At 61.2% G+C, this 55,276-nt stretch carries 52 protein-coding genes; 23 read left to right on the top strand and 29 right to left on the bottom strand.

What is annotated here, in order from left to right; all coding sequences use genetic code 11:
* Positions 1–174 precede the first annotated feature (174 nt).
* The 3 genes from ACILSO_RS21660 (at position 175) to ACILSO_RS21650 (ending at position 4,191) form a co-directional block, all read left to right on the top strand.
* Positions 175–513 (top strand): DUF4282 domain-containing protein, encoded by a 339-nt coding sequence (locus ACILSO_RS21660; RefSeq protein ID WP_395739548.1) that lies wholly within the window; start codon positions 175–177, stop codon positions 511–513.
* A gap of 96 nt (positions 514–609) precedes the next feature.
* Positions 610–1,812: an NADH-quinone oxidoreductase subunit H gene (locus ACILSO_RS21655; protein WP_395739547.1), complete on the top strand. Its 1,203-nt coding sequence runs from the start codon at positions 610–612 to the stop codon at positions 1,810–1,812.
* A 90-nt stretch (positions 1,813–1,902) separates the two neighbouring features.
* Positions 1,903–4,191, top strand: a complete 2,289-nt coding sequence (locus ACILSO_RS21650) for an ATP-binding protein (protein WP_395739546.1) — start codon at positions 1,903–1,905, stop codon at positions 4,189–4,191.
* A 43-nt stretch (positions 4,192–4,234) separates the two neighbouring features.
* Here ACILSO_RS21650 and ACILSO_RS21645 read toward each other — a convergent pair whose 3' ends face one another.
* On the bottom strand, positions 4,235–4,642 hold the full coding sequence (locus tag ACILSO_RS21645; RefSeq protein ID WP_395739545.1) for a VanZ family protein: 408 nt from the start codon (positions 4,640–4,642) through the stop codon (positions 4,235–4,237).
* A 265-nt stretch (positions 4,643–4,907) separates the two neighbouring features.
* Between ACILSO_RS21645 and ACILSO_RS21640 the strand changes: the two genes are divergently transcribed.
* The gene (locus ACILSO_RS21640) at positions 4,908–5,645 is read left to right on the top strand and encodes a DUF1080 domain-containing protein (protein ID WP_395739544.1); all 738 of its coding nucleotides are present in this window, start codon (positions 4,908–4,910) and stop codon (positions 5,643–5,645) included.
* Between the two features lie 160 nt (positions 5,646–5,805).
* Complete coding sequence (locus tag ACILSO_RS21635; protein ID WP_395739543.1) at positions 5,806–6,522, top strand: hypothetical protein; 717 nt, start codon at positions 5,806–5,808, stop codon at positions 6,520–6,522.
* A 417-nt stretch (positions 6,523–6,939) separates the two neighbouring features.
* On the opposite strand, the gene ACILSO_RS21630 is transcribed toward ACILSO_RS21635, so the two are convergent.
* The 5 genes from ACILSO_RS21630 to ACILSO_RS21610 form a co-directional block, all read right to left on the bottom strand.
* Positions 6,940–7,356 carry an OsmC family protein gene (locus ACILSO_RS21630; RefSeq protein ID WP_395739542.1) on the bottom strand — a complete coding sequence of 139 codons (417 nt, stop codon included), beginning with the start codon at positions 7,354–7,356 and terminating at the stop codon, positions 6,940–6,942.
* A gap of 109 nt (positions 7,357–7,465) precedes the next feature.
* Positions 7,466–8,044 carry a plastocyanin/azurin family copper-binding protein gene (locus ACILSO_RS21625; protein ID WP_395739541.1) on the bottom strand — a complete coding sequence of 193 codons (579 nt, stop codon included), beginning with the start codon at positions 8,042–8,044 and terminating at the stop codon, positions 7,466–7,468.
* Between the two features lie 67 nt (positions 8,045–8,111).
* Positions 8,112–8,966 (bottom strand): alpha/beta fold hydrolase, encoded by an 855-nt coding sequence (locus ACILSO_RS21620; protein WP_395739540.1) that lies wholly within the window; start codon positions 8,964–8,966, stop codon positions 8,112–8,114.
* Between the two features lie 6 nt (positions 8,967–8,972).
* Entirely contained in the window at positions 8,973–9,413 is a 441-nt protein-coding gene (locus tag ACILSO_RS21615) for a hypothetical protein (protein WP_395739539.1), read from the bottom strand.
* Between the two features lie 83 nt (positions 9,414–9,496).
* Positions 9,497–11,080, bottom strand: a complete 1,584-nt coding sequence (locus ACILSO_RS21610) for a hypothetical protein (protein ID WP_395739538.1) — start codon at positions 11,078–11,080, stop codon at positions 9,497–9,499.
* A gap of 112 nt (positions 11,081–11,192) precedes the next feature.
* Between ACILSO_RS21610 and ACILSO_RS21605 the strand changes: the two genes are divergently transcribed.
* Both ACILSO_RS21605 and ACILSO_RS21600 read left to right on the top strand, forming a co-directional pair.
* Entirely contained in the window at positions 11,193–11,648 is a 456-nt protein-coding gene (locus ACILSO_RS21605) for a hypothetical protein (RefSeq protein ID WP_395739537.1), read from the top strand.
* Positions 11,649–11,747: 99 nt separating this feature from the next.
* Positions 11,748–12,251 (top strand): universal stress protein, encoded by a 504-nt coding sequence (locus ACILSO_RS21600; protein ID WP_395739536.1) that lies wholly within the window; start codon positions 11,748–11,750, stop codon positions 12,249–12,251.
* A gap of 68 nt (positions 12,252–12,319) precedes the next feature.
* Here the strand turns inward: ACILSO_RS21600 and ACILSO_RS21595 are convergent, their stop codons facing one another.
* The 3 genes from ACILSO_RS21595 to ACILSO_RS21585 form a co-directional block, all read right to left on the bottom strand.
* Positions 12,320–13,744, bottom strand: coding sequence for a class II fumarate hydratase (locus tag ACILSO_RS21595; RefSeq protein WP_395739535.1), 1,425 nt, complete (start codon positions 13,742–13,744; stop codon positions 12,320–12,322).
* A gap of 96 nt (positions 13,745–13,840) precedes the next feature.
* The gene (locus tag ACILSO_RS21590; RefSeq protein ID WP_395739534.1) at positions 13,841–14,371 is read right to left on the bottom strand and encodes a peroxiredoxin; all 531 of its coding nucleotides are present in this window, start codon (positions 14,369–14,371) and stop codon (positions 13,841–13,843) included.
* Positions 14,372–14,407: 36 nt separating this feature from the next.
* Positions 14,408–15,256, bottom strand: a complete 849-nt coding sequence (locus ACILSO_RS21585) for a c-type cytochrome domain-containing protein (protein ID WP_395739533.1) — start codon at positions 15,254–15,256, stop codon at positions 14,408–14,410.
* Between the two features lie 247 nt (positions 15,257–15,503).
* Here ACILSO_RS21585 and ACILSO_RS21580 point away from each other — a divergent pair, with 247 nt between their 5' ends.
* Complete coding sequence (locus ACILSO_RS21580; RefSeq protein WP_395739532.1) at positions 15,504–16,814, top strand: glucose-1-phosphate adenylyltransferase; 1,311 nt, start codon at positions 15,504–15,506, stop codon at positions 16,812–16,814.
* A 56-nt stretch (positions 16,815–16,870) separates the two neighbouring features.
* Positions 16,871–18,310 (top strand): C39 family peptidase, encoded by a 1,440-nt coding sequence (locus ACILSO_RS21575; protein ID WP_395739531.1) that lies wholly within the window; start codon positions 16,871–16,873, stop codon positions 18,308–18,310.
* Here the strand turns inward: ACILSO_RS21575 and ACILSO_RS21570 are convergent.
* The 3 genes from ACILSO_RS21570 to aroC form a co-directional block, all read right to left on the bottom strand.
* A complete protein-coding gene (locus tag ACILSO_RS21570) occupies positions 18,292–18,585 on the bottom strand; it encodes a hypothetical protein (RefSeq protein ID WP_395739530.1) in 294 nt (97 codons plus the stop codon). The two genes, ACILSO_RS21575 and ACILSO_RS21570, sit on opposite strands and share 19 nt — an antisense overlap.
* A 390-nt stretch (positions 18,586–18,975) precedes the next feature.
* Positions 18,976–19,686, bottom strand: coding sequence for a hypothetical protein (locus ACILSO_RS21565; RefSeq protein WP_395739529.1), 711 nt, complete (start codon positions 19,684–19,686; stop codon positions 18,976–18,978).
* Between the two features lie 4 nt (positions 19,687–19,690).
* On the bottom strand, positions 19,691–20,776 hold the full coding sequence (gene aroC, locus ACILSO_RS21560; RefSeq protein ID WP_395739528.1) for a chorismate synthase: 1,086 nt from the start codon (positions 20,774–20,776) through the stop codon (positions 19,691–19,693).
* Positions 20,777–20,853: 77 nt separating this feature from the next.
* Here aroC and ACILSO_RS21555 point away from each other — a divergent pair, with 77 nt between their 5' ends.
* Entirely contained in the window at positions 20,854–21,615 is a 762-nt protein-coding gene (locus ACILSO_RS21555; protein ID WP_395739527.1) for a phosphodiester glycosidase family protein, read from the top strand.
* A 72-nt stretch (positions 21,616–21,687) separates the two neighbouring features.
* On the opposite strand, the gene ACILSO_RS21550 is transcribed toward ACILSO_RS21555, so the two are convergent.
* Complete coding sequence (locus ACILSO_RS21550) at positions 21,688–23,238, bottom strand: NAD(P)/FAD-dependent oxidoreductase (RefSeq protein WP_395739526.1); 1,551 nt, start codon at positions 23,236–23,238, stop codon at positions 21,688–21,690.
* A gap of 88 nt (positions 23,239–23,326) precedes the next feature.
* Here ACILSO_RS21550 and ACILSO_RS21545 point away from each other — a divergent pair, with 88 nt between their 5' ends.
* Together ACILSO_RS21545 and ACILSO_RS21540 are read left to right on the top strand one after the other, a co-directional pair.
* Positions 23,327–24,262 carry a hypothetical protein gene (locus tag ACILSO_RS21545; protein WP_395739525.1) on the top strand — a complete coding sequence of 312 codons (936 nt, stop codon included), beginning with the start codon at positions 23,327–23,329 and terminating at the stop codon, positions 24,260–24,262.
* Positions 24,259–25,074, top strand: coding sequence for a polysaccharide deacetylase family protein (locus ACILSO_RS21540; RefSeq protein ID WP_395739524.1), 816 nt, complete (start codon positions 24,259–24,261; stop codon positions 25,072–25,074). Before ACILSO_RS21545 ends, ACILSO_RS21540 begins: the two co-directional genes overlap by 4 nt.
* A 62-nt stretch (positions 25,075–25,136) precedes the next feature.
* Here ACILSO_RS21540 and ACILSO_RS21535 read toward each other — a convergent pair whose 3' ends face one another.
* The 7 genes from ACILSO_RS21535 to ACILSO_RS21505 form a co-directional block, all read right to left on the bottom strand.
* A complete protein-coding gene (locus ACILSO_RS21535; protein WP_395739523.1) occupies positions 25,137–25,658 on the bottom strand; it encodes a hypothetical protein in 522 nt (173 codons plus the stop codon).
* A 39-nt stretch (positions 25,659–25,697) separates the two neighbouring features.
* Complete coding sequence (locus tag ACILSO_RS21530; protein ID WP_395739522.1) at positions 25,698–26,093, bottom strand: hypothetical protein; 396 nt, start codon at positions 26,091–26,093, stop codon at positions 25,698–25,700.
* Complete coding sequence (locus ACILSO_RS21525) at positions 26,090–26,650, bottom strand: hypothetical protein (RefSeq protein WP_395739521.1); 561 nt, start codon at positions 26,648–26,650, stop codon at positions 26,090–26,092. The genes ACILSO_RS21530 and ACILSO_RS21525 overlap by 4 nt, the downstream gene beginning before the upstream one ends.
* A 619-nt stretch (positions 26,651–27,269) precedes the next feature.
* On the bottom strand, positions 27,270–27,797 hold the full coding sequence (locus tag ACILSO_RS21520) for a hypothetical protein (protein ID WP_395739520.1): 528 nt from the start codon (positions 27,795–27,797) through the stop codon (positions 27,270–27,272).
* 122 nt (positions 27,798–27,919) lie between these two features.
* The gene (locus ACILSO_RS21515; RefSeq protein WP_395739519.1) at positions 27,920–28,342 is read right to left on the bottom strand and encodes a cytidine deaminase; all 423 of its coding nucleotides are present in this window, start codon (positions 28,340–28,342) and stop codon (positions 27,920–27,922) included.
* Positions 28,343–28,479: 137 nt separating this feature from the next.
* Complete coding sequence (locus ACILSO_RS21510) at positions 28,480–29,154, bottom strand: class I SAM-dependent methyltransferase (protein ID WP_395739518.1); 675 nt, start codon at positions 29,152–29,154, stop codon at positions 28,480–28,482.
* Positions 29,151–30,338 (bottom strand): AMP-binding protein, encoded by a 1,188-nt coding sequence (locus ACILSO_RS21505; RefSeq protein WP_395739517.1) that lies wholly within the window; start codon positions 30,336–30,338, stop codon positions 29,151–29,153. The genes ACILSO_RS21510 and ACILSO_RS21505 overlap by 4 nt, the downstream gene beginning before the upstream one ends.
* Before the next feature lie 111 nt (positions 30,339–30,449).
* Between ACILSO_RS21505 and ACILSO_RS21500 the strand changes: the two genes are divergently transcribed.
* Positions 30,450–31,673 carry a beta-ketoacyl-[acyl-carrier-protein] synthase family protein gene (locus ACILSO_RS21500; protein WP_395739516.1) on the top strand — a complete coding sequence of 408 codons (1,224 nt, stop codon included), beginning with the start codon at positions 30,450–30,452 and terminating at the stop codon, positions 31,671–31,673.
* A gap of 65 nt (positions 31,674–31,738) precedes the next feature.
* Positions 31,739–32,695: a beta-ketoacyl synthase N-terminal-like domain-containing protein gene (locus ACILSO_RS21495; RefSeq protein WP_395739515.1), complete on the top strand. Its 957-nt coding sequence runs from the start codon at positions 31,739–31,741 to the stop codon at positions 32,693–32,695.
* 55 nt (positions 32,696–32,750) lie between these two features.
* Here the strand turns inward: ACILSO_RS21495 and ACILSO_RS21490 are convergent, their stop codons facing one another.
* Complete coding sequence (locus tag ACILSO_RS21490) at positions 32,751–33,389, bottom strand: DUF4412 domain-containing protein (RefSeq protein ID WP_395739514.1); 639 nt, start codon at positions 33,387–33,389, stop codon at positions 32,751–32,753.
* A 97-nt stretch (positions 33,390–33,486) separates the two neighbouring features.
* Between ACILSO_RS21490 and ACILSO_RS21485 the strand changes: the two genes are divergently transcribed.
* From ACILSO_RS21485 to ACILSO_RS21470, 4 genes are read left to right on the top strand one after another with little or no spacing between them, the layout of a single operon-like run.
* A complete protein-coding gene (locus ACILSO_RS21485) occupies positions 33,487–34,785 on the top strand; it encodes an ABC transporter permease (protein WP_395739513.1) in 1,299 nt (432 codons plus the stop codon).
* A gap of 11 nt (positions 34,786–34,796) precedes the next feature.
* Positions 34,797–35,612 (top strand): rhomboid family intramembrane serine protease, encoded by an 816-nt coding sequence (locus ACILSO_RS21480; protein ID WP_395739512.1) that lies wholly within the window; start codon positions 34,797–34,799, stop codon positions 35,610–35,612.
* An 11-nt stretch (positions 35,613–35,623) separates the two neighbouring features.
* On the top strand, positions 35,624–36,439 hold the full coding sequence (locus ACILSO_RS21475) for a phosphodiester glycosidase family protein (RefSeq protein WP_395739511.1): 816 nt from the start codon (positions 35,624–35,626) through the stop codon (positions 36,437–36,439).
* Positions 36,440–36,465: 26 nt separating this feature from the next.
* Positions 36,466–37,128, top strand: a complete 663-nt coding sequence (locus ACILSO_RS21470) for a L,D-transpeptidase family protein (protein ID WP_395739510.1) — start codon at positions 36,466–36,468, stop codon at positions 37,126–37,128.
* Here ACILSO_RS21470 and ACILSO_RS21465 read toward each other — a convergent pair.
* On the bottom strand, positions 37,079–37,708 hold the full coding sequence (locus tag ACILSO_RS21465) for a cyclase family protein (RefSeq protein ID WP_395739509.1): 630 nt from the start codon (positions 37,706–37,708) through the stop codon (positions 37,079–37,081). The genes ACILSO_RS21470 and ACILSO_RS21465 overlap by 50 nt on opposite strands.
* Before the next feature lie 67 nt (positions 37,709–37,775).
* Here ACILSO_RS21465 and ACILSO_RS21460 point away from each other — a divergent pair, with 67 nt between their 5' ends.
* Positions 37,776–39,125, top strand: coding sequence for a Gfo/Idh/MocA family protein (locus ACILSO_RS21460; RefSeq protein WP_395739508.1), 1,350 nt, complete (start codon positions 37,776–37,778; stop codon positions 39,123–39,125).
* Positions 39,126–39,183: 58 nt separating this feature from the next.
* Here ACILSO_RS21460 and ACILSO_RS21455 read toward each other — a convergent pair whose 3' ends face one another.
* Positions 39,184–40,614 carry a DUF1501 domain-containing protein gene (locus ACILSO_RS21455; protein WP_395739507.1) on the bottom strand — a complete coding sequence of 477 codons (1,431 nt, stop codon included), beginning with the start codon at positions 40,612–40,614 and terminating at the stop codon, positions 39,184–39,186.
* A 143-nt stretch (positions 40,615–40,757) separates the two neighbouring features.
* On the opposite strand from ACILSO_RS21455, the gene ACILSO_RS21450 reads away from it, so the two are divergent.
* Both ACILSO_RS21450 and ACILSO_RS21445 read left to right on the top strand, forming a co-directional pair.
* Positions 40,758–42,668 (top strand): sulfatase-like hydrolase/transferase, encoded by a 1,911-nt coding sequence (locus ACILSO_RS21450; RefSeq protein WP_395739506.1) that lies wholly within the window; start codon positions 40,758–40,760, stop codon positions 42,666–42,668.
* Positions 42,669–42,702: 34 nt separating this feature from the next.
* A complete protein-coding gene (locus ACILSO_RS21445) occupies positions 42,703–44,187 on the top strand; it encodes a sulfatase (protein ID WP_395739505.1) in 1,485 nt (494 codons plus the stop codon).
* Between the two features lie 3 nt (positions 44,188–44,190).
* Here ACILSO_RS21445 and ACILSO_RS21440 read toward each other — a convergent pair whose 3' ends face one another.
* From ACILSO_RS21440 to ACILSO_RS21430, 3 genes are all read right to left on the bottom strand, one after another.
* Positions 44,191–46,377, bottom strand: coding sequence for a M56 family metallopeptidase (locus tag ACILSO_RS21440; RefSeq protein ID WP_395739504.1), 2,187 nt, complete (start codon positions 46,375–46,377; stop codon positions 44,191–44,193).
* Positions 46,374–46,760: a BlaI/MecI/CopY family transcriptional regulator gene (locus ACILSO_RS21435; RefSeq protein WP_395739503.1), complete on the bottom strand. Its 387-nt coding sequence runs from the start codon at positions 46,758–46,760 to the stop codon at positions 46,374–46,376. The genes ACILSO_RS21440 and ACILSO_RS21435 overlap by 4 nt, the downstream gene beginning before the upstream one ends.
* A gap of 130 nt (positions 46,761–46,890) precedes the next feature.
* On the bottom strand, positions 46,891–48,246 hold the full coding sequence (locus tag ACILSO_RS21430) for a FecR domain-containing protein (RefSeq protein ID WP_395739502.1): 1,356 nt from the start codon (positions 48,244–48,246) through the stop codon (positions 46,891–46,893).
* Positions 48,247–48,551: 305 nt separating this feature from the next.
* On the opposite strand from ACILSO_RS21430, the gene ACILSO_RS21425 reads away from it, so the two are divergent.
* Positions 48,552–49,559: a serine/threonine-protein kinase gene (locus tag ACILSO_RS21425; RefSeq protein ID WP_395739501.1), complete on the top strand. Its 1,008-nt coding sequence runs from the start codon at positions 48,552–48,554 to the stop codon at positions 49,557–49,559.
* On the opposite strand, the gene ACILSO_RS21420 is transcribed toward ACILSO_RS21425, so the two are convergent.
* The 3 genes from ACILSO_RS21420 to ACILSO_RS21410 all read right to left on the bottom strand — a co-directional run bounded on the left by ACILSO_RS21420 (position 49,560) and on the right by ACILSO_RS21410 (position 53,354).
* Positions 49,560–51,470 carry a CHASE2 domain-containing protein gene (locus tag ACILSO_RS21420; RefSeq protein WP_395739500.1) on the bottom strand — a complete coding sequence of 637 codons (1,911 nt, stop codon included), beginning with the start codon at positions 51,468–51,470 and terminating at the stop codon, positions 49,560–49,562.
* Between the two features lie 131 nt (positions 51,471–51,601).
* Positions 51,602–52,000 carry a thioredoxin family protein gene (locus tag ACILSO_RS21415; protein WP_395739499.1) on the bottom strand — a complete coding sequence of 133 codons (399 nt, stop codon included), beginning with the start codon at positions 51,998–52,000 and terminating at the stop codon, positions 51,602–51,604.
* A 64-nt stretch (positions 52,001–52,064) separates the two neighbouring features.
* Positions 52,065–53,354: a DUF2314 domain-containing protein gene (locus ACILSO_RS21410; RefSeq protein ID WP_395739498.1), complete on the bottom strand. Its 1,290-nt coding sequence runs from the start codon at positions 53,352–53,354 to the stop codon at positions 52,065–52,067.
* Between the two features lie 199 nt (positions 53,355–53,553).
* Here ACILSO_RS21410 and ACILSO_RS21405 point away from each other — a divergent pair.
* On the top strand, positions 53,554–55,276 hold a 1,723-nt coding region (locus tag ACILSO_RS21405; RefSeq protein ID WP_395739497.1), incomplete at its 3' end, for a transketolase family protein.

Here is a 55,276-nt window from a genome sequence, read left to right as displayed (position 1 = left end):
AGTCGAGGGACATCTCTCTTAGGGCACCTGGCCACAGGGCGGAAAAAGAGGCGCGGATTCTGGCTGCGGATGTGAAAACGCGCAACCAGTATTCCAACGCCGCCACAAGGTTCCCATTTGCAGGCATTTATTTGCCAAGTTGCGCCCACCGAGGGGGAGCCTAGGTTGCAGAACATGAATGCCGAGCCCCCCTCAAGTTCCGCGCTTTCCAGCCTGTGGCAGCAGATCCGCGCCGTGCTGGACCTGGTGCTGGACCTGTCCTTCAAGCGCTACGTGACGCCGCACCTGGTGCGGATGCTGTATGTGCTGAGCCTGCTGGCGGCGCTTTTTTATGCGGGTGTGTGGATGTTCAGCGGCTTCTGGGGCTTCGTCACGGCACCGCTGGCCTTTTTGCTCTACCTCATCGTCGCACGCGTGGCGGTGGAGCTGATTTTGGCGATCTTTCGGATCGCGGAGCATATCGCGCCGTTGGATGGGGAGGCATCGAAGGAGATTGGGAAGACCAGGCGATAGGAAATGGTGGTCGGAAAGGAGGTGGGAAGGACTTTGTGAAATTTTTCACAAATTGCGGTTGCCGCCCCTCGCTGCGTCCTGATAATCGAGGTGCCGATGTCCACTCCCCTGCTCGCCACTTACGATCTCCTTGCGCTCTCCATCTCGGTGGGAAAGATCGTGTTTTTGACCTTCCTTGTCATCCTGCCGCTGGTCTCGATCGCCGTTTATTTTGAGCGACGCATCTCGGCCGTGATCCAGGACCGCGTGGGTCCGAACCGTGTGGGAGTGCCGCTGACGCTGTTTGGGTTCAAGAAAGACTGGCAGCCCTTTGGCATCGGTGGTCTGGCGCAGGCGGCGGCGGACGGCCTGAAGTTCATCCTGAAGGAGGACTTTGTGCCGGCGCATGTGCGCAAGTTTTACTACTGGCTGGCCCCGTGCATGACGGTGGTGCCGGCGCTGCTGACGTGCGTGGTGCTGCCGTTTGGCAGCGAGCTGAACCTGACTTCTTTTGGAATCGTGGAACCGATCAAGCTGGTGATCGCAGACCTGAGCGTGGGGCCGCTTTTCACCTTCGCCATCGCTTCGATCGGTGTGTATGGCATTGTGCTGGCGGGCTGGGCTTCGAACTCGAAGTATCCCTTCCTGGGCGGTGTGCGCGCGAGTGCGCAGATGATCTCGTATGAAATGTCGCTGGGGCTTTCGATCATCCCGGTACTGATGATTTTCGGCGAGCTGAACCTGACGAAGATGTCCGCGTTTCAAGATGCGAACGGCTGGCTGCTGCTGCCGCTGTGGGGCGAGGGCCTGAGCCTGTCCCGCTGGGTGCTGCTGATTCCGATCGTGATCTCGTTTGTGATCTTCACGGTCTCGATGTTTGCGGAGACGAACCGTCTGCCGTTTGACCTGGCGGAGTGCGAAACGGAACTCGTCGCAGGCTACCACACGGAATACAGCTCGATGAAGTTTGCGCTGTTCTTCATGGGTGAGTATGCGGCGATGATCATCGGCTCGGGCATGGCGGTGACGCTGTTCCTCGGCGGGTGGAGCATCCCGTTTGGGCCGGAGCTTTCGAAGCTGACGGGCCTGCAGTTCCACTACACACCGGGCACGACGCCGCTGTACACCGGACTGCTGCACATTGCGACGTTCTTTGCCAAGGTGTTCGCCTTCATCGTCTTCTTCATCGTGATCCGCTGGACGCTGCCGCGCTTCCGCTTTGACCAGCTGATGGCGCTGGGCTGGAAGGTGTTCTTCGAGCTGGCGCTGGCGAATGTGTTTCTGACGGCGCTGCTGATGTGGGCGTTTCCGCTGAAGTGATCCTGCAGAAGCCTGGAGGGCGGGCGAAGGGCGGGTGATTATTCGATTGCATCTCAGTCGGATAACGAGTTTTATGACGCACCTTTTCTCGTGACCGAGCCTTCGCATTCTTCTGCCGCGTCTCCTGATGAGGCATCTTCCCTGTTCCAACCTGCCTGCCCGCTGGCGGAGGTGCTGGTGACGGAGGAATTGAAGAGCCGGCCCTCGCGCGAGCCAGATCTTGCTGTGGAGAACGCCACGCTGCGGGAACTGGCCAGCCACCTGACGGAGGATCCGCGGACGGTGCTGCAAAAGCTGGTGGAACGAACGATGCGCCTGTGCCGGGCAGGATCGGCGGGGATCAGCCTGGAGGAGGTGGAGGATGGCAAGGAGATCTTTCGCTGGCGTGCGGTGGCAGGTGAAATGAGCTGTTTTCTGGGAGGAACGATGCCGCGTGTCTTCAGCCCCTGCGGCGTGACGGTGGAGAGAAAGCAGGCGCAGCTGATGAAGCACCTGGTGCGCCACTACCCCTATGCGGAAGGGCTGGGAGTGCCGCTGACAGAGGTGCTGCTGGTGCCGTTTTTCCGCCAAGGCAGGGCGATCGGCACGATGTGGGTGGTGTCCCACCACGTGACGCCCGCGTTTGATGCGGAGGATGCGCGGCTGATCGAGGGGCTGTGCCAGTTTACCTCTGTGGCGGTGGAAGCTCTCTACACCTTGGAGTCTGTCAAACGCACGCAGTTTCAGCTTTCGGAAGTGCAGACGAAGCTGGAGGCGGCGCTGGATGCGGGCGCCATCGCCACGTGGTCGTGGGACATTGCCCGAGACCGGGTGTTTGCCGATGCTGCGTGTGCGGAGATTTTCGGCGTCTCCGCCGAGGATGCCGCAGGCGGGCCGCTGGCCGTTTACGCCAGTGCGATGCATCCGGATGACCGTGAGCGAGTGCGCCGCGACATCGTGGCAGCGGTGGAGCAGGACCGCCGCTATGAATCTGAATACCGCCTGACGGCCGCCGGCGGGACGGAGCGCTGGGTGATGGCGCGTGGCACGCTGATGCGCGATGAGCAACGGCAGCCCGTGCAGCTGGCGGGCGTGCTGGTGGACATCACGGCACGCAAGACGGAGCAGCTCCTCCGGGAGCAGCAGCAGCATGAACGGTGGAGCGCAGAGCGCGAAATGAACGAGGCGCTGCGGGAGGCGCGCGACCAGGCGCTGGCAGCCTCAAATGCGAAGGATGATTTTCTGGCGGCGCTCTCCCACGAGCTGCGCACTCCGCTCAATCCTGTGCTGCTGCTGGCGAGCGACGGCGCGGGCAACCCCGCCTACCCGCCGGAGGTGCGGGAGGATTTTGAGAGCGTGCGCAAAAACATTGAGCTGGAGGCGCGCCTCATCGACGACCTGCTGGACGTGACGCGGATCACCCGCGGCAAGCTGAAGCTGGACCTGGCCGCCGCAGACCTGCACGCGATCCTGCATGATGCGGAGAACAAGGTGCATGCCGACGCGATGGGAAAGGAGATCCGCATTCACTGGGCGCTGGAGGCCGGGCATGCACGCGTGTGGGCAGACCCGGTGCGGCTGCAGCAGTTGTTTTGGAACGTCCTGAAAAACGCGGTCAAGTTCACGCCCCGCGGCGGAAGCATCCGCATCGAAAGCAGCAACACTGACGATGGCGGCCGCATCTGCGTGCGCGTGCAGGACAGCGGCATTGGCATTCCGCCTTCTGATCTGCCCGGGATCTTTGAAGCTTTTGCGCAAGGCGCGAATCTGGAGCGCGAAGGCACCCATCTTTTTGGCGGATTGGGGCTGGGGCTGGCGATCTCCCAGCGCATCATGCAGATGCACGAAGGCGAGATCCAGGCCAGCAGCGCGGGAGCAAACCAGGGAGCCTGCTTTACCATCGAGATACCTGTGCTGCTGCAGGAGGCCCCGGGAACGCCAGGAGACGCAGGCCCGCCAGCCCCTGCAGCGGGCGAGGCACGCGACGCGCAGGCATGCGGCGTGGACGAAGACAAAACGCCTGCCGGACGCCTGCGCATTCTCATCGTGGAGGACCATGAGCCGAGCCGGGACGTGCTGGAGCGGCTGCTCACCCGGAGGCAGTACGACGTCACCACAGCGACGACAGGGCAGCAGGCCTGCGCGTGCGCCGCCAGCCAGGAGTTTGACCTCATGATCTGCGATTTGGGCCTGCCGGATACGGACGGCCACGAACTGCTGCGGCAGATTCACCGCCTGCGCCCCGGCCTGCCTGCCATCGCGCTGACGGGATACGGTGCCGAAAGCGACGTCCGCAGATCGAACGTGGCCGGATATTTCAGGCACCTGACCAAGCCGCTGAATCTCGCCCAACTAGAGGAGGTGCTGGCTGAAATCCGTGCCGGCCACCCGCGAGGGTGAAGCCTGAGGGGCGATGGTCCGTCCGTCGAAGGCCTCGGTAACGTCACGCCTCGATCTGGCGTCTGGGAAGGCATTTCTGGACGGCCATGGCGAGGAAGGCGCCGAGGAAGCCGCCGCAGAGGTCGGCGATCCAGTCCCAGACATCGCCGCCACTGCGGCCGGGGGTGTGGAGCTGGTGCCATTCGTCAAAGCCGCCGACGGCGGCGCAGAACAGGACGGAAGCGAGGATGGCGATGCGGGTGGACCGGGCAAAACCGGCGAGACGCAGGCCGAGGAGGAAGCACATGCCGCCGGCGGAAAAAAAGATCGCGTGTTCGAACTTGTCCACGCCTTCGAAAGTCGCGGGAGAAGGCAGATGGCTCTGGGAGGAGAGCCAGTAAAGGGTGCCGAACCAGAGCAGGACTAGAAAGCGCCAGAGCGTGGGGGAGGAGAAGAGGCGCGGCAGTTTCATGCTTCCGCGGTGGTATCATGACGGAAGGAAACAGCAAGCGGGATTCGTGGGATGCAGCGGAGTGATGGAGCTCGCGCATGAAGCGCTCTACGAAGGCGGTGGGGCATTCGTGAGGACTTGAAGGACAGAAACGAGCCAAAGAACGCAGCATTCCAATTCCACGCTCTATTTTGCGCGCGCCCGTTCCGCAGCGCCAAAGCGATAGACAAGTGCGGGGGTGGGCGTAAAGCTTCGCCCGATTGATTCAATCCATTCCAACCCAATCATGAAACTGCACCTCGCTCTCGCCGCTTTTTTCACCGCACTTTCCTTTGCCACCGCAGGGGAGAAGGAAATCTTCAATGGCAAGGACCTGACCGGATGGGAAGGCAACAAGGAGCTGTGGAGCGTGGTGGATGGCACGATCACCGGCAAGACGCCGGCAGCTCCCGCTGACCCGGCCAAGCCGGACGCTCCGGTGAAAAGCATTCTGAAGCACAACACCTTCCTGGTGTGGAAGGGCGGCACGGTGAGCGACTTTGAGCTGACGTTTCAATACCGCATCGAAAAAGGAAACTCCGGTCTGCAGTATCGGAGCAAGGAACTGCCAGCGGGAGAGAACGGCCCGATCATCAGCGGCTACCAGGCGGACTTTGAAGCGGGCAAGACCTACAGCGGCATCCTTTACGAAGAGCGCGGGCGCGGCATCCTGGCGAAGCGTGGTGAGAAGACGGTGATCAAGCCTGCGGCGGATGGCGGCAAAAAAGCGGTGGTGGAAGTGACGGGCAGCGTGGGAGACAGCGCCGCGATCCAGGCCAGCATCAAGAACGAAGACTGGAACGAGTACCGCATCGTGGCCAAGGGCAACCATGTGCAGCATTTCATCAACGGCATGCAGACCATTGATGTGACGGACGAGGACGCCGCCAACGCGCCGAAGGAAGGCCTGCTGGCGCTGCAGATCCACGCCGGCCCGCCGATGGTGGTGCAGTTCAAGAATTTCAAACTGGTGGAGACGAAGTAAGCCAGTTCTGCGGGAACTTCTTATCCATGCCTGGCGGCGGAGCGGCGTAACTGCCTGCGTCCGCCGCTTTTTTGTTGTCGTTTATCGTTCCGAAGGCCGGGATCAAAAGGGACAATCTTTTTGAGAAACGGGCCAGCCGTGCTTTGTTATTTACTTCATCATGCCCCGCCTGTTTCTCTCCACGCTTCTCCTGCTGACCTTTGGCTTTGCCGTCAATGCTGCCGCAGACACTGAATACCTCGTCGTCAGCGGCGGACCCGCAGTGCGGCAGTTTGAGGATCTGCGCCGGCCGGGGGAGCAGCATGACCGCTGGTGGGGCAACTTCATCCGCACGGCACGCGTGCGCATGCAGGAGATTCACAACACGGCACCGGCAGGCACCCGCATCACCTGGCTGGTGTATCGGGATGGGTATGTGCGGCGCGGCGCGGCGGATCACCAGGCCCTGACGGCGAATGTGGAGTCGGTGCCCAAGGCCTACCCGTACATTCATCTGGTGTGGTTCCGCACCACGGACGAACTGATTCACTACATCAACAACGGGGCGTCAGGCCGCAGCGGGCTGAAGATTTCGGGGTTTGAGTACTTCGGGCACTCCAACAAGTTCAGCTTCATGTTTGACTACAGTTCGGACACGTACGCCACCTCCACGGCATGGCTGCATGAGCATGATCTGCGGAAGATCAGCCGCTGGGCCTTCAGCGGCAAGGCCTACTGCCAGAGCTGGGGCTGCCACACGGCGGAGAGCTTCAGCCAGGCATGGAAGCGTGCCACGGGCACCAAAATGGTGGGTGCGCAGGGCAAGACGGACTACTCGGACATGCATTTGCGCGACTGGCACGTGGGGCTTTCCAGCGGGGCGCGGTGGGTGCGGTAGGCGGGACCTGGGAATCAGCGCCGGGCGGAGCTGAGCTCTTCTACCAAGAAGAATGAGGGGCTTCGGCGGCTTCGTTTTCACAATCCCAGGGCAGATGCAGCTTCGCTGCCATCTCATTCGTCCTCGCCGGCTGCAGCACTCCCAGCGCAACCAAGATTCGGAGTATCTGGGTGAAGAGGGAGAGCTGATCATCCAGCTCTGCTGGCACTCCATTTCGGACGGCCTCAGCCTGCATGGCCACTGGTCAGAGTATGCTCCATCCAGAGGAGTCAAGCCGTTGAGGCGGGGGGCGACGTTGGGGCTGGTGTGAGCGCTGACCAACAGGCAGGAGGGCCTGTCGTACTTCCTGCCAGCGCAGGCGAGCGGCAGCAAGATGTCTTGAGGACCTGAACTTAGCAGTTGCCTTGGAAGTTCGTTTTACTTCCCGCTCCACACAAACGTCACCGGTTTGTCGATGTCGGGGTGGACGCTGTGGTGGACGGGGCAGCCGAGGGCGGTGGCTTCGAGGAGCTTGCGGTCGGGGTGGTCTTCCGGAAGGGGGATCTCGATGGTGATGGGCAGTCCCACGATGCGGCGGGGGCTGTCTGCGCTCATGTGCTTTTCCACGCTGACCTTCATGCCGGCGATGTCATAACCCTTTTGCTGGGCCTTGATGCCGATGACGGTGGCCATGCAGGTGGCCAGGGCGGTGGCGACGAGGTCGGTGGGGCTGAAAGACTCGCCTTTGCCGTGATTGTCCACGGGGGCATCTGTGAGCAACTGACCCTGGGAGGGGCCATGGGTGGCACGGCAGCGCAAGCCGCCTTCGTAGTCAACGCTGATGGAGACGGCCATGGGAAAGAGGGGAGTCTTGGAGAGATGGAGTGTTGGGGAGGGAGAGGCAGTGCTCGGTTCCCTGCTTCAAAACTCCATCACTGCTAAGAGTGGGACTTGAGGGGGGAAATTACTGCACGGTGATGAGGCCATTCATGAGCATGAAGTGGCCAGGGAAGGTGCAGAAGAAGGGATACTCGCCAGCGGCGGCGACGGTGAACTCGATGGTCTCGCTCTTGGTGGCCTGGACGAGGCCGGTGTGGGCGAGAATGTCCGGAGAGTCAGGGATGAAGCCTTTGTCCACAAGGGTCATGCCGGCGGTGGCGATGGCGGTCATCTTGTCCTTGGTACCCACTTTGCCAACGACAATGTTGTGCGGCAGAGGCAGGGGGTGGGAGTTGTTGAGGGTGAGCTTGATCTTCTGGCCCACCTTGGCGCTGATGGCCTTGGTGTCGAACGCCATGCCGCTGGGGCCGTCGGGCTTGATGGTGACTTCCAGCGTGGGCAGGTCTGCCGCAGGGGCGGCGGGAGCGGCAGCGGCCGTGGAGAGGTTTTCAGCCTTCGGCTTCGGGCGCAGGGAGCCCAGGCCTTCCGCCACAAAGGCAAGCACCCAGAGCAGCACGACACCACCGAGAATGGTACCGATGACCTTGTTGAGGAGAGACCAGATGGAGGAGGAGTTTTCCGAAGAGGAGGAGTGGGCGGACATGGGCTGGAAATGAGGGATTGAACAGGCATCAGAGCACAGCGGCGCGTGAAAGCAACCGCCGTGTGGCTTACGGCTGAGCGCCGGCCACCACGCCCTCCATGGCGCGCCCGATCAGAGGGGCGTCGGTTTCCAGAAGGTCATTGTGATGGCCGCCGGGGATCTCGTGAAAGGTGACGACCTGCGGGTGGGCCTGGGAGAGCTCACGGCCCATGCGCACGGGGATCACCTCATCGTCCCCGCCGTGAAAGATGACGAAGCGGGCGCCCGGACGGGCGGCGACATGGCCAAGTGCCTTTTGATTGTCAAAACGGTGGCGGTTCAGGTGGCAGAGGGGCCAGCCGAGGACGATGCGGCCCATGTCCGTCATGGTGGTGAAGGGAGACAGCAGCACGCCGCGGCGGACATCGAGATCATCCGCGGCCATGAGTGCGGCGGCAGAGCCGAGGGAATGACCAAGCACGGCCAGGCGCGGGTGCATGTCTGCCGGGGTGGTCTGGAGGTGCGCGGCCAGTGCGGCCACGGCGGCCTTGCCACTTTCGCGGATGCGGTCGGGGGTCGGCTCGCCTTCGCACTCGCCGTAGCTGGGGTAGTCGATCAGCAAGTAGGCATGGTGAACGTCCCACCCGGGTGTATGGCGCAGCCAGTCGAGCGCCAGGGAGCCGTTTCCGGCAAAACAGAGCCAGATGGTCTGCGGCAGGCCGGAGGAAGGCGGCGAATGCGGCGGGATGTAGAAGGCCGTCTGCGCCCCCTGCGAGGTCGTGTAGCGAATGCGCTCCCCTTTGGCCTTGCGGAGCGCCGTTTCATACTCGGCGCGGTATGGATTCGGGAAGTAAATGAGCCGGGACTGGCAGCTGAGCAGGAAGATCACAGGCGTGAGAACGATGATGGCGACGATGCGCAGGACGCGATTCCAGAGGGACATGGAGAATCAGTCAGGTGAATAGGTTTTGGATTTCAGCCTGCCGTTTTCAAAAGCCAGGAAAATGCCTTCACAGTTGGGCTCGGTGGTGTGCTCCGGGTGCATGAAAAAGGTGATGCTGCGCTCGTCCTCCACCAGGATGCTGGGCTTTTTACGCGGGCCGCCCTCCGGGTAAAGCCGGGCCTGGACGGCCATGACCTCGTCCCGCGTCATGCCGAGCTGGATGTCAGCAAAGAAAGTCTTGTAGCTGCGGTAGCGGGCGTCGATCCACTCGGGGTAGGCGGAGGCCAGAACCAGGCCTGCCGGGGCAAGCGTGAGCACAGAGATGAGCACGAGGAGCAGCTTCAATCCAAGGCGGCGCACGCGAAAGGCGATGAAGAGCATGAGCACCGTGGACGCAATACCAAGCGCGGCGAGCACGAAGATAGGATGCGGGGAGGAGAGGCTCATGCGGCGGGATTTTGAGCCGTGGCGGATGGAAAGGCGATCAAAAAGAGGCGGGATGAAACGGGGATGCGGGCGATGCTTTCTTTTTAGCGCACCGGCGTCCAGCGGAGGCGGTAGAAGCAGCTGCCCTGGGGGGCGGTGGGTTTCTGCCAAGTGTAGGTGAAGGAGGCCGTGGTGTCTGCGGTGCGAATGGTCTGCTCGGTCGTCCAAGTGGGAGTCGCGAGATTGGGCGTGCTTTCGAGGGTGTAGCTAATCTGGGGATCGAGGCCGGAGAGATCCAGAAACAGCTGGCCGCCGCTGAGGCGCGGTGACACAGCGGGGCCGAGGCCGAGCTGGGTGTCCCAGGCGAGACCGTAGGAAACGCTGCTGGCGCTGGTCGTGGAGACGGCGAGCATGTACTGCCCAGGCGGCAGATTGTAGCAAAACAGGTGCTCCACATTGTCCACGCTGCTGGTGGAGGAGTAGAGCGGCGTGGTCCCTGGGGTGAGGCCGGTGGAGGCGTAGAGTTTCAGGTTCAGGTCTGCAAGGGTGCTGCTGTAGGCGCGAGGAAAGCCTGAGACCTTGCGGTGCCAGGTCAGCGCGGCGGAGAAGGTGGTGCCGTAGCGCCCGGCAGGGATGCTGAAGAAGTAACTGCGCCCGGCAGCGGCATTGGTGGTGGCGTAGTCCCAGCCACGGGAGGGAGACTCGGTGATGGTGGAATAGGTGTGCTGGCCGGCCTGCTGAATATAGTAGGCATTGCGGATGTTCAGTTCTCCAGCACCGAAAACGGAATCGTAGGGGGTAGCATCGGTCTGGCGCAGCCATTGGGGGAGGTTCCGCTTAGAGGCTCCGGCGAGCATCTGGGCCTTGATGACCTGGGGCATTTGCGCATTCGCGCTGCCGGAGGCGAGGGCGGAGGCGGATTGCAGCAGGGCGGCCGCGGTACCGGCGATGGCGGGAGAGGCGTAGCTGGTTTCGGAGACATTGACGACGAGGTCGGGTTTCATGCGGCCGGAGCCGTCGGTGTTGGTGCCGCCCAGGCTATGGATTCCTGTGCGAACTCCGGCGGTGAGGGCGTGGTAATTGTTTCCCAGAAGGGGCGGGATGGCGCCGGTGCTATTGTCCAGCGCGACGGAGACGATGCGATTGTCCCGATTGATCATGAGATCCAAGCTCCGCAGCAGCTGGGGATCGGTGGTGGTATCCGCACTGCCTTTCCAGCTGTGATTCTGCACGCGCGCCCCGAAATCCGTCGGTCCCGTGGCTGAATAGAGGCCGGTGAGGAAATCGTTTGCCGTGTACATGCGGATGTCCGTGGCGCCTTGTGCGACGCCGGTGCCATTGGCATAAAAGTAGTAGGCCACGGACTGCGCGTGGCTGAGCACCACGCCCGCCCCGGAGCCGGCGGTAAACGTTTTGCCAGCGTAAGTGTCTGCGCCCACGAAAGTACCCGGGCCGCCGGCCTGGGGCAGGTAATTGGGCGGCGAGGTCTGGTCATTGGCCTCGGAATCCAGCAGGATGATGCCCGCGCCGGTGGGCATGGCCGCTCCGAGTTCGGCGGCCAGCTGGGTGTAGCCGATGTCATCGCGCCAGTCTGCGCGCAACACCACGCCGCAGCTGAGCAGGAACAGAGACGCCAGCCACCAAGGTGGAAGAAAGGCGGCAGCTTGAAGGTGGCGGTAAGGAATCATGCAGCTGTGGTAAAGACAGCGCCTGGCGGCGAGGCGTTTGCGAAAAGTGACAGATTATGCGGTTTTCTCATGCGGCCAGAACAGAAGACGGAGACGATCTGTTTGCTGAACCATGCACCCTGCGGATTCAGCCTCGAAGTTTCAAGCCGCCGTCACCGCCTCCGGAAAGACGGTGGAGAGCCTCGGTGCCGAGGGGGCGCTGGAGCAGATGACGGCCTTCTACCGAAATGTGCGTGCGGAGGACTGCGTGCTGGATGAGGAGGAGGGAGACACGCTGCTGTGCGAGTGGGGCATGCATGAGGAGGGACCGGTGCCGGGCTTTCAACTGGAGTTCACCCGGCATTTTATGGAACCCGGAAATGAAGATGAGGATGGCATGAGCCAGCTGTCTCTGACGCTGTACTACTCCCCTTCCCCGGACCTTCAGGCGCTGGAGCATGGGACGCGCCTGTGCACCACGCCGGACGGAGCGAATGAATTTGAAAGGGCGGTGCGCTCGAGCGAGGCATTTCAAGCCGTGGCGAAGCTGAAACCGGTGAAGACGGATGTGGCATGGTACGAGGTGTGATCTTGGGCGAGAATGCCGTTTTCAGCCCAACTGGCCAGGACGTGAAACACGTATTCTTTCTGGGGAGCCGAACTGGCGAAACAACCACCCCTTGATGTTATGAACACCGTTCTTGCGCTCATCGATTTTTCCGACGTCAGCTCGAGGGTTCTCGACCATGCCAAGTCTCTGGCCAAGGCTTTCGACAGTGAAGTGGTGCTGATGCATGTGGTGCCGCCGGAACCGCTGGTGGTGGACTTCGAACCTCCGGCCGTGCCGCCCGATGTGTTTGATGCGAGACAGAAGGAGCTCTCAATCATGCGCAACGATTTGATCGAGCAAGGAGTTCATGCATCTGCGGAGGTGCATGGAGGACCGCTGCAGGAGACGCTGCTGGAACAAATCGGGAGCATCGATCCAGATGTCATTGTGATGGGATCGCATGGCCATGGCTCGCTGTATCATCTGATTGTGGGCAGCGTGACAGAAGGGATCATCCGGAACGCTCAGAGGCCGGTGGTGATCATTCCGAGTGTGCCAGCGCCGCAAATGCGTGCCGTGAAGGTGACTCAAGCGGAGGCGCCTGCTGAGGATGTGGGTCTGGGAGTGCCTTTGCCGGCGTGAAACGATCCCGGAAAAAAGGTAGAAAGATCAGGGGTAGAAATATTTCCCAGAGTTCAGATTTCTGATTTTTATCCGCCTCCGCCGCCGACCATGGCTGGATTGGGAGTGGTCATGTTGGCGGGGTCGAGGGCTTCGTTCAGCTCAGCTTCGGTGATGCCGAGGTCTTGGAGGCGATCGAGGCAAAGCTGGCGGACGGGGGTGCCTGTTTTGGCGCTTTGTTTGGCGATTTCGGCGGCTTTGTCGTAACCGATTTTGGAGTTGAGGCCGGTGACCATGGCGAGGCTGTGCTCGATGAAATTGGTGCAGCGCTCGTGATTGGCGATGATGCCGCTGACGCAACGCGTGGCGAAGAGGGTGGTGGCGTTGGTGAGGAGTTCGATGCTTTCAAGCAGCGCGGCGGCGAGAGCGGGCATCATGACGTTGAGCTCGAGGTTCCCATTGGCGGCGCACCAGGTGACGGTGGTGTCATTTCCCATGACGCGGGCGCAGACCTGCATGAGGCTCTCGCACATGACGGGGTTCACTTTGCCGGGCATGATGGAGCTGCCGGGCTGGGTGGCGGGAAGGATGATCTCGCCGATGGCGCACTGCGGGCCGGAACTGAGCCAGCGGATGTCGTTGGCGATCTTGTACAAGCTGGTGGCGATGGTCTTGAGCTGGCCGCTGGCCTCCACGAGCGCGTCTTTGGCTGACTGGGCTTCGAAGTGATTTTGCGCACGGCGAAATGGCAGGCCGGTTTTTTCCGCGAGCAGGGCGATGGCCTGCGCCGGCATGTCCGGATGGCTGTTCAAACCGGTGCCGACGGCGGTGCCGCCGAGAGGAAGCTCCATGAGGCCGTTGAGAGCTTTGTGCACACGGTCCACGCCGAGCTCGGCCTGACGTGCGTAGCCTTTGAACTCCTGCCCGAGGCGAACGGGCGTGGCATCCATGAGGTGGGTGCGGCCGATTTTGAGAATGTCCCAAAATTCAACGCCTTTGGCCGCGAGAGCCGTGCGCAAATTCTCCAAGGCAGGGAGGAGGCGATGCTGCAACTCCCGCGCCACGGCGATGTGGATGGCGGTGGGAAAGGTGTCGTTGCTGGACTGCCCCATGTTCACGTGGTCATTCGGATGCACGGGGTCTTTGGCACCAATGGGCTTTCCGGCGAGCTGGCAGGCGCGATTCGAGATGACCTCGTTCACGTTCATGTTGGTACTGGTGCCGGAGCCGGTCTGGTAGATGTCGATGACGAAATGCGCATCGTGCCTGCCAGCGGCGACCTCCAAGGCGGCCTGCTCGATGAAGGCGGTCTTGTCCTGCGGCATCAAGCCGAGCGCGTGATGCACGTGTGCGGCGGCCCACTTGATGAGGCCGTAGGCATGAATGATGGGGAGCGGCACCGTGCGACCGCTGACGGGGAAATTCAGCACGGCGCGCTGAGTGCTGGCACCGTAGAGGGCATCCTCGGGCACGGGCATCTCCCCCATGCTGTCTGACTCGGTGCGTGTGTTCATGGAAAGGATACGTGTGCGGAATGACGAATGCGGGCAAAACAAAGCCGGGAGTCACTGCTGACTCCCGGCTGCAAAGATCATGAGGTATGCTGCGGCTTACTTGGCTTCAGCCAGGACGCGCTTGATGTCGGCGGCCTGCTGGTCGGTGGCGGCGGCGTAGTCTTCCCAGACGACCTTGCCGTCCTTGACGAGGAAGCAGCTGCGCTTGGCAAGAGAGAGGAGACCTTTGGCCATTTTCTCCACCTTGAAGGCGGCGACGATTTTGCCTTCCGGGTCGGCAATGAGGTCGTAGGGGAGAGTGAACTTGTCCTTGAAGGCTTTCTGCGCTTCCGCCTTGTCGAAGCTGACGCCGAGGACCTGAACGCCCTGCTTGGAGAGGTCGGCAAAGGCATCGCGAAGGGAGCAGGCCTGCTTGGTGCAGCCAGGAGTGTCTGCCTTGGGGTAGAAGAAGACGACCGTGGGGCCTTTCTTGTACACATCGGCAAAGTTCACGGTCTTGCCGTCCTGATTGATGCCGGAAACCTCAGGCGCAGGGTAGCTGACCATTTTGCCTTCGCCGGCATTGGCGGTTCCAAAGAGGGAGGTGAGCAGGGACATGGCGGTGAGAATGAAGAGGCGCTTTTTCATGGCAGGATACGGGATTGAAGAACTGAACGGACGGGATTATTCGATGCTTACTTTGATGCCGGGGATGGCGGCGGTGAGTTGCGTTACGCCCGCCTTGGTGGCCTTGGACTGCCAAAGATGAACATTTTTCAGGCTCTTGATCTTGGCGAGGTGCTTCAAGCCAGCATCGGTGATCTCGGTGCCGTAGAGATTGAGGGTCTCGAGCTTCTTCAAGCCGATGAGCGATTCGAGACCGGCGTCTGTGATCTTGGTCTGGCGCAGGTCCAGAGAGATCAGGCGCGGAAGCTGTCCGATGGTTTTCAAAGCGGCGTCTGTGATGACGGTGCGGCCGAGGTCAAGCTGGACGATGTTTTCCTTGAGTGGCAGGATGGCGGCGACTTTTTCGTCGTTGCACTTCGAGACGCCCGTGAGGAAATCCACACGCACGAGCGGGCTGTCCACCTTGATGACGGAAACCTGTGCGCCCGCAGCTTTGGCCTTGGCCAGCACGTCGTCAGAGAGAGGCTTCACTTCCTTCTCGAGAGCTGCGTAAAACAGATCATGAGGACGGGGCTTGAAGGGCTTGGCGGATTCCGTCTGCGCACCGGCGGGCATGCCTTCCACGCTGCCGATCCAGCCGCCGAAATTGGCACCTTCCTCGATCCATTTTTTGAGGAGGGCGATTTCTTCCTTGGTCAGATCTTCACCTTTGGAGGGCATGTGACCGTCATCGTCCTTGGGAAGCATGACAGACTCATAAATGCCGCTTTTGTCAGGCGCACCGGGGGTGAGGACGGGGCCGTTTTCACTCCCTTTTAAAATGGCCCATGAGGCATCCAGGCGCAGGCCGGCCTTCGGATCTTTTTTCTGGCCGTTCACCACCTGCGGAGCCTTGTGGCAATCCATACACTTCTTAGTAATGGTGGGAAGGATTTCCTTTTCAAAATTGACTGCGGCGTGAATTGAGGAGGCAAGCAGGCAGGCGCTGGCAAAAATCGGCAGACGAAACACAAAAGAGTGCATGTGGGGTTGGTGTGGAGATAAAACTAAAAAGATTGCGAGGCGCGTCAGCTCGACAAAATGATTGAGGCATGGATAACGCTTGCTTGTTCGGCTTGTTTCAGAGAAATATCGACTGACTCAACCTCCCGCCATGAACACGCTTATTTCGTCCCAGTTCGAAGCTGACACCCTCCTTCGACGCAGCACTCTGGCCATCGTCATGGGGGGCGGAGCCGGGACGCGACTCTTTCCACTGACCAAGGACCGCGCCAAGCCAGCGGTGCCGCTCGCGGGCAAATACCGCCTGGTGGACATCCCCATCAGCAACTGCATCAATTCAGGACTGCGCCAGGTGTACGTGCTGACCCAGTACAACAGCGCCTCGCTGAACCGGCACCTTTCACGCACGTATCGCTTCGACCAGTTTACGCGCGGCTTTGTGGAGGTGCTGGCCGCGCAGCAGACGCCGGATGGCGAACGCTGGTACCAGGGCACCGCGGATGCCGTTCGGCAGAACCTGCGCTACTTTCTGGAAGGCGGTCATGACTACTTCCTCATCCTGAGCGGGGACCAGCTCTACCGCATGGATTTCCGCAAGGTGATGCGCCAGCACCTGACCAGCGAGGCGGACCTGACGATCGCGACACTGCCGGTGAATGAACAGGATGCCACCGGCTTCGGCATCATGCATGCAGACGCAGACAACCGCATTCATGAGTTTGTGGAGAAGCCGAAAGATCCGGCGGTGCTCAAAAAACTGCGCATGCCCGAGGAAACGCTGAAGGGGCTGGGCATTGAAACCACCGAGCCGCGCTTCCAGGCCTCGATGGGGATCTACCTCTTCAACCGCAAGGTGCTGGAGGAATGCCTGGACAATACGCACAACGACTTCGGCAAGCACATCATCCCGACTGCGATCAAAGACCGCCGGGTGAACGCCTACAACTTCCACGGGTACTGGGAGGACATCGGAACGATCCGCAGCTTCTTCCAGGCCAACCTGGACCTGTGCAAAGTGGTGCCGCAGTTTGATTTCTTTGACTCCACCGCGCCCATTTTCTCCCACTCGCGCGCTCTGCCCGCCACCAAGATCAACGGCGCCACCATTCACCACGCGCTCATCGCCGATGGATGCATTGTGACCGATGCGCACATCGAGACCGCCGTGATCGGTGTCCGCTCAAAGATCGAGCCCGGTGCAACCATTCGCGACACGATCATCATGGGAGCGGACTTCTATGCGGGAGCTGCTGGCACGGACCCGGACCGTCCGCCGCCCGGAATCGGCCGCAACTGCCGCATCGAACGCGCGATCATCGACAAGAACGTGCACATCGGCGACAACGTGGTGATCACACCCGAGGGCAAGCCGAGCGAAATGGACGGTGATAACTTCTACATCCGCGACGGCATTGTCTGCGTTCCGAAGGACGCGGTCATTCCGGCCGGGACGTGGATTTGATCCTGTCGAAAATAGTCCTAACATGCGCATGCATGCATGCGTTTAGAGGCTTCACCATGAAACATACCATCTGTGTTTTTCTTGCCCTAGGCCTGAGCCTGGCCACGGCGTCTGCCCAGTCCCCTGAACTGCGCACCTTTACGAATGCCCAGGGCAAGACGGTGCAGGCCAAACTCCTCGGCGTGAGCGGAGCGAACGTCACGCTCGAGCTGGCCAACGGTCAGAAGTACTCGCTTGCCATTGCCTCGCTCTCGGCGGCAGACCAGCAGTTCATCAAGTTGAATGCGTCTAAGAGCCCGTACGACAAGCTGACACCGGCGGAGATCAATGAAATCGTGGGGCAGCCGCTTTTTGGGGATGTGATTTTGTGGGATTCCTCCGCCGAAGAACTGGCGGACAGGCTGAAGATCCCGCAAGAGTCGAAGACCAAGAACGCCAGCAGCTACCGCTCCTACACGAGGGAGGACTACATGCTGTTTGGCGCGCATCCCTACTCCGTGGCCATGTATGCGGAGAATGACAAGGTCACCGGCTTCTCTCTCGTGTTTGCCAACAAGGGCGATCTCTTCAGCGCCAAGGGCAGCGGCGAAATGCACTTCGACAAGAACACCCCGGGCGACGAGGCAGCCAAGATCGTCAAGAAGGCGATGGACAAGGATCTCGTCGCCATTGCCGAGACGCTCACCAAGAAGCTCGGCGCACCGAAGAAGGAGCGTTTTGGTGAAAAAGCCGGCCGCATGAACATGCAGCGCTGGGACTGGCGCGGGCACGCCATTCTGCTGGCCGAGGCTGAAGGAGTGTATGTGGGGGTGCAGATCGTCACCACCGCCTTTGCGGATGCCGGTGGCAAGGTGGAGGGAACGGGTGACAAGGAGATCCGCGCGCGAGTGCTGGCCAACCTGGAAAAGCGTGAGAATGGCGACGTGGTGGTGGGCGACCTGCCCATGGTGGATCAAGGCCCCAAAGGCTACTGCGTACCGGCCACAGCGGAGCGCGCCATGCGCTATCTCGGCATTCCCGCGGACATGTACATTCTGGCGAATGCCGGGCAAAGCGGTTTTGGAGGCGGCACCAGCGTGGAAATGCTGCTGGAAGGCATCGCTCCGCAGATCCGCAGCAAGCGCCGCTCGTTTGACGCCTGGACAGGCGAGATGAAAATGAAGGAGATCGCCAAGTACGTCGACAAAGGCGTGCCGATCATGTGGACGCTGTTCAGCACGGACAAGTTTAACGACACCGCCAACGACCGGACGAAGGACCGCAAAGGCGTGACCAACTGGGCAACGTGGAAGACCAAGGTCACGGAGGAGTCCGCCAGCAACCGGCTGCCCAAGGACAAGACTACGGGGCATGTGGTGCTCATCATCGGCTACAACAAGGACACCAACGAAATCGCCTTCAGCGACAGCTGGGGAGAACGGTACAAAGAGCGATGGATCACCATCCCCGAAGCGGAGCAGGTGTCCCAGCAGCGCTTTTATGTGGTGGGTTTCTGAGGCCCGGGCTGCGGGACGTCCTCATGCAAGATGACCAGCCGGCCGTCCGCATCGACATGAGCTTTGGAAAAGGACAGGGGGGCCGCCAGCCGGGTCATCCACCAGCTTTTTCCATCCACACCGACGAAATGCACCGAGCCGTCTTCCTCGGACTCCAGCGCAAAATCACTGCTGGGGCCTATAGGATAGAACAGCGTCAGCGTGCCTCGTGAGAAAGCATATCGGAGCGCCGTGAGATGCCTCTCCCTGCCGCAGTCCATTTCCCAGTGATTCATCCCGTCTGCGGTGAAGTGGTACAGGAGTCTCTCGCTGGGAAGAGGTTCCGACCTGCGGATAAACAGCCATGAGCCCACCAGACTCTCCGTGAACGGGGTTCTTGCTTCAGCGGCCATGCGTTCATGATACGAGTGAGGAGAAGAACGCCAAGGGGTTATGAGTGCTGGCATCGCTACTCGATGCGAGTGAATTTGTGCGTGTGATGTGCCGTTACAACGGGTGTCGCTTCGCTCAACCCCTTGCTACAGGCTGGGATGGCTCCGCCATCAGGGGATGCCGCAGAGCCATGTCTGCGCCTAGTATGGCAGCCAAGGCCACGCCCCCCCCCGGCGGCAAACGAGGGGTATCGCTTCGCTCAACCTTCGCTACAGGCTGAGATGGCGCCGCCATCAGGAATATCGATGGCGGATGTAGTCGGCACATAGAATGACGAAGAAGAAGAGGGCCACGCTAATGCTTACCAGCCGGTTGAGAGCTGTGGCGGCGGCATCCGACTTCATTTCATTGAGAGATTCCACAAAGCCTCTGACTTCTTCATGGAAAAAGGGGCTTGCCCCCTTCAACACGACAAGGTCTGCCGCTGTGAACCGGCTTGCGCTAAAACCTGTGCGCCGCAGGATTTCGGGCAAGCCTTTCGCCTTCTCGTTTAAAACGATCAAGGCTTCATCGCCGATGGCGAGTCCGCCTTCGTAGCGATGCAGCAGCGCGATCACTTTCTGCCCCACCTTGAGATGACGGTAAACGCCCCAGTCCGGTTCCAACTGCAGGTATGGGTCATGGATATAACTGGCGTGAAGCCTGGCGGTGGTGGCCCCCTCAAGTTCCGGACTTTCTCCATACATGGCCTCCAACCGTATGACACAAGATTCCTCAGGCAATATCTGTGAGACTGATTGACGAACATCCGATGCAACCGCAGTCACCTCTCCAACCAATACGGCTACCGAGGACGTGATGCTTCCGGCATACCAGTAAGTTTTGGGTATGCTCACTTCCTTGGGAGAAGTCCCCAGCCGGATGAGAGGCAGTTCATGCCGCTGCTGCGCCATGCAGCAGGTCGTCAGTCCCAGCAGCAGCAAATGCAGCAGGAGCCAGCGCATGGCATCACCCCCTCATGGCGCGCTGGCGCAGGAAGTGGTCCGCGAGAACCAGGTGGACCATGGCTTCGATCATGGGGACGGCGCGGGGAAGGACGCAGGGGTCGTGGCGGCCGCGGGCGGAGAGGGTGGTGTCTTCGCCGGTGTTGGTGACGGTCTTCTGCTCGCGCAGGACGGTGGCGGTGGGCTTGAAGGCGACGCGGAAGACGATCTCCTCGCCATTGCTGATGCCGCCCTGGATGCCGCCGCTGCGATTGGTGCGGGTGCGGACTTGGCTGCCGTCCATGTAGAATTCGTCGTTGTGCTCAAGGCCGGTGAGGGTGGTGCCGGCAAAGCCGCTGCCGATTTCAAAGCCTTTGCTGGCGGGCAGGCTCAGCATGGCTTTGGCGAGGTCGGCCTCCAGCTTGTCAAAGACGGGTTCGCCAAGCCCGGTGGGCACACCGCGCACGACGCACTCGATGATGCCGCCGACGCTGTTGCCTTCGGTGCGGATTTTTTCAATGAGCTCGATCATTTTCTCCGCGGCGACGGGGTCGCAGGTGCGGACGATGTTGGATTCGATGAGCGCCGAGGTGAGCGCAGCGCCCGTGGGAACTTCCGCCTGGATGTGCTGCACGGTTTTGACGTAGGCGAGGCATTCGTAGCCGCCGAGGGACTGCTGCAGCATCTTGCGGGCGATGGCACCGGCGGCGACGCGGCCGATCGTTTCGCGGGCGCTGGAGCGGCCGCCGCCGGAGACGGCGCGGATGCCGTACTTGGCATCGTAGGTGTAGTCGGCGTGGCTGGGGCGGTAGGCCTGCTGCATTTCCGTGTAGGCGGAGGGGCGCTGGTCGGTATTGCGCACGAGAATGCCGATGGGAGTGCCGAGGGTGAGGCCATCGAGCACGCCGGAGAGGATCTCGGCTTTGTCGTCCTCTTTGCGCGGGGTCACGATCTTGCTCTGGCCCGGGCGGCGGCGGTCCAGCTCTGCCTGGATGTCCTCCACGGTGAGGGGGACGCGTGGCGGGCAGCCGTCGATGACGACGCCGACGCCGATGCCGTGGGATTCACCCCAGGTGCTGATACGAAAAAGTGTGCCGAGACTGCTGGACATGTGGGGTGGCATCATGCGGCAATCCGGTGCGGGTTCAAGACGGTTGTGCGCGGACGTGAAGTCGGCCACACTAGGGCATGCTACTTTTTCGCTGGCTTCTCGCACTCGCAGCCTTTGCCGCCCTGGATTTCCACCTGCACGGAGCGGAAACCCTGGAGCATGAAGGCGGGCTCTACCACCTCTACCGGGTGGACAAGGCGGACTGGCAGCGGCTGCAGCTCGCGTGGCTGGGGGATGACGGGAGACCGCTGGGTGACTTTAACGGCCTGAGCAGGCAGCTGGCCCTCCGTGAGAGGAAGATCGTGTTTGCCATGAATGCAGGCATTTATGCACAGGGGCCGACGCCCTGCGGCCTGACCATCTGCGCCGGCAAGGTGCTGGTGCCGCTGAACCTGAACAAGGGAGAGGGGAATTTTTACCTCAAACCCAATGGCGTCTTTTACCTGGATGACAAGGCGGGCGCCGGGGTGATGGAAGCGGCGGAATATGCCCAAAGCGGACTCAAGCCGCGCCTGGCCACGCAATCTGGCCCCCTGATGCTGCGCAAGGGCGTGATCCATCCCGCTTTTCAGGTGAACTCTCCCAACAGGCGGCTGCGCAATGCCGTGGGTGTACGCAAGCAGGATGGACAGATCATCTTTGCCATCAGCGACCGTGAGGATGGTGTGAAGGGACGTGTGACGTTTCACCAGTTCTCCCGCCTGTTTCAGCACCTGGGCTGCGAGGATGCGCTGTATCTGGACGGGGACATCTCGCACCTGGTGATCCATCCGAAGGGGGATGCGGCATTTACGCCGAACACCTTTGCGGCGATGTTTTTTGTGGCGGAGCCGAGGTAGGCGGGAGGGAGATTGTGTGGCTAAGGAAGCGGCCTCCGGAGGCAGGCTAAAGCCCGCCAGTACTTTTTAGCCTCAGGCCTCCGCGGGTTTTTCGGCCATCATGACGGGAGCGGTGGCAGGAGTCGGGGCAAGCCAGGTGGAGATCTCGGCTTTGATCCAGACTTTGATCCCAGACCACAGCAGCCGTGCGGCAGTGGTGTCCGGGGAGAGGCTCATGTGGGGCATCCAGACGTGGCCGTTGTTCTTCATGCCATAGATGCCTTTACGCCGGCGTTCCTGGCCGAGGTGAACGAAGCGGCGATTGTAGAAGGCCATGAAGCGGCCAAAGAAGGTGCCTGCGGATCCTTCATAGGGCATGAGCTTCCATTCGGCATCGGGGTTGGAATACACCCCGCGCACCGGGCCGAGGAAGTAGGAGGAGAGATCCAGCAGGAAGGTGGCATTGATCAGCTCCGCGTCTCCCATGTAGGAGTATTTGTCCTTGTAGAGCGCGTTGAACCACAGGCTCCAGCTGCGCGGGTAGGCCTTGTTCAGATAATCGGTGATCTCCCGGGTGTCTTCTCCCATGAGATTTTTTTCGACCAGATTCACTGCGGCAGAGACGGTGTAACCGGCAAAGTCGAGGCCATGGCTGTAAAGGGGGTCCATGAAGCCCGTGGCATCGCCTACCATGACCCAGCGGTTCCCTGCGATGCGGTCGGAGCGGTAGGCGAGGTTTTTGTAGTAGAAGGTGTCGTCGGCATCCGGCACCGCATTTTCAAACATGAGGCGACCGATGGGGTGGGTCATGAGGTGGGCCTGCAGGCGGGCCACCAAGGACGGCCCTGAGGGCAGGGTGTAAAAGCGCCGGTCCCAGGTGACGCCGACGCTGAAGCTGCCGTCTGAGAGGGGAATGATCCAGCACCACCAGCCATGCCCCATGAGATGATTGGTGGCCGTGGTGCGGAGCTGCTTCACATTTTCCATGAGCCGCGGGTGCATCTTGCGGCTCTTGAAGGTGTCGAGGCCATTGACGTTGCGCATGCGGCACCAGATGGAGGAGGTGGGGTGCAGCTCCTCCATCATGCGGTGAACGCCGAGTTTTTTGGCCAGGACCGCCGCCTTGCCGGAGGCATCGATGATCCAGCGGGTGGAGACGGTGCGCATCTGGCCCTCCTGCGGCATGATCTCAAGGGTGTGCGGGGCCTCGTCTTCGGAGAGGGAGATGGATTTGATGGTGGCGGGGCGCAGCAGCTCGCAGCCGAAGTCGCAGGCTTCTTTGAGCAGGTGCTCGTCGAGGATAGCACGGTCGAGCTGAAAGGTGGGCAGGCGGGACTGATAGCGCGGGCCGACCTCGGTGAGAGCGCAGACGGGATCGTCCGGAGTTTTGCAGAACCACATGCGGAGGCCGTGTTTCTGATAATGATGGGCACTCAGGTGCCCCCCCTGGTGCAAGACCCGGGTCAGAAAGCAGCCCGCCACCTCGGAGGTGCTCTCCCCCACCTTGCGGTCAAACTGCACGGTGCGCTCGACGATGAGAATGCGCATGTCCGGGTGCTCGCGCTTGAGCAGCATGCCGGCCGAGGCGCCGGAAAAAGCCCCGCCCATGATGACCACATCGTAATCAGTGCTGGTGGGAGTCATGCGTGAACAGGTGAAAAAGTCAGTTGTCGGAGGCTGTGTGACGGTCGAAACAGAACGTCTCATCTTCTATTTCGTACGCCTTTAAATAATGCCATCCGCTGATTCTGCAACACAGCAGCCGAATACACCCACAGCTCCCACACGCATGGGGCTGCACAATGCATTCTGGACGCGGGCGATTCTGTTCTGCATGCAATGGCTGCCGGCGTGGGTCTTCACGCTGCTAACGTATCCGTTTGCGGCGGTGGCGTACCTGCTGGCGGTCAACCAGCGGGAGGCGCTGCGCGCCAACCTGGGGGCTCTGCTCCCTGGAAAAGGCTCCAGCTCCCTGGCCGGCTACCGGGTGTTTGTGCAGTTTGCGCTGACGTATCTCGACCGGCTGTGGCACCTGCATTTTGGCGATGAGATTGACTGGCAGATCGTGGGCGGCCAGGAATTCAACGCGATGCAGCAGCACAAGGGTGGCGCGCTGATCTTTACGGTGCATTCCGGGAACTATGACATCGGCGCGAGCCTCTTTGCGCGCAAGTTCACCCGCCCGATCCACACGGTGCGCGTGCCGGAGGCCTCGGAGTCCCTGCAGAAGCTGCGCAAGGAGGAGCTGAGCGCCGAGGAGCGCCGGGAGCCGAACCTGCACGTGCACTACAACGAACCCAACGGGCACCTCGGCATGAAGCTGTGCCGCCTGCTGATGGAAGGAGAAATCGTCTGTGTGCAGGGAGACCGGGTGATGGGAGACGTGGCACGGGCGCGGGCGAGCATCGACGGCGTGACGTACCAGATCCCTCGCGGGCCGCTGGTGCTGGCGGAAGTGACCGGCGTGCCCTGCTACGCTGTGTTTCTGACCCGGCGCGGACGGCTGGCCTACACCATCGAAATCTGCAGGCCGTTTCACGATGGAGGCACCAAGCTCAAGGCGGACGCGATCGCCGAGAAATGGCTGCCGGTGATGCACGATTTTCTGCTGCGTCACTGGGACCAGTGGTTTGTGTTTGAACCGCTCGTGACCCGTGAAGCGAAATGAATGAGGCCCTCCGTGCAACCAGCCTGAGGCGCGCCTACCTGCGCTGCATTCCCGCGCTGGCGCCGGTGCCGGTGGTGGTCTGGCTAGCCTGGCGGGGGGAGACACTGGCGGCCGTGCTGCTGTTCTGCACGGTGCTGACGATCATGACGGTGGGCACGCTGGTGCCGCGCTGCGCGCTCTTTGGCCGCATGATCAAGACACTGCCGGCGGCGGGAAAGCAGGCGCTGCTGACGATTGACGACGGTCCGCACCCGCAGCACACGCCGGCGATGTTGGACATTCTGGATCAGCACCGGATCAAGGCGGTGTTTTTTCTGGTGGGGGAAAGGGCTGCAGAGCACCCGGAACTGGTGCGGGAGATCGTCGCGCGCGGCCATGAGATCGGCAACCACTCGCAGACGCATCCCGCAGGGACCTTCTGGATGCTGCGTCCGCGGGCGATGTGGCGGGAGATCGCCACCTGCCAGGAGACGCTGACGGCGATCTGCCCGGAACATGCGCCGCGCTTTTTCCGCCCACCGGCGGGCCATCACAATCTGTTTGCCGCGATGCTGGCGCGGGCGCTAGGACTGAACATGATGATGTGGAGTGCGCGCGGGTTTGATGGTGTGCTGACGGATGTGCCCGCCATCACACGGCGCATCTCCCGACGTCTGAGGGCCGGGGCGATCGTGCTGATTCACGAAGGCACGCCTGTGGCGATCGAGGTGGCGCAGGCCGTGGCGGGCATGATGACCGCGAGCGGCCTGAAATGTGACACGCCGCCGGGCTCACTCGCGTTCAGCCACGATGAGGTGATGGGAAAGGCCTGAGACGGGTGGACGTCGCCAAGGTCAGGCGACGTTCGGGATTTCGCTTCGTCATCGGAAGCGGGTTACTTAGCAGGACCTTGTTTGGTATCTGGGATCCTTTGGATGAGCGGGAAAATCAAGGGGCGTGCCTCTGGATAGATGTCTCCATCATCAACTTCCCTGCGTGTCCCATTTTCATCCGTGTGGACATAACTTTTTTCCAGCGCTTTGAGGCCATCCCTCCGCCCGAGAGCAAGCAAGTCTCCCTGTTTCGATAGACGCAAGCGAGGCCATCTTTGATCGGCGAACGAAAGATCAATTCCGTTGTTCTCGGTGAAAGCGTATGTCCCGGGATAGTTCGAGAATCCATTGCCCCAGGTGTAAAGATGAACCTTGGAATCAGCGAAGAAGTGCAAGCTCAAAATGGCTCCGTCCATTGACGCCCCAAGATGTGAGCTGTCGATAAATACGAGTTCCTTATTTTTCTTTATCTTCTCTTTAAACTGAGGTGCCAAGTTCGCATGCGGTTGCGTGCGGCTGCACGCGTCGAGCATGAATAGAAAGACGACTAACACCACAGTGGCCGTTGCTTTGGTTGTTGTCATGTGAGTTTCGCTAAGTTGCCTAACGGCCAAAGTATACCCTCATGTCTTCGGCACTCTGTCTGGTTCAGGATACCGCTGCGGGACCTGAGGGTCATACATGCCGCAGCCGAATCGATGGGCCACGTCAATGATGCGATTCAGTATGTCGGTGTGTTGGAGAAGGCCATGGCCGCAGGTGGCGGTCATGAGGTGAATGTGATCGTCGTCTGGGTGACTGAAGTTAATCTCAAAGCCGGTATCGTGGCCCCGCCAGACCAACTGCTGCATCTCGAAGGCGATCTCAGGGAATTCGTCCTGGAATGCGGCAACAACGAAATCGTTCGGAAACTTCGCATAGCCGGGAATGGGACGATCCGTACCAAGCAGATCGATGGTTTCATCGGCTGTTCGCTGGGCTGGCTGCTCCTCCCGCCAGAAATAGAGATCGTAGCTCATTTTGTTTTTCCCGGCTTTATCTCCAGACTGCTGATAATCTTGAGCATCGCTTTCATCTCCACACCCTCTGCCTCGTCGGCAAAGAGACTGACCACTCCCACCATGTTATCGCCGGGCTGCACCACTCCGCTTCCCATCACTTTGTAGTCGTCTGGCTTGGCCGCCTTGCCCACCAGCGAAGCGTCGGTGAACAAACAGTAAAACCCACAGCCTGTCCCCGGCGAAAAGTCCTTCAAATTCTGTTTCTTCTCAACGGAGCCTGGGACGAACTGCTCCGTCGCGCGCAAGACTTTTTCTTGGATGTCATCCTTGTTTGGTGCGCCATTCGTGGTGTACCCAAACGTCAGCAAACACTTGGCATGAGCCTCACTGCGGGGCTTGAAGGCAAAGGCATATCCAATCGGAGTGCCGTCAGGGTCGTTCACCGCCTTGCCATTGACAGTCCAATCCTCAGGAACGCCTACTGACAACGTTCCCCGCGTGCCCAAATCGAAATCAGCCGCCGGACTGGTGAGGACAGAAAGAAGAAGGCAGATGAGGCAAGTGAGGGTTTTCATGCAATGAGGGCAACGTCTAAGCTGTGGAGACTGCGTGCGCAAGACGCCGCTGACACGACGGAAGGCTGCAAGCCGGTGCCTTTTGTGAAGCTGATGTCAGCTCAACCAAGACTCTGGAAGTAAATCACTCAGAGTCACCACGCGCTCTGAACTCAGGATGATACTTGCCTTCAAGTTCCGCGAGTCAACCTGAGCCATAAGCTCGCGACAGCGCCCGCAAGGCGGGACTATCGAATCTTCGGTCACAGCCACTGCCGCAATGATGTGGGTCTGCCGGCTTTTCAGCATTTCTGCCACTGCGGAGTGCTCGGCACAGAATCCAATCCCGCAAGCGAGATCGAGGCAGATACCCGTGAATATCTGTCCGCTTTCAGTAAGAATGGCTGCGGAACAAGAGCCTGCCGAGAACTGTCCAAGACTGAACTCCCCATGCACGCTCCTCGCTGCGGCAATCAGCGAGTCAATCTGACTCTTATTCATGACGGTGAATGAATCGGTTTTGGGGGCAAACGAACCAGCTCAGCGATGGACTCGGCGGAGGAGGAGCGCACGGCAGACGGCTGAGAGCCGCTGCCAGAAGCGTTTTTTCGGCCTTGGTTGTGGGTGAGCACTTCGCATCTCAGTGCATGTTGAAATCGCTCAACTCCTTGAAGGCAGGGGCGGCATCATACTGACCTGCGGCTGGCTCGAAAACGCCTTCTTCACGGCTCATGATGAGATAAGCCAACCAGACAGGATGATAGTCGTTCTGCATGCTGGTGCCACGACCGACACCGTCATAGACCAGTGTAACTTCTCGCTTCACCGGCCCGATCGTGAAGCGCATGAAAGCCGCGCCGTTCGCGATGAAATTCTTCTTCTCGGAGTAGGTCCAATGCAGAACCTTCAGAGGCTTGGTGCTGTCCAGACCACCCTTCAGTCCCACATGAACTTTGAATGTCGTGATCCAAGCTTGATAGTTATCTGCCGCCTCAGGAAAGCCCTGGGGCAGAGGTGCCACAGTCTTCTCCGTGGAAACAGCCTCGATAACGGCGATGGTGTGTGAAGCTTCCGCCAACTGGCTGTGGGTCCAGATTCTGACGAGCCGGGCATGAAGTGTTGCACAGCAGATGATCGCAAGGGAGATGATGATGAGTGGAGTCTTCATGGCTGGGCAAAAGCTTTGTTTCCTGGCTGAACGACCGCAAGCTCAGCGACAGGCCGTAGGGGTGCGGCCTGTGCTGTGGGAGGGAAGGTGGAGGCGTGTTCGCTGCAGCGCATGGTCAGGCGTCATTGGATTTTTGAGCCGGGGAGCCAGGTCCTCATCCAGTAATGCGGCATCAGTTGCTTGAGGCGCTTCATCTGCCAGCGAGTTTGATCCTCCGGGCAGGGCACGGCCAGCTGAACGTCGCCGCCCCAGAAGGCGAGTCGCTCGCAGCAAATGCCGCAAGGCGGGAGAATGACGAATGGAGAGTCGGCGTCCTCCCGCGAAACGCAGACCGAAGCGGTCACGGTCTCCTGAAGTTTGTGAGCCTCGCAGATGGCGCCTGTCTCGTGGCACAAGCAAGCGGACGGGTTCGGACTCTCGGCGAAAACACTGGTCAAGATGCGGCCCGATGCAGTGTAGAGCGCGGCTGCGCCGGCCTCACGACCGGGCCAGCGTGCGGCAGCGAGAGCAAGCGCCGCGTCCACTAATGTTTGATCGAGCTGCATGGCCTGAGAGAAAGGACGCGCATGACGCCTGACGTCTAAGCTGTGGCGACGGCGGGCGCAAGACCCCGTTAATGCGACAGACGGCTACGAGCCGCAGCCATCAGCGTTTTGTTCGAAGTGACTTTGGCGGCTGTGCCTCACGCGCGTTCGGCGACGATGAGGTGGTTGTTGAAGGGGGTGGCGCCCCAGAGGGGTGCCAGACGCACCCGCAGGCCGGCGGCTCCGAGCACGGACTCAAATAGAGCGCGGTCTGGATAGCAGACGGGCGGGGCCTTCATCCAAAACGTCAGCTTGGCCAGCCAGTCTCCCGCGACGGTAATGCGAAAGCGGCGGGAGTCATCCCGCAGGCATGTGCGGATGATCAGCCTGCCGCCGGGTGCCACGCGGGACGCCGCCCTGGCCAGCAGAACCGACTGCTCGTCCGGGGTGAAAAACTGCAGGATGTCCAGGATGACCACGTGCCCGGTGGTTTCGGGGAGTCCATGGCGTGCGTCCCCTGTCGTAAAACTCAGGCCGCGATAGTCACTGCGGGCCACCATGCTCTGGGCACAGGCGATTTTATGCCGGTCATAGTCAAAGCCGGAGATCTCAGGTGTGTAACCCACCTCCCGCAGATAGAAGGCCAGGAGGCCGATGCCGCAGCCGATGTCCAGCACCGGCAGGGAGGAGCCCGTGAGCTCCTGCGCCACGGCCGCATAGACGGGGTCGGAGCGGAGTTTTACGATGGTGTAGCAGCGCTCCCAGCGCTTGGAGCGCAGACTGCAGAGCCGGGCGATGCGGCGCAGAGACTGGGGTGAAATGGGTGCTGTCATGGCCTGCTGATCCATTTACGGGGAACTTCCCAAGGCGCTAGCAAGGAGCACGCCTTGATTTTGAAAGAGTCGTCGATCTCCGCCTGCGGCAGGTCGAGCTCCGCGACGATGTCCTGGCAGCGCTCGGGATCGCGGCTGCGGGTGCCGCGGATGCGCACGCGGTCCAAACCGGCAGCGCTCATGATTTTTTCGGCGATTTCGGCAGGGCTGAGCTTTCGCCCGGCCACATTGATGCCCGCGCCCGCGCTGTGCTGAAAGAGCAGGCGGCCGTCCTGGAGATTGATCTCGTCTGAGGTGGAGAAGAGGCCTGCGCCGTAGCTTTCCCCAGGCAGATGTTCGTCATAACCCAAACCGACCGAACTGCTGGTGACGATCAAGCGGCCTTGGGCATCAGTTTGTGCCTGCACACCAGGAAGGAGGGAGCCGAGATCCCGCTCGTCCTCGCGAAGTTTCGCGGAGGCGTCCCAGGACACTGCGCCACACTCACTAGCGCCGTAGAGATTGTGAATTTTCAGCCGGTGCTGCTCCAGCGCCATGCGCTCCAGGGCAAGCGTGAGGGGGGACCCGGCTGAGATGGCGAGGCTGACATTGGCAAAGCTGACATCCCCCATCAGCCAGGCCTTCCACAGGGCGGGCACACCGGGCAAATACACCCGGGGGTGATGCTTCATGGCATCCATCAGAGGCTGGGCAAAGGGCTGGGGTGCGTGGCAGGTGGGCACGGCATTGAGCAAGGTCTGCAGCACCGTCATGGTCAGACCGAAGGAATGCGCGCAAGAGATGGCGGCCACGCCTACGCCACGGGAGCCAAGATCCAGCGCCGCGTGGAGCCGGTCCACATCGGCCGCGACTTGAGCGAAAGTGAAAAACTGGCAGCGGCGCACGCCTGAACCGCCGACGGCCTGCTTGATCAAGGCCGTCCCGGGAGGCGGCGGGCTGGCGGGGATGCGGCGTTCACGGTCCATTTCCACCAACTGGACCGGGATTTGATGGAGAAAACCCGCGAGCAAAAGACGCATGATCTGGGGCACATCTCCCTGCACTTTGATCAAGCCGCCCACTGGCTTTTGCAGCCGCGCCTCGGCATCCAGCTGACGGAACGTGATGGCACGCCCGTCGGCCAGATACAATGCCGCCTGCGCGCCGCGCTCTGCCACAATACGATCCCAGCGTTCACCAAACATTTGCAGTCCTTGCGGCGAAGCGTAAACCATAAGCCGCGCCGTGACGTAGAATGAACACTTGCGTTGGCAGTTCAACCTCCCACACGACCAATCTCACCCCAGACCCTACCAGTGCCATCACCCAACAGCCAGCGCATCGCCATCACCGGAGCCGGGATCGTCTCGCCGTTGGGTCTTGGCTGGCAGGCGAATGAGGAGGCACTAGCCGCGGACCGCACAGCTTTCAGGCCGGTGGACCTGTTTGACACGAGCGGCCTGCTCACCAAAACCGCCGGGGTGGTGGACCTGCCCACGGAGCCTTTGTTTCACCGGCTCTCAGTGCACAAGCAGACGTTCATTGACCGCGGCACGCGCATGCTGCTGCTCGCCATTCGTGAGGCGCTGGCGCAGGCGGGCCGGCCGAACATGGACGGGATCGACGCGATGGTGATCGGCAGTTCCGCCGGAGCCATGGTGCTGGGAGAGGCCTACTTTGACCACGCGCTGCATGATCCGCGGCGCATTCCGTCCCAGCTCTCGCGTGCGGAGCACTACCAGCCGCAGCGCCAGATGAGCTGCCTGGCCGCTGAGTTTGGCTGGCGCGGGCCGGTCATCGTGGTCTCCAATGCGTGCGCTTCCGGCGCCAACGCGATCGGCTGGGCCGCCGACATGATCCGCTCCGGCCGTGCCAAACGTGTGCTGGCCGGAGGGTATGATGCGCTGGCACGCCTGGTGTTTGCTGGATTTGACACACTGCATGCACTGGCACCCAGCGGCATTCCGCGACCGTTTGATGCCCAGCGGGACGGACTCGCGCTCGGCGAAGGGGCGGCCGTGATGCTGCTGGAAGCAGAAGAAGTGCGGCAAAGCGCTGCGCTGGCGGATGTGTCTGGCTATTCCACTGCGACTGATCTGCACCACCTCACCCAGCCCGATCCTGCGGGCAAGGCGGCCATCCGCACCATGACCGCAGCGTGCACGCAGGCCGGAGTGGTGCCGGAGCAGATCGGCTACATCAACTCCCACGGCACAGGCACACCCTTCAATGACGCGGCCGAGGCCGCGGCCATCTCCGCGTGGGCGGGAGAGGCGGTGTCGGAGATTCCCGTGAGCTCCACCAAATCCTCCATGGGCCACCTGCTGGGTGGTGCCGGGGCGGTGGAGGCCGTGCTGTGCCTGATGGCGCTGCAAGGCCAGTGGCTGCCGGGCAGTCTGAACGTGCGCGAGGTGGATCCAGCGGTAAACTTTGATCTGGTGCGCCAGTTCCGGCGTGCTCCGCTGGAATATGCGCTGACGAATTCCTTCGGATTTGGCGGAACGAACGCAACCCTGGTGCTGCAAAGGAGGGCCGCATGAATACGAGCCACTTGAGGATCCGAGGAGTGGGAGCGGTGAGCGCTGCCGGCTGGAGTGCCGGGGCCATGCACCAGGCCGTACTGGAGGGCAAACCCATCCCTGCGGTGAAATGCCCGCGCTTTGAAAAGGAGCGGAACTGGTCTTCTGAAGCGCGCCCTGCGCCCCCCGCGCCGCCGGAAAAAATCACGCGGCATCCGCGCCTGCGGCGCTCCAGCGCGATCACCCGCTATTCTGTGTCTGCGGCCTTGGAAGCACTGACGGATGCGGGGTATGATCCAGCCGCGCCGCCATCGGGGCTGGGGGTGCTGTTTGTGATGATGAACGGCTGCGTGGCCTACACAGGGCGCTTCTACCATGAGGTGCTGCAAAACCCGGCGCAGGCGAGCCCGCTGATTTTCCCCGAGACGGTCTTCAACGCGCCTGCCTCCCATGTGGCCTCGTACCTCGGCATTGACGGGGCGGTGAGCACGCTGCTGGGCAGCCCGAACTCCATCGTGGAAGCGCTGGACACGGCGGGGTTCTGGATCAGCAGCGGCATCGTGGATGAGTGCCTGCTCATTGCCGCGGAAGAATGCGACTGGCTCAGCACCGAAGGGCTCTCGTATTACCACCCGAAGCTGATTGCTTCCGAGGGAGCCGGGGCTTTGCTGGTGTCTGGCAAAGGTGATGGCCCCCGGGTGAGTGAAGTCATCGGACCGATGTCCTACCTCTCATGGCAGGAGCGCTGCGCCCTGCTGCCAGAACTTGCCGCGCAAACGTATCCGCGCCTGCAAGGGAGGGCCGTGCTCGTCAATGACCGCACGGGGATCTCCAAACTCGACCACGCCGAGGCCACGGCCTGGGCCGAGGGTCCTTGGGACGCGGTGCTAAGCCCCAAGTATGTGCTGGGCGAAAGCATGGGTGCCGGGAGCGCTCTTCAGCTGGTGCTGGGAGCCATGGCGGCGCGGCAGACGAAGCAGCCCGTGGTCATTTCCATGCCGGGCACGAACACGGCTGCGTATGCGTGCGTGCTGACGCCGTAAATCCACCGAGGAAAGCGCCTCCCGTAGAGCGAGAGAGAGGCGCTGATTTTTTCGATCAAGGGGCTCCTGGGATTTTCATTTCGCTGTAGCCCTCGGGGACAGCGAAGTCGCTGGCAGGCAGATCACCCTCTTTTGCCGAGACGAGGGTGGAAGTGACGGTCTTGCCCATGACGGTCATGACGGATTTCACCGGCATGCCGTCAAAGTCCGTCGCCTGGGGGGCCATGCCAGCCATTGCGCCGCCCATGATCTTTCCGAGCTTGTCGTTGAGGGCGTTGATCTCAGCAAACTTCGGGAAGGCCTTTGCCACCCAGAATTTCCCCTGGGCCACAGACCCTTCCCACGTGTAGATTTCAGTGTCCCATTCGCCGATTTTTTCCTTCTGTCCGGTGGCGACGGGCTTGGAGGCTGGCTTGCCTGCGGCCTTCCCTGCCATTTCCACCAGCGCCTTGATCTGGGCGATCCCCATCTTCATCATCTTTTTTTGATCATGCATGAGCACCGTCATGCCTTCCAAGCCCATAAAGGCGGTCATCTTGTCCCCCATGTCCACCCGCGCCTGATCACCTTTGATCTTCGTGGTGATCGTATCTTCCTTGCCATCGGTGTCGACTTTTTGCACCAGCACCCAGTCAGCACTGGCAAGCGAGGCGGTCAGGATCAGGGCGGCAAAGGAAAGGGCGAGGGTTTTCATGATGCGCTGAAGCTAATCCATAGCAGGCACCCGGGTCAATCTTGAACGTCTCCGGCCTTGAACTGCGTTCTTCTGCCCGCATGATCGTCTTTTCCGCATGAGCCGCCTCCCAGCCTTCATCCGCCACCACCTCGCCGGGTCCGGCATGCTTGTGGCACTGCTGCTGCTTTGCGGATTCTTCAGCATCATCACCTGGACGGAGCAATACCCGCAGGATGCGGCTGCAGCGCGGCAGCTGGCCGCGGAGATAGGCACGGAGGCCAAGGTGCTCGTCGTCGTGCGTCCGCAGGCGGAGGACAGCGCCTTTGCGGATGCACTGAAGGCCCAGCTGGGCGCCCGCGCTGAGATTGTGAAAGGTGAGCCGAAGGACGCGCGCTCGGCGCTTCTGCGTGCGGCGGCCGAAGGGGGGCTGGATGTCATCGCCTGCAATCACGCCACCGCCGCCTGGCTGGTATTCAGCGACCTGGCCACGGACTTTCCGGCGCTCAAAAGTGCCCGCGTGGTGCAGCCGCGCGCGCAGTCCTGGCCGGTGTTTCTCAAGGCCGACAACCTGCTGAACATCGCCAACCAGATTGCCGTGATCGCCATTCTCGCGATTGGCATGACGCTGGTGATCATCACCGGGGGGATCGATCTGAGCGTGGGGAGCCTCATCGCCCTGTCAGCGGTCATTACGACGATGATTGTGAGGGACTACTGCGGAGGTGTGAATGCAGGGATGGCAGGCATGATTGCCGGCGGGCTGGGCGGCTTCGCCCTATGCGGCGTGTGCGGGCTGATTTCCGGCGCATTCATCACACGTCTGCGCATGCCGCCCTTCATTGTGACGCTGGCGATGATGCTCGTGTGCAGCGGCCTGGCCTACCGGCTGGCAGACAACCAGTCCATCTACCATGTGCCGGATTCGTTCGTCTGGCTGGGGCGTGGAGCCAGCCTCCTGGGGCTGCCCAATGCGGTGGTGCTGATGCTGCTGCTTTACGGTGCTGCGCATCTGATGATGACGCAGACCCGCTTTGGCAGAAATCTTTATGCCGTGGGTGGCAACGTGGAGGCGGCGAACATTTCCGGAGTGCCGGTGCGGCGCGTGATCCTGTTCGCGTATCTGCTCTGCGGGCTGCTCGCCGGCCTGGGCGGCGTGGTCACGGCATCGCTGCTCAAGAGCGGATCTCCGACCTACGGGCAGATGTATGAGCTGTATGTCATCGCCGCAGTCGTGGTGGGCGGCACCAGCCTCAGCGGTGGCAAAGGGACGATGCCCGGCACGCTGATCGGAGCCTTTATCATCGCCGTCATTCAAAATGGAATGAATCTGACCAACATCGGCAGCAACGATCAAAAGATCGTGCTCGGTCTCGTCATCCTTGGCGCCGTCCTGGTGGATCGTGTGCGTAAATAGAACCCAACATCATGTTTAACTCCTGGCTTCCTGAATCCAAAGACCATCTGCCACTCACGTGGTGGAAGACACATCCCGTGTATCTCTCCGCGATCGTGGCGCTGGTCGGAGCGGCGAGCATGGTGGTGTATGCGGTGCTCGGCATGGGAGTGATGGAGAGATTTTGCGCCTTCACTTTCACCATCGCATTCCGCGAGTGGCATGTGTGGACGGTGCTGACCTATCCGCTGGTAAATGCGCCGAGCCTGTGGACCCTGTTTGGCTGCTACCTGCTGTGGAACTTCGGCGAAGCGGTGGAGCGGCATCTGGGACGAAGGGCCTTTGTGCGTCTGCTGATCACCCTCACGCTTTCCTCGCCGGTCTTCCTCACACTCTTCGGGCTGCACCATTCAGCATGCGCCGGCATTCAGGGCATTGAGTTTGGCACGTTCATCGCCTTTGCCACGCTGTATCCGCGGGCCAAAATCAGCATCATCATCCTGACGCTGGATGCATGGGTGCTGGCGGCGATTCTCGTGGGAGTGGACGTCTTGAGCTTCTTGTCCATGCGCAGCTGGGTGGGCATCCTGCTGCTGGCCGCGAATGTGGGCCTCGCTTATGCTTTCATCCGTTATGAAACGGGTGCGCTGAAGCTGCCTTCGCTGCGCAAACGTACGCCCTCCCCTCAAGCGAAGCAGCAGACTCCAAGAAGCGGCAAGCCGAAAACCAGCTCGCCGAGCGTGGATGACATCCTCGACAAAATCAGCCACAAAGGCATGCAAAGCCTCACAGCTGAAGAGAGAAAGATTCTGGACAAGGCGAGCGAAGAGATGAAGCGGCAACGCTGATGCAGGCACCCATGAAAAGTCTTCAGGCCGTTCAGACAGCCCTGGCGCTGCTTCTATATGCGACCGCCCAGCTCTCCGCACAGGACCAGGCCGGCTGGCGGCAGCTGGCACCCGGCATTGAGCTGGGACTTTTCCCGGCGGTCAGCGGAGGAGGACAGATGCAGATTGTACGGGTGAATGTGAGCCGGCATCCTCTGCGCCTGTGCTCCGCGTCCGCCTCTCAGCCGAAACTCACGGTGGAGGAATGGGCGGCAAAGCAAAAGCTTTGCGTGGTCATCAATGCAGGCATGTATGACAAGGATGGCAGCACGCATTGCGGCTACTTGAAAAACCATGAGGCCATTCTCCCCGCCGTATTTCGCAGTGATTATTCGTCCATCTGCGTTTTCTCGCCCCTCTCCAAAGACGCGCGGCCCTTTCGACTGCTGGACACGGATGACGCCGGCATCGAGAGAAACATTCTTTCCCAGTACGCGGTGGCGGTGCAGAACCTGCGACTGATCAAGCACCCGGGAGAGAACCGGTGGAAGCAGCAGCCGAAAATGTGGAGCGAGGCGGCGCTGGGGCAGGACAAAGACGGGCATGCGCTGTTCATCTTCTGCCGCACGCCCGCCAGCATGCATGATTTCAACGAACACCTGCTGAAACTGCCGATCAACCTGGTCAGCGCCCAGCATCTGGACGGAGGTCCGCCTGCGTCATTCTATGTAAACTGCGGCGGAGTGGTGATTCGCGGCATGGGAGGGTATGAGTCCGGATTCAACGAGACGAATGCCAACCGAAAATTCTGGCTCCTGCCGCATGTGATCGGAGTCCAGGCTCCATGAAGTTCATGCCTCCTTTTCCGCCTGCCATGCCATTCAAACTTCTCTTCTGCCTGCTGCTTCCGGCATGCCTGGCCTCATGCCAGTTCATGAAAAAGCCGCCTGCTGCTCCGGCCTTCCAACATCCGCGCTGGCACATTGATGAAGAACGCTGCGCCGCCGTAAAGCCGGGCAAGGTGCGCATGGACATCTCGCTGGCGAGCCAGACCGCCCAGCTCCTGGACGAGAACGCCTGCGTGCTGGTGGAAATGGATGTGTCTCCCGGGGTGCCGGGTCATGAAACTCCCGCCGGCGAATTCATCGTGAAGGAAAAGCTGCCGCTGAAGCGCTCCGACCTCTACGGGCAGTATGTCAAAAATGACAGCGGCGAGGTGGTGGTGGCGCGCACCTGGGAGCACAGCGGCCCGAAGCCTGAGGGCACGAAGTACCTCGGCATTGCCATGCCTTTCTGGCTGAGATTGACGGACGACGGGGTGGGTGTGCATGTGGGCGGCTTTGAGCGCGGCCACTGCACGAGCCACGGCTGCGTGCGCTGCCCCGAAGCACCGCAGAAGAAATGCTGGGAGCTGTGCAAGCCGGGAGTCCGCGTGCACATTCATCATGGAGCGCACCCGGCCCCTTCCATGCTGGACAGGCCGCAGCCTAGCGCAGAACCACGCGGCACGGAGCGCCGTCCGCACCCTCAAGCTTGAGGGGAAGGCAGATCAGCTCGTAGTAGCCAGGTTTGATCTCGGCCAGATTGAGGCCTTCGATCACCCAGATGCCTGCGCCAAGCATGATCTGGTGCGTTTCCACGCCATCCTTGTTGAAGCCGCCGATGCTGAGGTAGTCCACACCCACCGTCACCACGCCCTGCTCGACGAGATACTGCGCGGCATCCGCACGGATGGAGACGAAGTCTTTGTCGAACTCGTTTGTGGCCCAGCTTTTCGTGGAGTTGCGCGTCTTGAAGAGCACGCGCTGCCGAGGAGCTATTTTGAGCTTTTTAAGATCGTCTGCGGTGATCTGATCCTCACAATCGAGTTCAAAAACACGGCAGCGACCGATGACGGGCTCCAGCGGCATCTGCTCCATGGTCAGACCATCGGCCACGAAATGCCGGGGCGCATCCATGTGGGTGCCCGTGTGGGCGCTCATGGAGATGTGAGTGAGATTGCACACGGCTCCCTCGTCCATGCTGACGACGCGTTTGATATGGCACTCGGGGTCACCGGGCCAGTGCACCATGCCATCGCGCAAAGGAACGGAGACGTCTTTCCAAGGTCGTTTCATAAGGATCCATACGATCCTGGGCGCAAAGTTTAAGCAAGAGCTTGCACTTTTTTGCGTTTCCACCGGAATGTCCCTGCCACCCTCCCTGCCCCGCCGCCAGTTTGTCAAAACCGCCGCCTCGGCAGTCTTTGGCTTTCAGTTCGTCCCGAGGCATGTCATCGGCGGCCCTGGATTTACGCCCCCGAGCGAAAAAGTGAACCTTGGCTGCATCGGCATCGGCGGCCAGGGCGGAGGAGACATCAAGGATCTGGACGACTCCGGCCTCGCCAACATCGTTGCGCTTTGTGATGTGGATCTCGACCACGCGGCTGGCACCATCAAAAAATATCCTAACGCGAAACTCTTCCGCGACTACCGCGAATTGATCGACAAGCAAAAGGACATTGATGCCGTGCTGGTGGCCACGCCGGACCATGTGCATGCGCCAGCGAGCATCATGGCCATGCGAGCCGGACGCCATGTCTATGTCGAGAAGCCGCTGGCGCATACCATCGCGGAAGCACGGGCCATGCGCGATGTGGCGGCGGAGACCAAGCGGGTGACGCAGATGGGAAACCAAGGCCATGCGAGCGAGGGCATCCGCCTCACGCGCGAATGGATCCAGGCAGGGGCCATTGGCAAAGTGACCGAGGTGCATGTGTGGTCTGATCGACCTGGCAAATTCTGGGATTCCCAGGGCAAGGCCTACCCCACCGACTCGCCGCCCCTGCCGAAGAATCTCGACTGGAACCTGTGGCTCGGCCCGGCCAAGGAGCGCGCCTATCACCCGGACTTCTGCCCGCGCAAGTGGCGCGGGTGGTGGGAGTTTGGCTGCGGTGCGCTGGGAGACATGGCGGTGCACAATGCCGACCCCGCTTTCTACGCGCTGGATCTCGACGCGCCTGACTGGGTGGAGGCCGAGAACGGTCCGAACAACAACCAGTCGTATCCGATTTGGAGCATCATCACCTACCATTTTCCCGCGAAGGGCGAACGCCCGGCGGTGAAGATGGTGTGGTATGACGGTGGCAAGCTGCCTCCGCGCCCGGAAGGTCTGGAGGAGACCCGCAGCCTCGGTGACAACGGGATCTATTTTGTGGGAGACAAAGGCTGCATCCTCGCCGGCGGCTGGTCTGGAACTCCGCGCATTGTGCCGGAGACGAAGATGCAGCAGTTTGTGATTCCTGCGAAGACGATCCCGCGCTGCCTCGCCGGCCATCGCAAGGAATTCCTCGAAGCCTGCAAAACCGGCAATCCGCAGGATGCGAAGAGCGGCTTCTGGTATTCAGCGCCGTTCACGGAATCGCTGCTGGTGGGATTGCTGGCGGTGCGCTTCGGCAAGCGCGTGGAGTGGGATGCGAAGGCGCTGAAGTCACCGAATACTCCGGAGGCGGATGCGATTATCCATAAGGCGTATCGGGCGGGGTATGGGATTTGATGGAGAATAGCCGTCCTGGTTGCCGGATGCTTAGAGAGGGACAACCGAGACGGTTGCGCTATGCCAGGATCTTCGGCACCAGCTCTCCGGCCACGCCGGTGAGCCGCATGTCCAGCCCTTGGAAACGCTGGCTGAGCTTGGTGTGGTCAAAGCCCAGGAGGTGGAGGAGGGTGGCGTGGAGGTCGTGGACGTGGACGGGGTCTTCGGTGACGTTGAAGCCGAACTCATCGCTCTGGCCAAGGGTCACGCCTGGCTTCATGCCGCCGCCGGCGAACCACATGCTGAAGCAGTTGGGGTGGTGGTCGCGGCCATCGCTGCCGCCTTGCACCATGGGGGTGCGGCCGAATTCGCCGCCCCAGATGACGAGCGTGTCTTCAAGCAGACCGCGCTGCTTGAGATCGCGCACTAGAGCGGCGCAGGGCTTGTCGGTGAGACCGCACTGCTGCTTGAGACCGTTCACCAAGCCGCCGTGGTGGTCCCAGGCCTCGTGGAAGAGCTGCACAAAGCGCACGCCGCTTTCGATGAGGCGGCGGGCGAGGAGGCAGTTGTTGGCAAAGGAGGCTTCGCCGGGCTTGGCACCGTACATGTCCAGGATGTGCCTGGGCTCCTTGGAAATGTCCATCAGCTCCGGGGCCGTCTGCTGCATGCGGTAGGCCAGCTCGAAGCTGTTGATGCGGCTGGCGATCTCCGGATCTCCCACGGCGCCGAGGCGTTCTTCGTTGAGCTGCTTCAATACGTCCAGGGTGTCGCGCTGGGTGGCATCGCTGACGCCTTCGGGATTGTTGAGGAAGAGAACGGGCTCGCCGCTGCTGCGGAACGGCACTCCCTGATACACGGTGGGGAGGAAGCCGCAGCCAAAGTTGCTCATGCCGCCGCTAGGGCCTTTCTGCCCGCTCTGCATGACCACGTAGCCAGGCAGGTCCTGGTTCTCCGTTCCAAGGCCGTAGAGAGTCCACGCACCAAAGCTGGGACGGCCAAAAATCTGCGAGCCGGTGCTCATGAGGATCTGACCCGGTGCGTGATTGAAGGCGTCCGTTTTCATGGAACGCACGATCGTGAGATCGTCTGCGATGCCGGAGAGATGTGGCAGAAGTTCGCTAAGCTCCGCGCCGCTCTGGCCATGGCGGGCAAATTTGAACTTCGGGCCGAGCAGCTTGCTGTTGGGATTGATGAAGGCGGCGCGGTATCCTTTGAGCAGGTCCGGCGGGGGCAGCTTGCCATCCCACTTGGAAAGCTCGGGCTTGTTGTCAAAAAGTTCCAGGTGGCTGGGCGCACCGCCCATGAACAGGTAGATGACGCGCTTGGCCTTGCCGGTGTAGTGCGGCTTTTTAACAGCCAGCGGATTGGCGGGAGCCGGTGCTGCGCCCGCCGTACGCGACATGAGATCCATCGCCGCGATGCTGGCCAGGCCCACACCGCAGTCTTTGAAAAACCAGCGGCGGGTGCGGTAGTGGGCGTATTCGGCCTGAAGTTCGTGGCGGAGGTGCATGGCGGGAATTGACGCATAGAAATCGTTGATTGGCCATGCCGTCTATCCAGGCCAGCGGAGCAGCACAATCCAGGCGGCGGGTTTGTCCATGCAGGCCCATTCACGTGAAGGATCGGGCCTTCGGCCATCGTTCCACCCGGTCCATGAAGCTCCTCAGCCTCTTCCTATCATCATTGCTCGCGGTTTCCGCATTCGCCGCAGACCGGCCCAACATCCTCTGGCTCACCAGCGAGGACCACGGGCCGCACATGGGCTGCTATGGAGACACGTATGCCGACACACCGAATGTGGATGCGCTGGCGGCGAAGGGCATGCTTTTCAAACACGCGTGGTCCTGCGCGCCGGTTTGTGCGGCGGCGCGTACCACCATCATCGCGGGCATGTATTCGCCCTCCACCGGCGGGGAGCACATGCGCAGCATGGTGGCCATGCCGAAAGGCACGAAGATGTATCCGCAGTTTCTCCGTGAGGCTGGTTACTACTGCACGAACAACAGCAAGGAGGACTACAACCTGGAAAAGCCCGAGGGTGTGTGGGATGAATCCTCCGGGAAGGCCAACTGGAAAAACCGCAAGGAAGGGCAGCCGTTTTTTGCCATTTTCAATGAGACCTGCAGCCATGAAAGCCAGCTCCGCAAACGGCCACACGTGGCGATCCACGATCCTGCGAAGGTGCGGGTGCCGGCTTACCATCCAGATACTCCCGAAGTGCGGCAGGACTGGGCGCAGTATTATGACCAGGTGACGCTGGCGGACGCCTCTGCGGGAAGACGCTTGAAGGAAATCGAGGAGGCGGGACTCGCTGAGGATACGATCGTGTTTTACTATGCGGACCATGGCAGCGGCATGCCGCGCAACAAGCGCTGGCCCTGCAACTCCGGGCTGCAAGTGCCGATGGTGGTTTACTTCCCGCCGAAGTGGAAACACCTGGCGCCGAAGGAATATGGAGCAGGCGTGAAGTCGGACCGTCTCGTGAGCTTTGTGGATCTCGCTCCGACGCTGCTGAGCATCATCGGCGTGCAGCCGCCGGAGTGGATGCAGGGGCATGCTTTTGCGGGCAAATTTCAGACTGAACTGCAGCCGTACGTTTATGGTTTCCGCGGCCGCATGGACGAACGCTATGACTGCGTCCGCAGCGTCACCGACGGGCGCTTTGTCTATCTGCGCAACTACATGCCGCATCTCTCGCAGGGCCAGCATGTGAACTACCAGTTTGAAACTCCCAGCACGCGTGTATGGCGGCAGCTTTATGACGCAGGCAAACTCACGCCGGAGCAGTCTATCTTCTGGAAAGTGCCGAAGGATCCCGAGGAACTCTACGATCTGCAAAGCGATCCCGATGAAGTGCACAACCTGGCCTCCCGCCCCGAGCATGCGGACACGCTGGCCAAAATGCGCGCTGCGCAGGAAAGGCTGGCGCTGAAGATCCGTGATGCCGGCATGGTTTCCGAAGGGGAAATGCACCACCGCTCCGAAGGCACCACGCCGTATGACATGGCGCACGACGACAAGCTCTATCCGCTGGCCCGCATTGTGAAGGCCGCAGGGGCAGCGTCGTCTCTGAAGGCTGATGCGATGCCTGACCTCAAGGCTGGCTTTGCCGACAAGGACAGCGGCATCCGGTACTGGTCTGCCATGGGCATCCTTATGCGGGGTGGTGATGGGGTGAATGCCGCACGCGATGAAATCACCCAGGCTGCCAAGGACAGCTCCACCTATGTGCAGGTGGCAGCCAACTGGGCGCTGGCGAAATACGGCAATGAGGCTGAACGAAGCACGGCACTGCTTGCGCTCGTGAATCTCGCGAACTGGAGCCAGCACGATGTGTTCACCTCCATCAGCGCTTTGAACGCCATCGGCGATCTTGGTGACAAGGCCAAGCCGGTGGCCGAACAGCTCAAGGCATTGCCAGCGAAGGGTGAGTCTCCTGATGGGCGCTTCGGCGGCTATGTGGCGCGCCTGCTCGGAGATTTAAGAGGCGAAAAGGTCGCCGCAGGTGATGCGGAGGGAGCGCCGGAGCCGACCAAGAAAGCGCGGAAGAAGGGGAAAAAGTAGCCTCCGTTTTATCCCGAACGTTTTTGATCCTGCCATGCCCCTGCCACGCCTCTTTGCCTGCCTGCTGCTCTTCATCGGCTCCGCCACTGCTGCGCCGAATGTCATCCTCTTCATCGCCGATGATGTGAGCTATGATGACCTGGGCTGCTATGGCAATGCAGCAGCGCGCACACCGAACATCGACAAGCTCGCGGCGAAGGGGCGGCGCTTTGACGAGGCCATCCTGGTGGCAAGCAGTTGCAGTCCCAGCCGATCCAGTGTCATCACGGGGCGTTATCCGCACAACAACGGCCGCGCCTCGGAGCTGCATCAGCCCATCGCTGCGCATCTGCCGTGGTTCCCGCGCCTGCTGCGCGAGGCGGGCTGGTACACGGCGCTGGTTGGGAAGCACCACATGACCTCGGACAAACCGGCCGCCGGTGAGCAGCCGCAGCCCGCACCCTTTGATCTCGTGGACGCAGGCAACGAGCCCGGCAACAAAGGCGGCCACGCCACCTGGGTGAAGACCGTGCAGGAGCGTCCGAAGGACAAGCCGTTCTTCTTCTGGTTTGCCTCCTTGGATGCACATCGTGCGTGGGATGCGGACAAGGACTGGAAGGAAGACCTTTACGGTCCGAAGCACGATCCCGCCAAGGTCATCGTGCCTCCGTATTTGAATGACGATACCGCCACACGGGATGATCTGGCCTCTTACTACAACGAGATCACACGCTGGGACTACTTCATCGGCCTCGTCGTGGCCGAGTTGGAAAAAGAAGGCATGCTGGACAACACGCTCATCCTCATCATGGCAGACAACGGCCGCCCCTTCCCTCGTGCCAAGACACGCCTGCATGACTCCGGGATGAAGACACCGTTTGTCGCGCACTGGCCCAAGGGCATCAACAAAGCGGGCACTCCAACGCAGAGCCTCATCAGCAGCATTGATATCGCGCCCACAGTGCTCTCACTGGCCGGAGTAGCTGTGCCGCCGACGATGCAGGGCCTCAACTTTGCACCGGTGCTAGCCGATCCCGCTGCCACGACGCGCAAGTACGCCTTCTCCGAGCACAACTGGCACGACTACGAGGCGCATGGCCGCTCGGTGCGCTCGGAAGGCTTTCTCTACATCGTCAATTCGCGGCCGAACCTCGCGTGGCAGGGGCCGGCAGACTCCGTGCATTCGCCTTCGTTTCAAAGTCTGCGCGCCGTGCGCGATGCTGGAAAGCTCACGCCGCCGCAGGCGGATGTTTTTCTCTCGCCACGTCCGCCCGTGGAACTCTACCGCACGGATGCCGACCCGCTGCAGCTCCACAATCTGGCCGATGATCCCAACTACGCCTCGGTGAAACAGCGCCTCGCCAAAGCCATGGACGAATGGACCGCCGCCACCGGCGACTCCGTCCCGGCAAACCTTTCCAAGGACTCCTTTGACCGTGAAACCGGCGAGAAACTGAAGCTCAAGGAAGCCGACTACCGCGGCACCCCGGCGGGCTGGGACAAAGATGCCAGCCACATCAATGCGCCAGGACCACGCTGAGCCTCAGCCCTCAGCTTTGGCGGGTTCCTTTTTCTTGGGTGCTGGCTTCGGCGTATTTTCTTCAGCGGGCTGTTTCGTTTCGCTCTTCCAGAGCTTCCAAACAGGAAGCAGCCCGCTTTGCTGGACTTCTGTGGCTGGCTGCGCGCGCTGCTGGATCGCCACAAAATCCCTGCCTGGGGCCGGAGCCGGAGAATGCTTCACCTGATCGAACAGCTTTTCATAAGTTTCTTTGGCTGCCTTGGCCTGCCTTTCGAGTTTGTCGTGCTGTGCAATCTTTTCACCCAGATAGAGCGCCTCCTTCTGCTTCTCAGCCAGTTGCGTTTTGAGCACAGTCATTCTGCGCTGAATATCTTGCGTCCTTTGATTCATCTCCTCCCGGAGAGGATCAATGAGAGCGTTGAGCAAAAAGCGAACTTTGGCCGCCTTCTCCTGTGCATCGGTCACCAGAGGATGGTCGGGCTTGTGGGTTTCGAGCAGATACTTCAATTCGTTCTCACAGCGACGAAGTTCACTTTGAGTCTGGACATAATCCTTCTCCGTCATTGTGAGAGGTCGTGCCTCGCTGACCCGGGTTTGGGCAATCGTCATCGCAGAGGGAATATCGCGCAGGGCCACTTCCTGCTCTGAAAGCTGGGTCTGCAACTCTTCCAACTGGGAATGCATCTTGGCCAGAAATTGCGCCCCCTCGTTGTTGCCGTTGGTCAGCACCATGATGTTATTGGACTGCTTGAATTCAGCCAGCTCTGCCAGTCTTACCTCCATGACCTTTTGAGCCTTCACGGCTTCCTGACTGAGCTTCTGCATGTCTGTGCCGCCAGACCGTTCACGGACCGATTGTCGGAAGGCGATGAATTCATCCAGCAACGCATCCAGGAAGACCTGGGCGTATTTCCTGTCCGCGCTGAGCGCTTGGACATCAAACTGGGGCGGGCCCTTGATCTGTGATGCGTGAAGCGATGCGTGGATTTCCACATCTTTGTCCTTGAGGTCCGGATACAAGGCCCTGAGCCGTTCCAAGGCGTGCCGCTTCATTTCACCAGACTCAAGGGTTTCAGTGATCGTGCCGTAGAAATCCGCGCGCCAGTCCTGCCCGTTTTCGGTTTTGTCGTCGAGCCCTGGAGCCACCAGTTTTGCCTCGCTCAGGTAGACTGGTGCCTTCGGCTTAAACTCCACCTTCGTCGCCGCCAGCACAGCCAGGAGTACAGCCACGACGGCGATCAAGCCCATCGCGCCCATGCCAATGCGGCCGCGCCATTGGCTGGCCTTCATCAGCTCACGTACACGCCGCTGCACGGACTCTCCTCCAAACATCGTCACGCCCGGCATCTGGCTGGGGCGGGAGGGCAGACCGGCTGCGATCTCCACCAGCGTCCGCGCATACTCATGCGTATTTCCCCCGGCAAGAACGGCGGCGTCATCGGCCGCGTGCTCAGTCTCAGAGCGCAGGCTGCGCCACGCACGCCAGGCCAGCGGCTGCCACCACCAGAGGCAGACAGTGAGCTGGGCCAGCCAGTGAAAGGCCACATCTGCACGCTGCAAGTGCGCCAGCTCATGGCGCAGCACTGCGAGCAGGCGTTTGTCATCCCATGCGGACACTTCCGGCGGCAGCCAGATCACGGGCCGCCACCAGCCGGACAGCATGGGTGACTGCAAGCGCTGCGCCATGCGGCAGCCCAGCCGGACTGGAGCATTCAGCTCTCGCAGCAGCCGAAGCACCGGCTCTGGCGCCGGCTCGCTGTGCTTCCGCAGCCAGATCATACCGGCCAATGAGGTGCACAGACGCCAGCAGAGCAGCACCGCAGCGGCTCCGAGCCAGAGCCTGATGCCCGCGCTCTCCAGCCAGGACAGCGCATTCTGCCAGGCGCTTTTTTCCGGCAGGATCAGTGCAGGCAAATCTCCAGAGGCAGGCCCCTCCACACTCGGTACCGCGTGCACTTGCACACGCCACTCCATCACGGCCACGGGAGGTGCTGCTTCCGGCATCAGACGCCAGGCGGCGACCACCAGCAGCGCCGCCACAGCGATTCTCCAGACCAGACTGCGAGCGCGCGCGGAGCGGCTTTGCAGCTGCAAGGTGACTGCCCAGGCCACCAGCACCACCGCTGTGCTGGTGAGAAAAGCGGATGCCAGCAGGCCCAAGTTTGGATTCCACGCGAGAAAGCGCAGCACGTCTTCCATCAAGTCATTCATGATTCACGTGCCTCCTCGATGAGTTGAATGAGTTTTTCGGCCTCCTCCTTGGAGAGCTTCACGTTTTTCTGCCCCAGCAAGGCGAGCGCCGCCTCGCCGGCGGAGTTTTCGAAAAAGCGGCTCACGAAACTTTGTAGAGCGCTCACCCGCGCTTTCTTGGGCGAGACCGGCAGCGAAAACCAGTCGCGCCCGTCGGCCTGTGTTTTGACGAGATGCCCGCGCTCCACCAGGAGGCGCAGGATGGACCGCACCGCCGAATAAGTCGGGGCTTCAGGAAGCTTCTCTTCGATCTCACGAGCGGAGAGCCGCCCATGCTTCATCACGATTTCCACCACCTGACGCTCGCGGCGGCTGAGTTCACTGGAATGTTTGTCGTTCCACATGGGTGCTGATTTTTCAACAGGCTGGATGCAAAGTCAAGCCTGCATGTTGAAATTTCAGCATGATGCCGCGCTTTTTGTGGTGAAACCGGCACAAATTTAAAAACGCCCGGGCAGGAAGTGCCGCGGGGGATCAGCGGGACTGGGAAACCAGCGCACAGTCGAGAACGGTCAGCTCCGCTGTGCCGCCACGCAGGTTTCCCGCAGCGTCCTCCGGACCTTCGGGATAGACATTGATATGCAGATTATAGCGGCTGTCCTCGCCCGTTTTGTCGAGCTTTACCGGCAGGATGCAGTCACGTTCCCAGGAACCCCCTTCTGGAAGATCCGCCGGTGCGTCAAAGGTGGTCGGGAGATTATAGGTGGAACTAAAAGAGGTGTTAACCCCGCAGGACACACGGCCCACGCACTTGAGACGAAGGCGCAGCTGCAGGCCAAGCAGTGGTCCAACATCAGCCCGGCCGGCGTGCGCAGAACGCCAGGCGCGGCCTTTGAAATGGAGGTCGGCATGGACGGACTTGTAAAGGTCTCCCAGAACCGGTGGAACCTGCGCCATCCGGCCTTTTACACTTCGGCTCATTGTCACGTATTGGTAGCTCGTCGTCATGGTGACCAAACCGTCCGGACTGATGGACAAGGGGCTGACTTTGTCACGAGCGACCTGCCGTCCGTTCACATATCGGACGGCGGAAGTGAAATTATAGAAACGCAGGTACTCCCAGTCGTTGATGTTTTCGGAGGGAGGCTCGGACAGCACACGGCCATCATGGAAATACTGCGCCGGCTCCGGTTTCCCTCGCAAAGCCACCGGAGGATTCGGAACATAGGTGAGCACCAGCGGCGTGCGCGTCAGAACAAAGGCGTCGTAGGCCTTGGCCTGGCTTTGGTCTTTGGCTGAAAGCGGTGCAGGTGGGCTGATGCGTCCGGCGCTGACGGTGACGCCCTGGCCCGGCAGCAGTTCGGCCGTGCCCTGGCCCGCTGTCTCAGTGACGAGTACTTTCCCTTCGTGGAGGCCGACGGTTTCGCTCTTCTTATCGCAATCGACAAAGAAGCGGGTCCCTTTCACGGCGAGCAGCGAGGCGGGGGTTTTGAGGCGGAACTCGCCCGCTTTGTTTTTCAGCAGCTGCTCGCCATTGATGTTCAGAAACAATTTTCCCTTCAGCAGTTCCAGGCTGTGCCCGGCATCTGGCTCGGAGGGAATCTGGATCTCGGTGTTGCGCTCCATCTGCACCGTGCCCAGGCTGCCAAGAGTCACGGATGCCGAGCCAGTGGCATCCGTGCTGATCTTTCCGCCGGCCGTGAGGGCAGTGGGATTGGACGGCCTCACGGTTGCGGGTGAAGCCGTGGCGGCCGGGGCAGCTTCCACCAGATCCACCTTGCCTTTGCTGGCGAACGGCAGCGCCTGCGAGACTTTGGCCACGTCCTGCGCCCGTACTGGAGAAAAGGCCACGACCAGCCCCATGACGGCGGGAACCAGCACGTTTCTCATGGAATCCCAGCACGGAGAAGCAGAAAGCCCGGGAGGGGTTTCCGGCCCAAGCGCAGGCACAACATCAACACCCTTTTGCTGGGGCTGGTGCCGAAATCCCAAGTTCAATGAACCGCAGTTTTTCTTCATGACTTCTGCCTGCCATTCTGGAAGCGCTTTGCCTAGATGACAACCGCAAACACCTCGCCCTCCAGGGTCAGATCACCAAAGAAAAAGCACACGCCAGGCCCAGGCAGGGATGCGGAGCATCATGTCACTTCGAGATGCTTTGACTCTCCCCATGCCAGGGCTCAAGCTAGCGGTCGATGTCCCTGCCAGAATTTTCAGCTCCATCCACGGGCGGCAATGCTTTGCCGTCTTCGCAGGCACAGACACTTGATGATGTGACGGTCAGGCTGCCCCATCCCACGCGCGAAGGTGCTGGGCGCCCGCCAGCCCCGCCACCCACCCGCTGGAAGCCGCCTTCGGTCAGAGACCTTCAGGCGCGCCTGCCGCACATTGAAATCCTGCGCCTGGTGGGCCGCGGGGGCATGGGAGCGGTTTACCATGGCAGGCAGATCTCTCTGGACCGGCCGGTGGCTCTGAAAATTCTGCCCCCCGAACTGGGCGCTGACGATGACCTCTTCGCCGGACGTTTCCGGAACGAGGCGCGCGCAATGGCCAGGCTCAACCACCCGGGCATTGTCAATGTGCATGACTTTGGCGAGTCTGCGGACGGTCTGCGGTATATCGTGATGGAGTTTGTGGAGGGCTCGGACGTCGCGCGGCTCATTTCAAAACAAGGATGCCTGCCCGCCTCCCAGGCGGTGCCGATGATCATGAAAGTCTGCGAGGCGCTTCACTATGCGCATGAACGCGGCATCGTGCATCGTGACATCAAGCCATCCAACATACTGATCGGTGCGGACGGGGGGATCAAGGTGGCGGATTTTGGCCTGGCGAAGGTGCGTGTGGCAGGCCAAAGCCAGCCGACCACTTCGGACGGAGCGCTGGGCACGCTGCACTTCATGGCCCCCGAATCCTTCGCCATAGATGCAGTGGTGGACCGCCGGGCGGATGTGTATGCCGTGGGCGTCATGCTCTACCAGATGCTGACCGCACGGCTGCCCCACGGGTTGTTTGACATGCCTTCGGCTTCCGTGCCCGGGCTGGATGTGCGGTATGACGACATCATTTCCCGCGCATTGCGCGTGGACCGCACACTCCGCTACCAGTCCACGGAGGAGCTGCGGCAGGCACTCGCGCAAGTGTCCGACCAGGCTCCTCTGCCAGCCGGAGAAGAACACGGGCACGGCATGGGCTGGTTTCTTTGATCACGGTCCTGCCGCGCCGACTTCAAAGATGTGCATGGGGCCTGCGCCCCCCTTTAAATCCACGGAGCTGCACTGCGCCGAGCGCACCTGGTCCATGACCATGGCATGGGTTTTGGCGGAGATCCAGATCTTGCCAGGCGGGGTGATGTTTTGAATGCGGGCGGCCACATGCACACCGGGTCCGACAATGGTGTAATCCATGAAGCTGCTGGAACCGAAATGCCCCACGGTCACAAAAGCGGTGTGCAGGCCCATGCCAACATGCCAGGGCTCGTAGCCCCTGCGCTCCCATTCACGGTTCAGGTCATGCATCTTCGCCTGCATTTCCTGCGCCATGCGCACGGCGCGCAGCGCGTGGTCAGGCTGCGCGGTCGGAGCACCAAAAAAGGCCATGATGCAGTCGCCGATCAGCTTGTCGAGCGTGCCTCCATGGCGCTCGATCAATGGCGTCATGACGGCAAAGTATTCATTCAGCCGTTCGGCCACCTCCCCTGGCTCGGCACGCTCCGCCCAGGCATTGAAGCCGCGGATGTCAGAAAAAAAGACCGTCAGTTCACTGCGTTCCGTCGAAGTTCCGGCAGGCTTTTCAGCGTCCACCGCACGCTCAAGCACGGGTTTTGCAATGTAGCGCCCCAGCACGCTGACGAGGCGTGAGCGGTCCTGTTTCATTGCGGCTGCCTCCAGCCCCAGCATGACGAGCGTGGCCACGCCGAAAGCCAGCAGCACGGGCACCAGCGGCAGGATGAAATTTCCACTGGCGGCCAGCGTGACCACTGCGGACCACGCAAGCACGCCGAGCACAAACACCATGATCCCAAACCAGGGCCGCACCGGAATCATGCACACTCCGAGTCCGGCGCCGGCGGCGACAATGAGCAGCACCTGCAGCCAGCGCGGGAGAAAGCGCAGATGGCTGCCGCTAAGAATGTTGCTCACCACCGTGGCCTGCACGGCGACACCAGGCAGGCGCCCGATGGAGGAACTGACGACATCCGAGTTTCCGGTGCTTACCAGGCCCACGAGCACGATCCGATCTTTGACCGCCGCCCCGAGCTCCGCCGCCATTTCGCGGGATTCCACCGCACGATAGAGATCAAGGTACTCAAAGGCAGGCGTGAACACGCCGAGGTCACCAAGGAAATTGATGCGGTATTCTCCCCGCGCGTCGATCGGGATGTGGAGCGTGCCGCGTGGTGTGTCCACCAGCGTCACCTCCTGCCCTGGAATGATGCTGATCTGGTCATCACGCAGATTGAGCGCATCAATCACCGTTTGCATGGCCAGGCTCGGGTAGAGCCGGCCCTCATGCGCAAAGAACAGAGGCACCCGGCGTATGACGCCGTCCGCATCAGGAACGACGTTCACTGCGCCGTAGCCGGCCGGAAGTTCTGCGAAAGGAGGCACCGGCAGAAAACCGCGCACAAAGCGCAGCCCGTTCACATTGAGTCCATGCCGGCTGGCTCCTTTGATGAAATGCGCCCGATTCTCCGAAGCAGTCTGCACCGCCGCAGACGGCTCCACGTGCTCAAAGTAATAGGCCAGCGTCACCTTGGGCTGCTGGGAGATGGCTGCCTTCAGCCGCGCATCCTGCTCCGCATCGGCGGAGGGTTCGGTGAAGAGGACATCAAAGGTGGTGTGTCTGGCGCCAGCAGCGCTCAGAATATTCAACACATCCCCATGCACCGCACGGGGGAACGGCCAGCGACCGAGCTGCGAACCCACGTCACGGTCCCCTATGCCCACCAGCCGCACATCATCGGCCACAGGACGTGCCCGGCGCAGTCGCAGCCGATAATCAACCGTGAGGTTTTCCAGCGTGTCCAAAACTCCGCTCCAAGCCAGCGCGGCAAACGCCATGCCAGCCAAACCGCCTAGGATGGCACGTGCCTTGAGGTGGAGCAGACCTTTCATGTGAAGCGAAGCCGTGAGGATAGGCGTGTGGGGCCGGAGTCTGCAAGGCCGCAAAGCAAACGCCGTGATTTTAGCTCTTTCCAACTGTTGACGTCACTCTCTGCTTTCACCGCCGTCCTTTCAAGACCCCGTCACAACCCCAGCAGCTGCCGCATCTTTTCTTTTGGAATGCCACCCACCTGACGGCCGGTTTCACGTCCGGATTTGAAGGCGATGAAGGTGGGGATGCCCTGCACGCCGTGAGAACGCGCCAGCGTGGGGTCTTCATCGACATTGATGCGGATCACCACCGCCCTGCCCTTCAGCTCCCGGGCCAGTTCGTCCACCTGCGGGCCGACGATTTTGCACGGACCGCACCAGTCAGCATAGAATTCCACCAGCACCGGAACCTTGGCCGTGCGCACGGCGCTGATGGAGGTGGTGTGTCCCACTCCTCCGCCTGAAGCAGGGCGCAGCATGTCAAAAGCGATCCAGCCGACATACAGCAGGACGGCTCCGGCAATCCAGAAGGGGAGATTTCCTTTGTTCACGCGGTACCATCCGGGCCAGATTGAGATCTGGCAAGCCCGGATGGATTCAATTGCGGCCCGGTGATCAGGCCTTACGCTTCTGCTTTGACGCTTGTGAAACGGCCTGCTGGGTGAAATTTCCCAGCGGATTGCCCTCTGCATCCGGGCAGATCCAGTCGGACACCTCCGCCACGGCCACTTCCACCTGAGATCCCATCTTCAGCCTGGTGCTGTGCATGGGGTGGTTGATGAGATTCCCATGGACATACTCCGGCTCCAGCCCAAACACCTGCAGCCACATGTGCTCCACCTTGCCATTCTCTCCGGTAAAAGGCGCTTTCACGATGAAGCGCTCATCATCGGGCTGGCGGCTCTTGAACACAGCAACAAACTCCGGCCAGCGCCGGCGAGCCTCAGCGATGGCATTCGCGATTACATCGCCATCAGGCACACCGATGACGGGTGCCTTGACCTCCTCCTTCAAGGCATCCAGCGGAGCAGCGCCGCAAAGCGTTTTTTCCAGTTCGGGTGACCACAGGTTCAAGAAGCGATGCTGCGGGCAAAGGATGGCCATGACGTCGTCATCCGCGAGTGCGGCGACCGCCTTGCCGATGAGGCGATAGGCTTCATCATGGTCGACCTGGGTTCCTTCCACCTGCATGAGATCCACCGCGAGCCAGGCGTTGTGTTCGCGAAAGATTTCGGCGAAGCGGAGGTTCGGCATTTCTCCCGCCACTTCCTCCGGGTCTTCAAAGTATGGCGTGTCGCGGTTGTGGACCATCAACATCGCGAAAGCAGGCTTTTTCACCCAGACGAAGAACAAGGGATTGTCCCCCACGACAAAGCCGTCTGAGTCTTCCTCGTCTCCCTCCTTGCTGATGATGCGCAGGCCCCAGGCTTCGGATAGTGCATTGGCCAGCACTTGCGGCTCCAGGTAGCGCGGCTGGCGGCGGAGATGCACGAGGGAGATGATCGGTTTGTCGTCCTCTTCCTCCTCATCCTTCCCTGGATCTCTCCCAGGTTTCTCATCCTCGGTGAAATCATCCATGATGCCGTTGTCCGGCTTGGTCCACAGCTGGTAAGCGATGAAGCCATAGACAGCGCTGAACATCGCCTGTTTCCAGGTAAACTCGCGGGCCACCAGCCCATAGGCTTTGAAGCCGGCGATCCAGATCATCATCGCAGTGCCCACCAGGCGCGTCCACCGCAGCCGGATGAGCAAGCCCAGAGCGGTCACCGCCATGAGAGCACCCACGATTTTGGAAGACTGATTGTGCATCCAGATCCCGATCATCACCCAGGCCCAGGCGTGAAAACCGAGAAGGAGAGCGGCGCAGGTCCAGTTCGAGGTAAGCCAATTAATGATTTTTTTCATCCTCTCTTCTACTGGCATGCTGTTGGCCGCGGCAACAAGCCCTTTTGCGCGAAGTACGGAAAGTCCTCCTTGATGAACAAGGCGTCCGATTCCCCCTAGTTTTCGACCTTGAAACCGCCCCCTGCACCGGTAAGAAAGACGTCCCGCGCTTGGCCGCATCTGGCGCTTTTTTGACACTACCGACCCCGAACCTCTCTACATGAACAAAACCCTCCTCGCTCAAGCTGCCAACGAAGCCCGTGGTCTCGCCATGGATGCCGTGCACAAGTGCTCCTCCGGCCACCTCGGCCTCCCACTCGGCTGTGCCGAAATCGGCGCCGTGCTCTTCGGCCAGAACCTGCAGTGCGACCCCGCCGATCCGAAATGGCTGAACCGCGACCGCTTCATCCTCAGCGCCGGTCATGGCTCCATGTTCATCTATTCCTGGCTGCACCTCAGCGGCTATGATCTCTCCATCGAAGAGGTGTCCAAATTCCGCGTGATGGGAAGCCACACGCCGGGCCATCCGGAGTCCTTCGAGACTGGCGGTGTGGAGTGCACCACAGGCCCGCTGGGCCAGGGCATCGGCAATGCGGTGGGCTTTGCCCTCAGCGGCAAGATGGCTGCAGCGAAGTACAACACCGCCGAGCACACCATTCTCAGCAACCACATCATCGCTCTCGCCGGTGACGGCTGCCTGCAGGAAGGCGTGGCCCGCGAGGCCGTGGCTTTCGCCGGCCACAACAAGCTGGACAACCTGATCCTCATCTATGACTCCAATGATGTGACGCTGGACGCCATGGCCAAGGTGACCCAGGACGAAGACACTGCGGCGATCTACACAGCCATGGGCTGGGACGCGGTGACGATCCCCGGCAACGACCTGGAAGCCATCCTCTCCGCACTCGAAACCGCCAAGAAGAACGACAACGGCAGGCCCAAGATCATCATCGCCCGCACGCTCATCGGCAAAGGCATCCCCGAAGTGGCCGGCACCGCCAAGGCGCACGGCGAAGGTGGCGCGAAATTTGTCGATTCCGCCAAGAAGGGCCTCGGCCTGCCTGAGGGCACCCACTTCTATGTGAGCGACGAAACGAAGGCTTACTTCGCCGACCTCAAGAACAAGCGCGCCGCCATCCACGGCGAGTGGAACAAGGTCTATCTGGCCTGGAGCGCTGCCAATCCGGAACTCGCCAAGCAGCTCGACGCCGCCCGTGCGCACAAGCAGACCGCCGCAGACCTGCTGAAGCTGATCCCTGAATACCCGGCTGAAGGCAAGGCCGCCACCCGCAACAGCGGCGGTGAAATCCTAAACCACCTGGCCAAGGCGATCCCCTACCTCGTCACCGGCAGCGCCGACCTCTTCGGCTCCACCAAGAACTACATCAAAGACGGCGGCGACTTCAGCCCCTCCAACCCAACCGGCCGCAACATCTGGTTCGGCATCCGTGAGCACGCCATGGCCGCCATCTGCAACGGAATGGCCTATGACGGCCTCTTCCTGGCCAGCGGGGCGACTTTCCTCGTCTTCGCCGACTACTGCCGCCCGAGCATTCGTCTTGCCGCGCTTTCCAAGCTGCCCGTGACCTACATCTTCACGCATGACTCCGTGGGCGTGGGTGAAGACGGCCCAACCCACCAGCCGGTGGAAACCGTCAGTGGTCTGCGCGTCATCCCAAATCTTGACGTCATCCGCCCCGGCGATGCTGAAGAAGCTGCAGCCGCCTTCGCCGCAGCCTTCAGCCGCAATGACGGTCCCACACTACTCGCGCTCAGCCGCCAGGATCTGCCACACCAGGGCATCGCCAGCGCCGCCACCCGCCGCGAAGGCACGCTCAAGGGCGGCTACATCCTCGTGAAAGAAACCGCTCCGCTGGAAGCCATCGTGCTCGCCACCGGCTCCGAAGTGCAGCACGCCGTGGCAGGCGCCAAGGGCAAGCCCG

This window comes from Prosthecobacter sp. (assembly GCF_044226605.1).
In the GTDB taxonomy this organism is placed as follows: domain Bacteria; phylum Verrucomicrobiota; class Verrucomicrobiia; order Verrucomicrobiales; family Verrucomicrobiaceae; genus Prosthecobacter.
Note: the sequence above shows the minus strand (reverse complement) of the source record. Positions and strands in the feature narration are given on the sequence as shown.

Excerpts from the sequence above, each read along its gene's own strand:
- ACILSO_RS21525 (WP_395739521.1), bottom strand. The coding sequence starts at position 26,650 with ATGAAAACCCTCACTTGCCTCATCTGCCTTCTTCTTTCTGTCCTCACC.
- ACILSO_RS21645 (WP_395739545.1), bottom strand. The coding sequence starts at position 4,642 with ATGAAACTGCCGCGCCTCTTCTCCTCCCCCACGCTCTGGCGCTTTCTA.
- ACILSO_RS21640 (WP_395739544.1), top strand. The coding sequence starts at position 4,908 with ATGAAACTGCACCTCGCTCTCGCCGCTTTTTTCACCGCACTTTCCTTT.
- ACILSO_RS21545 (WP_395739525.1), top strand. The coding sequence starts at position 23,327 with ATGCCATCCGCTGATTCTGCAACACAGCAGCCGAATACACCCACAGCT.
- ACILSO_RS21505 (WP_395739517.1), bottom strand. The coding sequence starts at position 30,338 with ATGTTTGGTGAACGCTGGGATCGTATTGTGGCAGAGCGCGGCGCGCAG.
- ACILSO_RS21530 (WP_395739522.1), bottom strand. The coding sequence starts at position 26,093 with ATGAGCTACGATCTCTATTTCTGGCGGGAGGAGCAGCCAGCCCAGCGA.
- ACILSO_RS21490 (WP_395739514.1), bottom strand. The coding sequence starts at position 33,389 with ATGAAAACCCTCGCCCTTTCCTTTGCCGCCCTGATCCTGACCGCCTCG.
- ACILSO_RS21615 (WP_395739539.1), bottom strand. The coding sequence starts at position 9,413 with ATGAGCCTCTCCTCCCCGCATCCTATCTTCGTGCTCGCCGCGCTTGGT.
- ACILSO_RS21575 (WP_395739531.1), top strand. The coding sequence starts at position 16,871 with ATGAAACATACCATCTGTGTTTTTCTTGCCCTAGGCCTGAGCCTGGCC.
- ACILSO_RS21585 (WP_395739533.1), bottom strand. The coding sequence starts at position 15,256 with ATGGATTGCCACAAGGCTCCGCAGGTGGTGAACGGCCAGAAAAAAGAT.
- ACILSO_RS21495 (WP_395739515.1), top strand. The coding sequence starts at position 31,739 with ATGCACCAGGCCGTACTGGAGGGCAAACCCATCCCTGCGGTGAAATGC.
- ACILSO_RS21410 (WP_395739498.1), bottom strand. The coding sequence starts at position 53,354 with ATGAAAAAAATCATTAATTGGCTTACCTCGAACTGGACCTGCGCCGCT.
- ACILSO_RS21465 (WP_395739509.1), bottom strand. The coding sequence starts at position 37,708 with ATGAAACGACCTTGGAAAGACGTCTCCGTTCCTTTGCGCGATGGCATG.
- ACILSO_RS21460 (WP_395739508.1), top strand. The coding sequence starts at position 37,776 with ATGTCCCTGCCACCCTCCCTGCCCCGCCGCCAGTTTGTCAAAACCGCC.
- ACILSO_RS21515 (WP_395739519.1), bottom strand. The coding sequence starts at position 28,342 with ATGCAGCTCGATCAAACATTAGTGGACGCGGCGCTTGCTCTCGCTGCC.
- ACILSO_RS21625 (WP_395739541.1), bottom strand. The coding sequence starts at position 8,044 with ATGTCCGCCCACTCCTCCTCTTCGGAAAACTCCTCCTCCATCTGGTCT.
- aroC (WP_395739528.1), bottom strand. The coding sequence starts at position 20,776 with ATGTCCAGCAGTCTCGGCACACTTTTTCGTATCAGCACCTGGGGTGAA.
- ACILSO_RS21655 (WP_395739547.1), top strand. The coding sequence starts at position 610 with ATGTCCACTCCCCTGCTCGCCACTTACGATCTCCTTGCGCTCTCCATC.
- ACILSO_RS21555 (WP_395739527.1), top strand. The coding sequence starts at position 20,854 with ATGCTACTTTTTCGCTGGCTTCTCGCACTCGCAGCCTTTGCCGCCCTG.
- ACILSO_RS21470 (WP_395739510.1), top strand. The coding sequence starts at position 36,466 with ATGCCATTCAAACTTCTCTTCTGCCTGCTGCTTCCGGCATGCCTGGCC.
- ACILSO_RS21440 (WP_395739504.1), bottom strand. The coding sequence starts at position 46,377 with ATGAATGACTTGATGGAAGACGTGCTGCGCTTTCTCGCGTGGAATCCA.
- ACILSO_RS21425 (WP_395739501.1), top strand. The coding sequence starts at position 48,552 with ATGTCCCTGCCAGAATTTTCAGCTCCATCCACGGGCGGCAATGCTTTG.
- ACILSO_RS21600 (WP_395739536.1), top strand. The coding sequence starts at position 11,748 with ATGAACACCGTTCTTGCGCTCATCGATTTTTCCGACGTCAGCTCGAGG.
- ACILSO_RS21580 (WP_395739532.1), top strand. The coding sequence starts at position 15,504 with ATGAACACGCTTATTTCGTCCCAGTTCGAAGCTGACACCCTCCTTCGA.
- ACILSO_RS21565 (WP_395739529.1), bottom strand. The coding sequence starts at position 19,686 with ATGCGCTGGCTCCTGCTGCATTTGCTGCTGCTGGGACTGACGACCTGC.
- ACILSO_RS21420 (WP_395739500.1), bottom strand. The coding sequence starts at position 51,470 with ATGAAAGGTCTGCTCCACCTCAAGGCACGTGCCATCCTAGGCGGTTTG.
- ACILSO_RS21445 (WP_395739505.1), top strand. The coding sequence starts at position 42,703 with ATGCCCCTGCCACGCCTCTTTGCCTGCCTGCTGCTCTTCATCGGCTCC.
- ACILSO_RS21570 (WP_395739530.1), bottom strand. The coding sequence starts at position 18,585 with ATGAATCACTGGGAAATGGACTGCGGCAGGGAGAGGCATCTCACGGCG.
- ACILSO_RS21535 (WP_395739523.1), bottom strand. The coding sequence starts at position 25,658 with ATGACAACAACCAAAGCAACGGCCACTGTGGTGTTAGTCGTCTTTCTA.
- ACILSO_RS21450 (WP_395739506.1), top strand. The coding sequence starts at position 40,758 with ATGAAGCTCCTCAGCCTCTTCCTATCATCATTGCTCGCGGTTTCCGCA.
- ACILSO_RS21550 (WP_395739526.1), bottom strand. The coding sequence starts at position 23,238 with ATGACTCCCACCAGCACTGATTACGATGTGGTCATCATGGGCGGGGCT.
- ACILSO_RS21595 (WP_395739535.1), bottom strand. The coding sequence starts at position 13,744 with ATGAACACACGCACCGAGTCAGACAGCATGGGGGAGATGCCCGTGCCC.
- ACILSO_RS21475 (WP_395739511.1), top strand. The coding sequence starts at position 35,624 with ATGAAAAGTCTTCAGGCCGTTCAGACAGCCCTGGCGCTGCTTCTATAT.
- ACILSO_RS21480 (WP_395739512.1), top strand. The coding sequence starts at position 34,797 with ATGTTTAACTCCTGGCTTCCTGAATCCAAAGACCATCTGCCACTCACG.
- ACILSO_RS21485 (WP_395739513.1), top strand. The coding sequence starts at position 33,487 with ATGAGCCGCCTCCCAGCCTTCATCCGCCACCACCTCGCCGGGTCCGGC.
- ACILSO_RS21540 (WP_395739524.1), top strand. The coding sequence starts at position 24,259 with ATGAATGAGGCCCTCCGTGCAACCAGCCTGAGGCGCGCCTACCTGCGC.
- ACILSO_RS21630 (WP_395739542.1), bottom strand. The coding sequence starts at position 7,356 with ATGGCCGTCTCCATCAGCGTTGACTACGAAGGCGGCTTGCGCTGCCGT.
- ACILSO_RS21635 (WP_395739543.1), top strand. The coding sequence starts at position 5,806 with ATGCCCCGCCTGTTTCTCTCCACGCTTCTCCTGCTGACCTTTGGCTTT.
- ACILSO_RS21435 (WP_395739503.1), bottom strand. The coding sequence starts at position 46,760 with ATGTGGAACGACAAACATTCCAGTGAACTCAGCCGCCGCGAGCGTCAG.
- ACILSO_RS21660 (WP_395739548.1), top strand. The coding sequence starts at position 175 with ATGAATGCCGAGCCCCCCTCAAGTTCCGCGCTTTCCAGCCTGTGGCAG.
- ACILSO_RS21605 (WP_395739537.1), top strand. The coding sequence starts at position 11,193 with ATGCACCCTGCGGATTCAGCCTCGAAGTTTCAAGCCGCCGTCACCGCC.
- ACILSO_RS21455 (WP_395739507.1), bottom strand. The coding sequence starts at position 40,614 with ATGCACCTCCGCCACGAACTTCAGGCCGAATACGCCCACTACCGCACC.
- ACILSO_RS21610 (WP_395739538.1), bottom strand. The coding sequence starts at position 11,080 with ATGATTCCTTACCGCCACCTTCAAGCTGCCGCCTTTCTTCCACCTTGG.
- ACILSO_RS21430 (WP_395739502.1), bottom strand. The coding sequence starts at position 48,246 with ATGAGAAACGTGCTGGTTCCCGCCGTCATGGGGCTGGTCGTGGCCTTT.
- ACILSO_RS21620 (WP_395739540.1), bottom strand. The coding sequence starts at position 8,966 with ATGTCCCTCTGGAATCGCGTCCTGCGCATCGTCGCCATCATCGTTCTC.
- ACILSO_RS21590 (WP_395739534.1), bottom strand. The coding sequence starts at position 14,371 with ATGAAAAAGCGCCTCTTCATTCTCACCGCCATGTCCCTGCTCACCTCC.
- ACILSO_RS21510 (WP_395739518.1), bottom strand. The coding sequence starts at position 29,154 with ATGACAGCACCCATTTCACCCCAGTCTCTGCGCCGCATCGCCCGGCTC.
- ACILSO_RS21520 (WP_395739520.1), bottom strand. The coding sequence starts at position 27,797 with ATGAAGACTCCACTCATCATCATCTCCCTTGCGATCATCTGCTGTGCA.